This is a genomic window from Stenotrophomonas sp. GD03654 (assembly GCF_029845105.1).
In the GTDB taxonomy this organism is placed as follows: domain Bacteria; phylum Pseudomonadota; class Gammaproteobacteria; order Xanthomonadales; family Xanthomonadaceae; genus Stenotrophomonas; species Stenotrophomonas africana.
Map to the genome: position 1 here is coordinate 1 of NZ_JAOCLC010000023.1, position 54,746 is coordinate 54,746.

General features: G+C 65.5%; 54 protein-coding genes and 1 pseudogene (1 of these 55 running past the window's edge). 33 read left to right on the plus strand and 22 right to left on the minus strand.

Annotation, left to right across the window (positions count from 1 at the left end; all coding sequences use genetic code 11):
- The first annotated feature begins 26 nt into the window (after positions 1–26).
- Complete coding sequence (locus N5J73_RS10480) at positions 27–1,460, plus strand: porin (RefSeq protein ID WP_049447914.1); 1,434 nt, start codon at positions 27–29, stop codon at positions 1,458–1,460.
- A 25-nt stretch (positions 1,461–1,485) separates the two neighbouring features.
- On the opposite strand, the gene N5J73_RS10485 is transcribed toward N5J73_RS10480, so the two are convergent.
- Both N5J73_RS10485 and N5J73_RS10490 read right to left on the minus strand, forming a co-directional pair.
- Positions 1,486–2,733 carry an arsenic transporter gene (locus tag N5J73_RS10485; protein WP_049447916.1) on the minus strand — a complete coding sequence of 416 codons (1,248 nt, stop codon included), beginning with the start codon at positions 2,731–2,733 and terminating at the stop codon, positions 1,486–1,488.
- Positions 2,734–2,924: 191 nt separating this feature from the next.
- A complete protein-coding gene (locus N5J73_RS10490; RefSeq protein ID WP_049447917.1) occupies positions 2,925–5,501 on the minus strand; it encodes a glycoside hydrolase family 3 protein in 2,577 nt (858 codons plus the stop codon).
- Positions 5,502–5,718: 217 nt separating this feature from the next.
- Between N5J73_RS10490 and N5J73_RS10495 the strand changes: the two genes are divergently transcribed.
- Complete coding sequence (locus N5J73_RS10495) at positions 5,719–6,765, plus strand: LacI family DNA-binding transcriptional regulator (RefSeq protein WP_049447918.1); 1,047 nt, start codon at positions 5,719–5,721, stop codon at positions 6,763–6,765.
- Between the two features lie 61 nt (positions 6,766–6,826).
- Here N5J73_RS10495 and N5J73_RS10500 read toward each other — a convergent pair whose 3' ends face one another.
- The 3 genes from N5J73_RS10500 to N5J73_RS10510 form a co-directional block, all read right to left on the minus strand.
- Positions 6,827–8,335 carry an MFS transporter gene (locus N5J73_RS10500; RefSeq protein WP_080354905.1) on the minus strand — a complete coding sequence of 503 codons (1,509 nt, stop codon included), beginning with the start codon at positions 8,333–8,335 and terminating at the stop codon, positions 6,827–6,829.
- 66 nt (positions 8,336–8,401) lie between these two features.
- The gene (locus tag N5J73_RS10505) at positions 8,402–11,068 is read right to left on the minus strand and encodes a TonB-dependent receptor (protein ID WP_049447921.1); all 2,667 of its coding nucleotides are present in this window, start codon (positions 11,066–11,068) and stop codon (positions 8,402–8,404) included.
- A gap of 89 nt (positions 11,069–11,157) precedes the next feature.
- Positions 11,158–11,340 (minus strand): hypothetical protein, encoded by a 183-nt coding sequence (locus tag N5J73_RS10510; RefSeq protein WP_129550521.1) that lies wholly within the window; start codon positions 11,338–11,340, stop codon positions 11,158–11,160.
- A gap of 145 nt (positions 11,341–11,485) precedes the next feature.
- Between N5J73_RS10510 and N5J73_RS10515 the strand changes: the two genes are divergently transcribed.
- Entirely contained in the window at positions 11,486–12,685 is a 1,200-nt protein-coding gene (locus N5J73_RS10515; protein WP_192840570.1) for a serine hydrolase domain-containing protein, read from the plus strand.
- 83 nt (positions 12,686–12,768) lie between these two features.
- Here N5J73_RS10515 and N5J73_RS10520 read toward each other — a convergent pair whose 3' ends face one another.
- The 5 genes from N5J73_RS10520 to ptsP form a co-directional block, all read right to left on the minus strand.
- Positions 12,769–13,368 (minus strand): fasciclin domain-containing protein, encoded by a 600-nt coding sequence (locus tag N5J73_RS10520; protein WP_197596295.1) that lies wholly within the window; start codon positions 13,366–13,368, stop codon positions 12,769–12,771.
- A gap of 190 nt (positions 13,369–13,558) precedes the next feature.
- Positions 13,559–14,812: a carbohydrate porin gene (locus N5J73_RS10525; RefSeq protein ID WP_049447922.1), complete on the minus strand. Its 1,254-nt coding sequence runs from the start codon at positions 14,810–14,812 to the stop codon at positions 13,559–13,561.
- Positions 14,813–14,826: 14 nt separating this feature from the next.
- Positions 14,827–16,521: a fructose-specific PTS transporter subunit EIIC gene (locus N5J73_RS10530; RefSeq protein ID WP_049447924.1), complete on the minus strand. Its 1,695-nt coding sequence runs from the start codon at positions 16,519–16,521 to the stop codon at positions 14,827–14,829.
- 86 nt (positions 16,522–16,607) lie between these two features.
- Positions 16,608–17,564, minus strand: a complete 957-nt coding sequence (locus N5J73_RS10535; protein ID WP_049447925.1) for a 1-phosphofructokinase family hexose kinase — start codon at positions 17,562–17,564, stop codon at positions 16,608–16,610.
- Entirely contained in the window at positions 17,561–20,071 is a 2,511-nt protein-coding gene (gene ptsP / locus N5J73_RS10540; RefSeq protein WP_049447926.1) for a phosphoenolpyruvate--protein phosphotransferase, read from the minus strand. Before ptsP ends, N5J73_RS10535 begins: the two co-directional genes overlap by 4 nt.
- Before the next feature lie 155 nt (positions 20,072–20,226).
- Here ptsP and N5J73_RS10545 point away from each other — a divergent pair, with 155 nt between their 5' ends.
- From N5J73_RS10545 to N5J73_RS10560, 4 genes are all read left to right on the plus strand, one after another.
- A complete protein-coding gene (locus N5J73_RS10545) occupies positions 20,227–21,210 on the plus strand; it encodes a LacI family DNA-binding transcriptional regulator (protein WP_049447927.1) in 984 nt (327 codons plus the stop codon).
- A 98-nt stretch (positions 21,211–21,308) separates the two neighbouring features.
- Positions 21,309–21,938 (plus strand): hypothetical protein, encoded by a 630-nt coding sequence (locus N5J73_RS10550; RefSeq protein ID WP_049447993.1) that lies wholly within the window; start codon positions 21,309–21,311, stop codon positions 21,936–21,938.
- A 19-nt stretch (positions 21,939–21,957) separates the two neighbouring features.
- On the plus strand, positions 21,958–22,404 hold the full coding sequence (locus N5J73_RS10555; RefSeq protein ID WP_229302202.1) for a Rap1a/Tai family immunity protein: 447 nt from the start codon (positions 21,958–21,960) through the stop codon (positions 22,402–22,404).
- Between the two features lie 122 nt (positions 22,405–22,526).
- A complete protein-coding gene (locus tag N5J73_RS10560; RefSeq protein ID WP_080354906.1) occupies positions 22,527–22,760 on the plus strand; it encodes a hypothetical protein in 234 nt (77 codons plus the stop codon).
- Between the two features lie 7 nt (positions 22,761–22,767).
- Here N5J73_RS10560 and N5J73_RS10565 read toward each other — a convergent pair whose 3' ends face one another.
- The 3 genes from N5J73_RS10565 to N5J73_RS10575 form a co-directional block, all read right to left on the minus strand.
- Positions 22,768–23,337, minus strand: a complete 570-nt coding sequence (locus tag N5J73_RS10565; RefSeq protein WP_164078462.1) for a cysteine hydrolase — start codon at positions 23,335–23,337, stop codon at positions 22,768–22,770.
- Positions 23,338–23,340: 3 nt separating this feature from the next.
- Positions 23,341–23,979 carry a DUF6766 family protein gene (locus tag N5J73_RS10570; protein WP_049447930.1) on the minus strand — a complete coding sequence of 213 codons (639 nt, stop codon included), beginning with the start codon at positions 23,977–23,979 and terminating at the stop codon, positions 23,341–23,343.
- A gap of 100 nt (positions 23,980–24,079) precedes the next feature.
- Positions 24,080–24,268 (minus strand): hypothetical protein, encoded by a 189-nt coding sequence (locus N5J73_RS10575; RefSeq protein WP_049447931.1) that lies wholly within the window; start codon positions 24,266–24,268, stop codon positions 24,080–24,082.
- Between the two features lie 148 nt (positions 24,269–24,416).
- Between N5J73_RS10575 and N5J73_RS10580 the strand changes: the two genes are divergently transcribed.
- From N5J73_RS10580 to N5J73_RS10610, 7 genes are all read left to right on the plus strand, one after another.
- Positions 24,417–25,580: a zinc-dependent alcohol dehydrogenase gene (locus N5J73_RS10580; RefSeq protein WP_049447932.1), complete on the plus strand. Its 1,164-nt coding sequence runs from the start codon at positions 24,417–24,419 to the stop codon at positions 25,578–25,580.
- A 10-nt stretch (positions 25,581–25,590) separates the two neighbouring features.
- Positions 25,591–26,097: a hypothetical protein gene (locus N5J73_RS10585; RefSeq protein WP_049447933.1), complete on the plus strand. Its 507-nt coding sequence runs from the start codon at positions 25,591–25,593 to the stop codon at positions 26,095–26,097.
- A gap of 102 nt (positions 26,098–26,199) precedes the next feature.
- On the plus strand, positions 26,200–27,141 hold the full coding sequence (locus N5J73_RS10590; protein ID WP_049447934.1) for a hypothetical protein: 942 nt from the start codon (positions 26,200–26,202) through the stop codon (positions 27,139–27,141).
- Positions 27,129–27,887 (plus strand): PIG-L family deacetylase, encoded by a 759-nt coding sequence (locus tag N5J73_RS10595; protein WP_049447935.1) that lies wholly within the window; start codon positions 27,129–27,131, stop codon positions 27,885–27,887. Before N5J73_RS10590 ends, N5J73_RS10595 begins: the two co-directional genes overlap by 13 nt.
- A complete protein-coding gene (locus N5J73_RS10600) occupies positions 27,884–28,471 on the plus strand; it encodes an SAM-dependent methyltransferase (protein ID WP_049447937.1) in 588 nt (195 codons plus the stop codon). The genes N5J73_RS10595 and N5J73_RS10600 overlap by 4 nt, the downstream gene beginning before the upstream one ends.
- On the plus strand, positions 28,468–29,193 hold the full coding sequence (locus N5J73_RS10605; RefSeq protein WP_049447938.1) for a glycosyltransferase: 726 nt from the start codon (positions 28,468–28,470) through the stop codon (positions 29,191–29,193). The genes N5J73_RS10600 and N5J73_RS10605 overlap by 4 nt, the downstream gene beginning before the upstream one ends.
- An 83-nt stretch (positions 29,194–29,276) precedes the next feature.
- Positions 29,277–29,705: a BLUF domain-containing protein gene (locus N5J73_RS10610; RefSeq protein WP_049447939.1), complete on the plus strand. Its 429-nt coding sequence runs from the start codon at positions 29,277–29,279 to the stop codon at positions 29,703–29,705.
- 374 nt (positions 29,706–30,079) lie between these two features.
- Here the strand turns inward: N5J73_RS10610 and N5J73_RS10615 are convergent, their stop codons facing one another.
- Entirely contained in the window at positions 30,080–30,472 is a 393-nt protein-coding gene (locus N5J73_RS10615; RefSeq protein ID WP_049447940.1) for a response regulator, read from the minus strand.
- Positions 30,473–30,679: 207 nt separating this feature from the next.
- On the opposite strand from N5J73_RS10615, the gene N5J73_RS10620 reads away from it, so the two are divergent.
- The 5 genes and pseudogenes from N5J73_RS10620 to N5J73_RS10635 all read left to right on the plus strand — a co-directional run bounded on the left by N5J73_RS10620 (position 30,680) and on the right by N5J73_RS10635 (position 33,402).
- Positions 30,680–31,030, plus strand: a complete 351-nt coding sequence (locus tag N5J73_RS10620) for a hypothetical protein (protein ID WP_226053470.1) — start codon at positions 30,680–30,682, stop codon at positions 31,028–31,030.
- 159 nt (positions 31,031–31,189) lie between these two features.
- Positions 31,190–31,336, plus strand: a pseudogene (locus N5J73_RS24210) (DUF892 family protein); the annotation flags it as partial.
- 107 nt (positions 31,337–31,443) lie between these two features.
- Positions 31,444–31,911 carry a BLUF domain-containing protein gene (locus N5J73_RS10625; protein WP_164078461.1) on the plus strand — a complete coding sequence of 156 codons (468 nt, stop codon included), beginning with the start codon at positions 31,444–31,446 and terminating at the stop codon, positions 31,909–31,911.
- Positions 31,908–32,675 carry a DUF72 domain-containing protein gene (locus N5J73_RS10630; protein ID WP_049447943.1) on the plus strand — a complete coding sequence of 256 codons (768 nt, stop codon included), beginning with the start codon at positions 31,908–31,910 and terminating at the stop codon, positions 32,673–32,675. Before N5J73_RS10625 ends, N5J73_RS10630 begins: the two co-directional genes overlap by 4 nt.
- On the plus strand, positions 32,668–33,402 hold the full coding sequence (locus N5J73_RS10635) for a DNA-formamidopyrimidine glycosylase family protein (RefSeq protein ID WP_049447944.1): 735 nt from the start codon (positions 32,668–32,670) through the stop codon (positions 33,400–33,402). The genes N5J73_RS10630 and N5J73_RS10635 overlap by 8 nt, the downstream gene beginning before the upstream one ends.
- A 39-nt stretch (positions 33,403–33,441) precedes the next feature.
- Here the strand turns inward: N5J73_RS10635 and N5J73_RS10640 are convergent, their stop codons facing one another.
- The 3 genes from N5J73_RS10640 to N5J73_RS10650 form a co-directional block, all read right to left on the minus strand.
- A complete protein-coding gene (locus tag N5J73_RS10640; RefSeq protein WP_049447945.1) occupies positions 33,442–33,939 on the minus strand; it encodes a ferritin-like domain-containing protein in 498 nt (165 codons plus the stop codon).
- A gap of 111 nt (positions 33,940–34,050) precedes the next feature.
- Positions 34,051–34,467 carry a low affinity iron permease family protein gene (locus N5J73_RS10645; protein WP_049447946.1) on the minus strand — a complete coding sequence of 139 codons (417 nt, stop codon included), beginning with the start codon at positions 34,465–34,467 and terminating at the stop codon, positions 34,051–34,053.
- Positions 34,464–34,718 (minus strand): hypothetical protein, encoded by a 255-nt coding sequence (locus N5J73_RS10650; protein ID WP_049447947.1) that lies wholly within the window; start codon positions 34,716–34,718, stop codon positions 34,464–34,466. Before N5J73_RS10650 ends, N5J73_RS10645 begins: the two co-directional genes overlap by 4 nt.
- Positions 34,719–34,992: 274 nt before the next feature.
- Here N5J73_RS10650 and N5J73_RS10655 point away from each other — a divergent pair, with 274 nt between their 5' ends.
- Positions 34,993–37,644, plus strand: coding sequence for an excinuclease ABC subunit UvrA (locus N5J73_RS10655; protein WP_049447948.1), 2,652 nt, complete (start codon positions 34,993–34,995; stop codon positions 37,642–37,644).
- A 13-nt stretch (positions 37,645–37,657) separates the two neighbouring features.
- On the opposite strand, the gene N5J73_RS10660 is transcribed toward N5J73_RS10655, so the two are convergent.
- Positions 37,658–39,163, minus strand: coding sequence for a S1 family peptidase (locus tag N5J73_RS10660; protein WP_049447949.1), 1,506 nt, complete (start codon positions 39,161–39,163; stop codon positions 37,658–37,660).
- A gap of 827 nt (positions 39,164–39,990) precedes the next feature.
- Positions 39,991–40,944 (minus strand): alpha/beta hydrolase, encoded by a 954-nt coding sequence (locus N5J73_RS10665; RefSeq protein ID WP_049447950.1) that lies wholly within the window; start codon positions 40,942–40,944, stop codon positions 39,991–39,993.
- Positions 40,945–41,113: 169 nt separating this feature from the next.
- Between N5J73_RS10665 and N5J73_RS10670 the strand changes: the two genes are divergently transcribed.
- The 3 genes from N5J73_RS10670 to N5J73_RS10680 all read left to right on the plus strand — a co-directional run bounded on the left by N5J73_RS10670 (position 41,114) and on the right by N5J73_RS10680 (position 43,465).
- Complete coding sequence (locus tag N5J73_RS10670) at positions 41,114–41,683, plus strand: TetR family transcriptional regulator (protein ID WP_049447951.1); 570 nt, start codon at positions 41,114–41,116, stop codon at positions 41,681–41,683.
- Positions 41,684–41,745: 62 nt separating this feature from the next.
- Positions 41,746–42,222 carry a nuclear transport factor 2 family protein gene (locus N5J73_RS10675; protein WP_088479217.1) on the plus strand — a complete coding sequence of 159 codons (477 nt, stop codon included), beginning with the start codon at positions 41,746–41,748 and terminating at the stop codon, positions 42,220–42,222.
- Between the two features lie 322 nt (positions 42,223–42,544).
- Positions 42,545–43,465, plus strand: coding sequence for an MBL fold metallo-hydrolase (locus N5J73_RS10680; protein ID WP_049447953.1), 921 nt, complete (start codon positions 42,545–42,547; stop codon positions 43,463–43,465).
- Between the two features lie 117 nt (positions 43,466–43,582).
- Here the strand turns inward: N5J73_RS10680 and N5J73_RS10685 are convergent, their stop codons facing one another.
- From N5J73_RS10685 to N5J73_RS10695, 3 genes are all read right to left on the minus strand, one after another.
- Positions 43,583–44,464 (minus strand): RNA polymerase sigma-70 factor, encoded by an 882-nt coding sequence (locus N5J73_RS10685; protein ID WP_049447954.1) that lies wholly within the window; start codon positions 44,462–44,464, stop codon positions 43,583–43,585.
- A gap of 75 nt (positions 44,465–44,539) precedes the next feature.
- Positions 44,540–44,944, minus strand: coding sequence for a cupin domain-containing protein (locus N5J73_RS10690; protein WP_049447955.1), 405 nt, complete (start codon positions 44,942–44,944; stop codon positions 44,540–44,542).
- Positions 44,945–45,000: 56 nt separating this feature from the next.
- Complete coding sequence (locus N5J73_RS10695; protein WP_049447956.1) at positions 45,001–45,480, minus strand: carboxymuconolactone decarboxylase family protein; 480 nt, start codon at positions 45,478–45,480, stop codon at positions 45,001–45,003.
- A gap of 89 nt (positions 45,481–45,569) precedes the next feature.
- Between N5J73_RS10695 and N5J73_RS10700 the strand changes: the two genes are divergently transcribed.
- The 10 genes from N5J73_RS10700 to N5J73_RS10745 all read left to right on the plus strand — a co-directional run.
- Positions 45,570–45,878 carry a sigma factor-like helix-turn-helix DNA-binding protein gene (locus N5J73_RS10700; protein WP_049447957.1) on the plus strand — a complete coding sequence of 103 codons (309 nt, stop codon included), beginning with the start codon at positions 45,570–45,572 and terminating at the stop codon, positions 45,876–45,878.
- The gene (locus N5J73_RS10705; RefSeq protein ID WP_049447958.1) at positions 45,875–46,906 is read left to right on the plus strand and encodes a LysR family transcriptional regulator; all 1,032 of its coding nucleotides are present in this window, start codon (positions 45,875–45,877) and stop codon (positions 46,904–46,906) included. The genes N5J73_RS10700 and N5J73_RS10705 overlap by 4 nt, the downstream gene beginning before the upstream one ends.
- Before the next feature lie 126 nt (positions 46,907–47,032).
- Entirely contained in the window at positions 47,033–47,800 is a 768-nt protein-coding gene (locus N5J73_RS10710; RefSeq protein ID WP_164078460.1) for an SDR family oxidoreductase, read from the plus strand.
- A 47-nt stretch (positions 47,801–47,847) separates the two neighbouring features.
- Positions 47,848–48,363 (plus strand): Ohr family peroxiredoxin, encoded by a 516-nt coding sequence (locus N5J73_RS10715; RefSeq protein ID WP_049447960.1) that lies wholly within the window; start codon positions 47,848–47,850, stop codon positions 48,361–48,363.
- A 128-nt stretch (positions 48,364–48,491) separates the two neighbouring features.
- Entirely contained in the window at positions 48,492–49,223 is a 732-nt protein-coding gene (locus N5J73_RS10720; RefSeq protein ID WP_049447961.1) for a hypothetical protein, read from the plus strand.
- Between the two features lie 268 nt (positions 49,224–49,491).
- Complete coding sequence (gene paoA, locus N5J73_RS10725) at positions 49,492–50,139, plus strand: aldehyde dehydrogenase iron-sulfur subunit PaoA (protein WP_049447962.1); 648 nt, start codon at positions 49,492–49,494, stop codon at positions 50,137–50,139.
- Positions 50,136–51,086: a xanthine dehydrogenase family protein subunit M gene (locus tag N5J73_RS10730; protein ID WP_049447963.1), complete on the plus strand. Its 951-nt coding sequence runs from the start codon at positions 50,136–50,138 to the stop codon at positions 51,084–51,086. The genes paoA and N5J73_RS10730 overlap by 4 nt, the downstream gene beginning before the upstream one ends.
- Entirely contained in the window at positions 51,086–53,290 is a 2,205-nt protein-coding gene (gene paoC / locus N5J73_RS10735) for an aldehyde oxidoreductase molybdenum-binding subunit PaoC (RefSeq protein ID WP_049447964.1), read from the plus strand. The genes N5J73_RS10730 and paoC overlap by 1 nt, the downstream gene beginning before the upstream one ends.
- An 8-nt stretch (positions 53,291–53,298) precedes the next feature.
- On the plus strand, positions 53,299–54,360 hold the full coding sequence (locus tag N5J73_RS10740) for an XdhC/CoxI family protein (RefSeq protein WP_049447965.1): 1,062 nt from the start codon (positions 53,299–53,301) through the stop codon (positions 54,358–54,360).
- Positions 54,336–54,746, plus strand: partial view of a nucleotidyltransferase family protein gene (locus N5J73_RS10745; RefSeq protein WP_049447966.1) — the 5' portion only. 216 nt of this gene lie beyond the right edge of the window; the window shows 411 of its 627 coding nt (coding positions 1–411); it begins with the start codon at positions 54,336–54,338; its stop codon lies off the right edge, out of view. Before N5J73_RS10740 ends, N5J73_RS10745 begins: the two co-directional genes overlap by 25 nt.

Genomic DNA, 54,746 nt, shown 5'->3' on the forward strand with positions numbered 1-54,746 from the left:
AGGGGCCGGCTGGCCGGAGAGAGCCCATGAACCCTCCCACCGTGCTGCCGATGGCAGCGCTGTCGGTCGCGCTCGGCCTGCTGTTGGCCAGTGGCCATGCCGACGCACAGTCCACGTCTTCGCTTCCTGCGCCGCTGAGCCAGGCCGAGCTGTCACGCCTGGTGCAGCAGCAGGCGCTGCAGATCCAGCAACTGGAGGCCCGCCTCCGCGCCGTAGAGGGCGGGCAGGGCACTGCGGCCGCACCGCCCGCGCACCCTGTACCTGCGCTGGAGACGCGGGTGGCCGCACTGGAATCCGGGCAGTCCAAGCTGCCCAAGGTCTCCTGGGCCAAGGGCGCACCGGAGTTCAGCAGCGCCGACGGCAATACCGTTTTCCGTCCCCGTGGCCGCCTGTTCGTCGACGCCTCCAGCACTGACGGTTCCGCAGTCAGCGAACGCAACGTTTCTGGTACCGAGATCCGTTCGGTGCGCCTGGGGGCCGAGGGACGCTACGGCACCCTGGGCTGGGTGGTGGAGGGCGACTTCGCCGACAACGCGGTGGCCTGGAAGTCGGTCTACGCCACGCTGGACCACACGCTGTTCGGCCTGCCGGCCGATCTCACGATGGGCAACCGCTTGAACGACCGCGGTATCGATGGCTCCAGCAGCACCTCCAACACGCCGTTCCAGGAGCGCAACGTGGTCGGCACGTTGATGCTGCCACAGCGCGGCCTGTTTGGTGTCGGGCTGACCGAGCGCGTGTATGGAAAGGGGTGGCATGCCAGCCTGTCGGTGGCCGGCAACGACCTCAACAACGGCGGCACCGACAACGACAGCCAGACCTGGGCCACCCGCGTCCATTGGAATCCGCTGGATACCGCTGCTGCCACGCTGCATCTGGGCGCATGGGCCTTCCACGAGAAGATTCCCGCTGGGGCCAGCGGCGTGGTGCGCAGTTCGGCCATCGCCGGGCATTTCAACGATCTGGTCAAGATCACGCCGGGCACGCTGCTGGGCGCCCAGCGCAGCACCGCCTATGGTGCGGAACTGGCAGGCTTCTTCGGCCCGGCGTGGGCAACCGGCGAGTGGGGTACGCGAAGCCTGCGCGGGGCCGATGCCAGCGGTCGCTACGATCGCGACCACCAGGCGTGGGCGATCTCGGCCGGCTGGTTCCTGGCGGGCGCGCTGCCGTCCTATTCGGGCAAGGCCGGCACCTGGGGCAAGGTGAAGGTCGCCGATCCGGTGACGCGCGGCGGCAGCGGCGCGTGGGAGCTGAAGGGCCGTTACGAGGACGTGGACTATGCCGAACTGCCCAGTGGCGGTACCGGCCACGCGTGGACCCTGGGCGCGAACTGGTACCTCAACGATTTCAGTCGGGTGATGTTCGAAGCCGTGCGTTGGCAGACCCGCCACCGCAGCGGCAGTGCGGCGGGCAGGGATGAAGGCACCACCTTCAATACCCGCCTGCAGCTGGTCTTCTAGGGCCGTGGCGCCGCCTGCATTCTGGTCACAGCAGCAACAATGCAGCGATGAGTGCAGGCGGCATCACCAGCGCGCCCACGCGCAGGAAATCGAGCGCGCTGACATGCTCGCCTTCGCGACGCAACGCCATCAGCCACAGCATCGTGGCCAACGAGCCGGTCACTGACAGGTTCGGGCCCAGATCCACGCCGACCAGCAATGCGGCACGGGTCTGCGCCGGCAGGTCCGCCATCTGCCCCAACGAACCAGCCGCCAGGCCAACCGGCAGATTGTTGGCCACGTTGCTCAGCAGTGCCGCCACACCACCGGCCAGCCAGCTGGCCTGGTGCGGTGACGTCTTCGCCAGCGCCTGCAGCGCGCTGGCCGCACTCTGGATGGCGCCGGTCTGGGCCACTGCTTCCACCAGTACGAACAGGCCGGCCACCAGCGGCAGTACGCCCCAGGACACGTGACGCAGCAGCGGAAGCGGGCTGCGTCGCTGGCGGATCGCTACCGCCGCCACGCTCAACGTACCCGCACAGAAGGTGGTCAGGCCCAGCGGCCCGTTCAGGGCGGACGTGACCAGCAGCACCGTGCCGGTGAACAGCACACCCAGCGCACTCAGGCGCCCGCCCACGGTCAGCGGGCGATGCTTTGGCGCGGTCACCAGCGGCTGTGCGATCTCGCGCCGGTGCACCCAGCGCAGCACAAGATAGGTCGCACCGATCGCCGCCAGCGAGGGCAGTGCGAACTGCGCCAGCCACTGCAGCAGCGGCGGCATGTGCTGGCCGTACACCACCAGGTTGGCCGGGTTGGAAATGGGCAGCACGAAGCTGGCCGCATTGGCGATGAAGGCACAGACGAACAGGTAGGGCAGGGGATTGGCGCGGGCCGCCTTGCAGGCGGCGTAGACCGCCGGCGTCAGCACCACGGCCGTGGCATCGTTGGACAGGAACACCGTCACCAGCGTGCCGACCAGGAACACCAGGTCGAACAGGCGTCGCCCCGATCCGCCGGCATGGCGGACTGCGTACAACGCCAGCCAGTCGAACAGTCCTTCGCGGCGGGCGAGCTCGGCCAGCACCATCATGCCGACCAGGAACAGGTAAACGTCACGCCCTTCGGCGACTGCGTGCCAGGCAGTGCCGAACGACACGGTGCCGCTGAGCGGAAGCAACGCCGCCGCACCGAGCGCCCACACATACTCCGGGATGCGGAACGGACGGAACAGCAGGCCGACAGTGGCAACGGCCACCGCCATCCAGATGATGAGCGAAGAATGGGAAGCGAGCATGGAGTAGAGGCGTGCGCGGTGCCGTCCATCGACCCTGCCGCCGGTTCTCCGGTGCATCTGATCGGCGTGCAGGCGCCCGCTGCGATCAGTGCAAGTGCCGGGGTTGCGGCATCATACCGTGCCAGCCGCCCAGCGAATGCCCTGGCGCGGCGCGTTCCGTGACGGCCGCGCCAAGGCATTCAACACCGCGCCTACTGCGTCGCACACTCCACCTTGCGATCAAACTCGGTGCCCAGTACGACCGAGGTGATCGCAAGCGTTGTGCCCTTTCCGGCGCGCAGCGCAAACGGCACGTTCAAGCGGCTCATGTCTGCCCCGGCCTTGGCCAGGCACTTGAGGGGAACGCCCAGCCTGATCCACTCATTGCGCGGCGCCGCCGACAGCGCAGGGCCCAGCGCAACCTCGGCAGCACACGCCGCCCCGCAGGTAGTACCGAGTGTCACTGCGGATTCCGCCGGGAGCTGTTCGACACGCACGGTCGCTACCACGGAGAGCTCGCCGTTGGTCTCGCGCGACCAGTCCAGCGGAGTATTGGCCTGCAACGCCACCGTGGCCGGCGCCCGGAAACTGAACTGGCGTGCGCCCTCCTGCACATCGGTATTGATCGCGACCATCGCCAGTGACTGGTCGGCAGTTGTCGCATTGGGATGCACGACATCGGTCGATTCGCCATTGGCGGCAGTCAGGCGAAGCATCAGGCCGGTGCCGGCCACACCACGATCGAACAGGGTGCCACTGCCTGCGGCGTCCGGATCAATGCCCGGGTCCTCGGAAAGAGCAGGCAGGTCTCCCTTGTCGCCATAGGTCAGGCCGTATCCGAAGGCGAACTGCGGGTCGTAGTCCTTCTGCCCCACGTTGTTCTGGTACTGGTTGGCGCGGCGTGGCCACGAGAAGCTCAGCTTTCCGCGGAAATCGTGCTGCACCCGGCCATCGGCCCCGCGCAGAAGGACATCGGCCACGCCGGCGCCTTCCGATCCGGGCAGCCAGGCGGCCACGAAGGCATCGGCTACATTGATTTCGCGGTTGAGCCACAGCGGGCGCCCACCCAGGAAGACCGCGACAACCGGAATGCCGTCGGCCTTCAAGCGCTGCATCAGTTCCAGGTCGCCGGACTTGCCGTTCTTGAACATCAGGTTCGGCAGGTCGCCCTGGAACTCGGCGTACGGTTCTTCGCCGAACACCACGATGGCCACATCGGGACGGCTGCGGTAACGACCATCGGCCACCAGCTCGGCCTGGCCGCCGCCCGATCTGACCTGTGCCTCCAGCCCTTCCCAGATCGTTTCAGCATTCGGGAAGTCCTCGCGGCGCGTGCCGTCGCCCTGCCAGCTCAACGTCCAGCCGCCGGCTTGGCGGCCCATGTCGTTGGCGCCATCGCCGGCCACCAGCACGCGTTGCTTCGGCGACAGTGGCAGCAACTGATTCTGGTTCTTCAGCAGCACCAGTGATTCGCGCACGGCCTCCCGCGCCACCTGGCGATGCGCCGGCGCTCCGAGCAGCTCGAACTTGCCACCCAGTGCCCGCTCCGAGGGCCTGGGCTTGTCGAACAGGCCCATGCGCATCTTTACCCGCAGGATGCGGCGCACCGCGTCGTCCAGCCGTGCCTCCGGCAGGCTGCCGTCCTTTACGTGGGCCAGCGTGCTTTCGTACATGCCTTTCCAGCTGTCCGGCGCCATCGCCATGTCCAGGCCGGCAACATAGGTCTTCGCGCAATCGGTGTTGGTGCAGCCCTTGATCTGGCCATGGCCGTTCCAGTCGCCGACCACGAAGCCGCCAAACGCCATCCGGCCCTTCAGCACGTCGGTCAGCAATGGCTTGTGCCCGTGCATTTTCTCGCCATGGAAGCTGTTGAACGACGCCATCACCGATTGCGCACCGGCGTTGATCGCCGGCAGGTATCCGGCGGCATGGATGTCGCGCAATGCGGCCTCGCTGACCGTGGTGTTGCCCTGGTCCTTGCCGTTTTCGGTTCCGCCGTCACCGAGGAAATGCTTCACCGTTGTCATCACGTGGTGGTCATCAAGGAAGTCGGCCGCGCCGACCTTGCCCTGCAGGCCTTCGACGAATGGCCCCGCATAGCTCGCCACCAGCGCAGGGTCCTCGGAGTAACCTTCATAGGTACGACCCCAACGGTCATCCTGCGGAACCGCCACGGTCGGCGCGAACGTCCATTCCATGCCGGTCACGCGGGTTTCGGCAGCGGTGATCCTTGCGATCTCCCGCAGCAGTTCCGGGTTGCGCGCCGCGCCCAGGCCGATGTTGTGCGGAAACAGGGTGGCGCCAACCACGTTGCTCTGGCCATGCATCGCGTCGATGCCCCATATGATCGGGATGGCCTTGCCACCAGTGCGCGTGTCCATCGAGGCTTCCCAGAACGCGTCAGCCAGCGCCAGCCACTCGGCGGGCTTGGCGTTGTAGCGACCGCCCGGGTCGGACGCGCCACCAGCAAGGATTGAGCCCAGTCGGTACTTGCGCACGTCATCAGGCGTGACGCTGGCGATATCGCCCTGCACGATCTGGCCGACCTTCTCCTCCAGCGTCATCGACGCGATCAGTGCGTCGATGCGTTTCTCCATTGCCGGATCATTGGCCAGCGGCCACTTCGCCTTCGGCCAGTTGGCGGCTGTGATCGTGCCTGCTTCGCGCTGCGGGGCAGGGGCCGCGCCGATAGCGGGTGCCAGCGCCAAGGCGAGCGCGGCGGTCAGCATCAGGTGGTGTAGACGGAAACCGGGGTTGCGCTTCGCACGATCGGAATGACGGAAGTTCATGGGAACGATCATCTCGGATGGTTGGCTTGAAGGGGGCGTGCAGACCAGAAAGCAACCTGACAGCGTTGTCAGTCGAATTCGAGCATACCCAGCCCTTGAGACGATTGCTTGCTGCACAGCGGCATCGGATTTGAGGATAAAGTTGCATCTGCATCCACATCCCGTGGTGCGGGGTTCCGGTACAGATGGTGAGGCTATGACGGGCAGAGGGCGGGGGATGCCGGGACCTGAACAGGTACCCGCAGGCAGGCCGGGACGCGTGCGCATCGAGGATGTCGCGGCAACGGCCGGGGTCTCCATGAAGACCGTATCGCGCGTGCTCAACAACGAGCCGAACGTCTCCAAGAGTACGCGTGCCCGTGTTGATGCTGCAGTGGAAAAGCTGCGCTATCGCCCCTTGCCCTCGGCGCGTGTCCTCGCCGGCCGGCGTTCCTACCTGATCGCGATGCTGTTCGACAATCCGTCCTCGAACTATCTGATGGAGATCGAGATGGGGGTGCTCGATGCCTGCATGGAACAGCACTACAACCTGATGCTGGCGCCGCTGATCTACGACGCGGCCGATATCGTGGAGAAGGTCGAGTCGTTGATCATGCAGTCGCAGCTCGACGGCGTGGTGCTGACGCCACCACTGACCGACGACAGCGCCCTGCTGGAGCGCCTGGTCGACCTGGGCATCCCGTACTCCAGCATTTCGGCGAAGGAACAGAACCGGAACGTGGGCGTGGTGGTGGACGAGATCGGCGCGGTGGTTGCGCTGATCGCACACCTGGCCTCGCTCGGCCATACCCGCATCGCCCATATCAAGGGGCACGCCGCGCACGGCGCAAGCATGTGGCGCCTGGCAGGCTACCGTGAAGGCCTGCGCAGGGCGGGGCTGCGCTACGACCCCAGCCTGGTGCTGGAGGGCGAGTTTTCATACGAATCAGGCTACAACGGTGCCAACGCGCTGCTTGATCGACCTGATCGGCCGACCGCCATCTTCGCCGCCAACGACGATATGGCGGCGGGGGTCATCTGCGCGGTGTTCGAGCACGGCCTTTCGGTGCCGGGCGACATCTCGGTCTGTGGTTTCGATGACACGCCGATTGCCCGCCAGATCTATCCGGCGTTGACCACCGTCTGCCAGCCCACCCGTGAGATGGGCCGGCGGGCGGCCATGGAGCTGATCAAGGAAGTGCGCGAGCTCGGCAGCGGTGGTGTGGTCGATATTGACTACGCCCTGCAGGTCCGGCGATCCACGGGACCGGTCCGTCACGATTGAATGCGGTCCAACGGCCGGCCGGCGCGATCGGCAGGCCGCGCTGGCAGGGCAGGGGCGCGGCTCAGTGGCCCGCTTCGGTCGCCAATCGCTCCAGATCAACACCCTGGCGACGAAGTGTACGGCCGGCAGCCCAGGCGTAGAACGCCAGATAACAGAAGCACAGCACGCCAATGATGAAGCTGTAATGCACACCGACCTTGTCGGCGAGTGCGCCCTGCGCCCAACTGACGATGCCGCCGCCCATGATCATCATGATCAGCAGGCTGCTTGCCTGATTGGTGTGGCGGCCCAGGCCGGAGATGGCCAGGGTAAAGATGCAGGGCCACATCGTGCTGCAGAACAGCCCGACACTGATGAAGGCGATGACACTGGTCATGCCGGTGGTGAACATGCCGACCAACTGCGCCGCAATGCCACACACGGCGAAGTACAGCAGCATGCGCGATGGACTGCCCTTGCTGGCCAGGGTGGCGATGATCATCAGGACGATCACCGGCGCGTAGTGGAGGAACTGCCCGGAGTCGTGGCCTGATACCGCGTTCACGGCGAGGTAGATGGCGAACGCGACGAACGGAAGCACCAGCATCAACAGCTTCTGGGTGCCTGCGCGCACATCGAACGCACCTGCGGCACCACCCCAGCGGCCGATCATCAGGCTGGCCCAGTACAGCGACACGAACGGGGCGATCACCGAGGTTTCCAGGCCCAGTCCGCCCTTGCTCAAGGGCTGTTCAAGGTAGGCCGGAAGATTGTCGATGGTCGATACCTCCACGCCGACGTAGAGGAAGATCGCGATCATGCCCATGACCAGCTGCGGGTAAGCAAGCGCAGATCTGCGGTCTGTCTGGTGATCTGCCCCGGTTACGCCTGCGGGGACCGTCGCGGACAGGTCGACATGATTGGGCACGCTCGAGACCCGCAGCAGCACGGCCACCAGTACGAAGGCGGCGCCCAGTACCAGGTACGGTATCTTTACGCTCTCGATGCTGGCCTCTGTATTGCCCGCTGACACACTGCCGAAGATGGCAATGCTCACCAGCAGTGGGCCCACTGTTGCCCCCAGGTTGTTGACGCCGCCGGCCATCGTCAGGCGCTGCGATCCGGTGGCCGGGTCACCCATGATCACCGCCAGCGTATTGGCCGCGATCTGCTGGAGGGAGAAGCCGAGGCCCACGATGAACAGGCCGGAAAGCATCAGTGCAAACGAGCCGGTGTTGGCTGCTGGATAGAAGAGCAGGGCGCCCAGTGCCGAGACCAGCAGGCCGATGCAGATGCCGTTGCGATAGCCCACCCGATGCAGCAGGTCGGTGCCGATGGCACGTGAAACGGCGATGTAGATCAGTGAACCAGCGGTGTAGGCAACGTAGAAGGCCATCGCCACGTACATGCTCTGCGCCTGGCTGAGATGGAACGCCTTCTTGAACACCGGAATGAGGATGCCGTTGCTTGCGGCAACGAAGCCCCAGAAGAAGAAGACCGTGATGAGTACACCGAACTGCGACCAGCGGGTTGTGTGTTTCATGATTCTCATGTCATGTCGTACAGGACGACGCCCTGCGCGTTGACGCACAGGGCGGGAACAGGTGGGTGCATGGGGAGGGCCGGCGAACCCGGCCCTCCTTCATGGCGGTGTTGCTCAGAACTGGTAACGCAGGCGCAGGCCGTAGCTGCGCGGATCGTTCAGGAAGCGAACGTTGATGCCCGATCCGACCAGCGCCTTCTGCGAGACGTCGTTGCCGAGCAGGTTGTTGCCCCATGCTTCGACCCGCCAATTGCCGCTCAGTGACGTAAACCCGATGCCGGCGTTCAAGGTGGTCTCGCCGCGCTGACGGTCCGGGAAGCCTGCGGCAGCAGCGCTCTGCGTGCGGTCATGAACCAGTTCGCCAGTGACCGCATCCTTGCGGATGAACTCCACGTCCCGGTTGTTGTACTGGGTCAGGAAGAAGGCCGATCGGTACGAGGCCAGCAACTGCCAGTCGAAGGTACCGAAGCGCAGCTCGGTCGTGTGCTGCAGGCGCACGTTGAAGGTGAGCTTCGAGGCCAGCGGCAGTTCATTGCCGGACAGGTCGATCAACGAAGTGGCACCACCGGCGTCGTAGTTCTGGCTGCGGACATCGGCGACGGTGCCGCGCTTGATCTCACTATCCATCCAGAGTGCATTGATGTTGACCATGAAGTTGTGCGGGAAGCGCAGGCTGCTTTCCGCCTCCAGGCCATACACCGCCGACTTGCCGACATTGCGGTTGACCAGCGCATAGCCAGTGGCTTCGCCAGTGGTCGGGTTGGTGGCGATCACCGCCAGGTCCTGGAACACCTGGTCGCTGTAGTCGTAATAGAAGCCGCTGACGTTGAAGGTCGAGGTTCGGCCCAGCATCTGGAACGAGTTCTTGCTGCCGATTTCGTAGGCAATGATCGATTCGGGCTTGAACGTCTCCGGAATCTCCTTCGGATCGAACGTGTCGTTGAAGCCGCCCGCCTTGTGGCCGGTCGACACCAAGCCGTACAGCAGGCTGTCGTCGCTCACGTCGTACTCGAAACCCGCGCGCCAGTCGGTAAAGCTGAACTTGCTCCTGCCGAACTGCTGGGCAGGAATCGCGCTGACCTGGGCCCAGCTCTGGTACGGGCAGTCGACGGTGTCGCCGCCGATGTCGGGACGATCCACACACCCGAAGGGGCCGCCGTCGGGCACCGCACCGATCTGCTGCAGCAACGTATCATTGCGACCGTGACGCAGCACGCCCTGCAGCAGGAAACGGGCCATCTCGGCTTGCGAGGTGATGTTGCTGACATCAAAATTCGGGCGGCTCATGAAGGCCGGCTCGAAGCCCGGAGTTCCCAATCGCGTGGCGAAGTCGCCGCCCTGGCCGGGCAGGCCCAGCGACCAGTTGCCGCCGATGCCGTAACGCGACTTCTTCTCTTCGGAGTATCGCAGGCCGCCCTTCAACCGCAGGCGATCTGTGACGTCGAAGGTACCGTCGGCAAATATCGCCGAAGATTTGCCGTTGACCTTGGGCATTGTGAACTCGGTGCCCGAGTACCAGCGTCCCTTGTCGACCAGCGAGAGATAGCCGACCCGCTGGTCCTCATTGAAATGGAACAGGCCGGTGGTCCAGCGCAGCCGCGCGTCCTGGTCCGAGGTGAAGCGGAGCTCGTGCACCTGCGACTCCGACTCGGTCAGCCAATACTGCGTGGAGTAGTTGTCGTAGTCGATGCCACCCGGGTTGCTGGGCGATACCGGATCGATGTTGCGGCCCGGCCAGAGGATGCCTTCGCTCTGCGCATTGGTCTGGCGGTAGTCCACGTTGCGGTAGCTGCCGTTGTACTCCACCGCCACCTTGCCGAAGTCGTAGGAAATGCTGGTCTGCGCCCCCCAGTTGGTGCTGTCGAGCTTGCCCTGCGCGCCACGGTAGATGATCTTGCGCAGGTCGACATCGTCCGGCAGATAACCGGCCTTCGCGGCAGTGTAGACGTTGGCACCGGGATAGCCCGTGCCGCCTTCCTTGCCGATGTCGGCCATGGCGAAGATCGAGAGCTTGTCATCCGGCTGGTAGAGGAACGACAGGCGTGCCCCCCGATCGTCCTGCACGCCTGCCGGTTCCAGGTCCTGCGCGCGCCCCGCATTCTTGAACGGAGAGTCCTTCTCCACCTTGTAGCCGGCCACGCGGAAGGCCGCGCCACCGCCGATCGGCAGGTTCAGTGCGAACTCGCCACCCCGGTGGTCACGATTACCGACTTCGGCCTGTACATATCCGCCGAAGGCTTCCAGATCAGGACGTTTGGTGATGATGTTGAGCGTGCCGGCCAGTGCATTTCGACCGCGCAGTGTGCCCTGCGGGCCCTTGTTGATTTCCACGCGCTCGACATCGTAGAACATGCCGCCCAGACCGCGCGGTCGCGCAATGTAGGCCCCGTTGATGTGAGGCGCGGCACCCGGATCACCCAGCTCGGTATTGTTCGAAGAGCCCACGCCGCGGATGAAGATCTCCAGGTTGCCTTCCTGGTTGGCCATGCTCATGCCCGGCACCAGGGCCTGGATGTTGCGCAGCTCATTGTTGATGCCCAGCGCACGCGTATCGTCCGCGGAAATTGCCTGGGCGGTACCTGCATATTTCTGCAGGTCCTGTTCCCGACGTTCGACAGTGACGATGACGGCGTCCAGCGTTGAGGCCTCCCGTGCCTCGCTGGTGGTGGTGGAGCTGCTTTCCTTGGCTGTTTGCGCTGCGACCGGCAGCGCTGCAGTGGCGGTGACGATGGTGGCAAGTATTGCCTGTGCGAGTCTGCTCTTCCTGAAATGGCCGGTCATAGGGTCCCTCTCTCCCCATAAGTGTTGTCTGGACGTTCCCGCGCCACGCGCCGGACGTGGGCTCTTGTAAGCGCCGCCTGACAACGCTGTCAATCAGAATGAACGATGGATGACCAGATGCTCGGGAAATCAGGCAGTTGAGCGATCAGCAGGGCTGCCTGGCACGCCGCATTTGCTGCAATGCGAAACGAAATCGAGCGGCGTTGCGCCCTGCCTGCGACTGCAACGGCCGGATCGGAACCATCAGAAAGGGGGCCGGCAGCAAGGGCCATCGGCTTCGCGTATCCGCTGGCGGGCTACGGGGCCATGCGGGTCGCGTGGTGCTGATGCTGCCACGTGGCCGGGCATGACTTCAGGCACTCGGCCTTGACTACAGTTGTAGTCAATGTGAGAAGGCATTCACCGGAAGAGCTGCCCATGAAAACTGCCCGATGGTTGTCCGGCTTCGCGGCCTTGATGCTGGCCCTCCCTGCTCTGGCCAGCACGACCACCACGGCCGACGCCGTCGCGATGATCGAACGCAACGCCCGTGCCGCGCATTCCGACGCGGTGCTTGTCTGGAAGGATGGAAAAACACTGCTGGAGCTACAGCCAGAGACCGGCGAAGAGCCGGCTCACCTCATGTCGGCCACCAAGTCGGTGGTGGCGCTGGCCATCATGCTCCTGCTGGACGACGGAAAACTGGCCTCGGTCGACGAGCCGGTAAGCAACATCTTCGCGGAGTGGAAACAGGGGCGGAAAAGGGACATCACGGTACGTATGCTGCTGGACCATACCTCTGGCCTGCAGAACGTGGCCAACGCGGGGGAAGAGCTGGAAGCTGCGCCGGACCTGGTCAAGCTCGCGCTGGCTGCAGAGCTGAGCAGCGATCCAGGCGCCACGTTCTCCTACAACAACAAGGCTACCAATCTGCTGCCCGGCATTGTCGAGCGTCTGGCAGGAGAACCGATGGATGCCTACCTTGAGAAGCGCCTGTTCAAACCGCTGGGCATTGCCCGATATACCTGGTTGAAGGACGGTGCGGGCACGCCATTGGGCATGGCCGGATTGTCGCTGAGTGCCCGCGATCTGGCGAAGATCGGGCAGCTGCTGCTTGATGGCGGCGTGACTCCGGCGGGTACGCGCGTGCTGAGCGAGCGGTCGGTGGCGCTGCTGACTGGAGCAAGTGCCCGCTCCCCGGATGTTGGTTTTCTGTGGTGGCGCATTCCGGCATGGGAGCGCTATGAATTGAAAGGCCAGATGGCCGGCTTCCTGGCGCAGCATGAGGTCAGCGTTCCGGTCCAGCAGGCATTGCTGGCCACCGGGGGCAGGGTATTCGACAGCAAGAGTGCTTTGATTGCGGACGTGGCCGAACGACTTGGGGCGGAGTGGCCGCAGCACTATGGCAGCGAGATCACCCGTCGTGGACTCAAGCTGTCCGACATGTTCGACATCCAACGCGGCCCGACCGTTGCCTACGCCGCCAACGGTTACCTGGGCCAGCACCTGGTCATCGTTCCGCAACAGCGAGTGGTTGCCGTGCGCCTCATCCACCGACGCGACAGCCATCGCGCTCCACTGGATGACTACGCGACATTCCCGGCGGATGTATTCAAGCTGGCCCAGGCGCTTCAGTGAACGGAGGAGCCGGGCATGCGCCCGGATCCTCGTCCACTACTTCGTGCTGCTGGCCGGAGTGTCAGGTCTGGCAGGGGGCACCACTACTTCGGCATCAGCACGGTATCGACAACGTGGATGACGCCGTTGGATTGGTTGACGTCGGCGATGCTGATGCCCGCTTTGCCACCCTTGGCGTCGATCACCCACAACGTGCCGTCGTGAAGCGCCACGGTAAGCGGCTCGCCTTGCACTGTCTTCAGCGTGGCTTTTCCACCGTGCTTCCTGGCATCGGCCAGGAGCTGGGCGGAACTGAAGCGTCCTGGGACCACGTGGTAGGTGAGGATCCGGGTGAGCTGCGCCTTGTTTTCAGGCTTCACCAGTGTATCGACCGTGCCTGCTGGAAGCTTGTTGAAGGCCGCATTGGTGGGCGCAAAGACGGTAAAGGGACCGGCGCCATTGAGGGTCTCGACCAGGCCTGCGGCCTTGACCGCTGCCACCAGAGTGGTGTGATCCCTGGAGTTCACGGCGTTTTCAACGATGGTCCTGGTCGGGTACATCTCGGCCCCGCCAACCATTACGGGATCTGCGGCGAAGCTGGCGGAAGCGGCTGAGACGAGTACGGCGAAGCTGACTGCGGCGGCGATGCGCTGAAGAGCGTTCACGGTGCGTTCCTCGATAGGATGCCCGCACAGCGCGGGCATCCTACATACGGCTGGCGGGAACGCCTGGATGCACCAGCGTGATGCTGAGGCCGGCGTCGATCGAATCCACGCTACCGGACAGACGTGCGGTCATTGACCAGAGCCGGTCGCTGCCGCCCGCAGGGCAAAATGGACTGCGTGGGCATCATGAGCCTTTGATCGGCAATCGCGCGGACGAAAACGGACTCTCCTACAGACTCCAATCGACCCGCAGGCCGGCAATCAGCGCATTCGGCAGATCATGCTGGCGTGCGGGTTCGTTGAACTGATCCGGATGCACGATGTAGTGCAGGTTCGGCGCGACCCGAAGCTGCGAGGTGACCTGGACCCCATAGCTCAGCTCCATCATCACCTGGCTCCCGTGCGGGGTACCGCTGCCACCCGCTGCGGCACGGGCAAGGCGCAGGTTTTCCAGCGCGATGCCGCTGTACTTCTGCTGGGTGACCACGAAAGCGATGCTGTCCTGCGGTCGGCTTGCGAACGTGCCTTTCTGCACCAGGCCGGCCTGCAGGAAGTGATTCTCGATCAACTGCCCGGAGGTACCCTTGAGCGCGGCGCCGAAAAGGGTCAGGCCTCGACCACTGCCATCGCCGGTAAGCTGCTGTTCGAAGCGGGCGAACGCACCGGAACGACCGTGGCGTGTCGCATACTCCTGGCCACTGAGCAGCGCCGGCATGCCATAGGCATCGCGCAGCGGGTCGCGATAGGTCGAGTTGTCCTGCCAGCCACCGAGCTCGTACTTGGCTTTCAGGCGCGCCGACGCAGGGCTGCGCCAGCCGATCGTGTACGGCACGATCCACCCGGCGGCCTGGTTCGTACTCCATTTCAGGCCGTGCTGGCCGTCCTCGGCCTGGCTCGGGTCGACCTGATAGGCGCCGACGCGCACGTAGACATCCGGCGTCACCCAGGCCGTGGCATCGGCCATCCAGCTCGATACCGGCCACCAGGTGAAACTGCTGGTGCGGAACACGTAGGTCGGGTTGCCGCAGGCCGAGTTGCCTTGGAAGTACTGGCACAGCTCCGAACCGAGATGATGGATGTTGGCGACGCTGCGCCCGGCTTCCAGCACCAGTCGGTCGTTCAGCAGTTTCTGCTCGAGCGTCAGATTGGCCAGGCGCGTGCCCTGGCCGCCGTAGATTTCCTGCACCGAGGTGCTGTTGCCCGTGCTGCTGTTGGCAAGATTGGTGCCATGGCGGTTGATGCCGTAGGCCTTGACCGTTGCACCTCGCCAGCCAAACGCAGCGTCCAGGTTCATGTCGGCGCCGAACATCAACTGGCCGGCATAGGCCGTGCCGCTGCGCTTGCCGCCATCGAGCGTGGCAGCCGCTTCGCCGGTGTACGCCAGCTTGGGGATGAAGACCTCGCTCGCGTCGGTGGCTGCGGCCACGGACGGCAGGGCCAGCAGGATGGTCACCGGCAACAGGCGGCGGGAAGGAGAGGTCATGGGCGAGGTTCCTTTTACAGGGTGGGAGCCGTGACCGGCTTCTTGAGGACGCGCAGCGCGACCGCGGTGACAGCCACGCCGGCCACCAGCGCCAGCAGGTAGATGCCAAGATGGGTGACCGCGTTCGGGATCGGCAGCACGAACACACCGCCGTGCGGTACCTTCAGCTCAACACCAGCTGCCATCGAAATCGCACCGGCCACCGCAGAACCAAGGATCAGCGCCGGAATGGTGCGCAGCGGATCGCGTGCGGCGTAAGGGATCGCACCTTCGGTGACAAAACTGAGGCCAAGCACGCCTGCGGCACCGGCGGTGCCGCGCTCCTCGGCGGTGAAGCGGTTGCTGAACAGCCACGTCGCCAGCGCGATACCCAGTGGCGGCGTCATGCCGCCGATCATCGTCGCCGCCATCGGCGTATAGACCTGGCTGGAGATCAATGCGGTGGAGAAGGCATAGGAAGCCTTGTTGACTGGCCCACCCATGTCCACTGCCATCATTCCACCCAACAACAGGCCGAGCAGGATCGCGCTGCTGCCCTGCATGCCGCGCAGCCAGTCGGTCAGCCACGCCAGCAGCCCGGCGACCGGCGTACCGATCACGTACATCATCAACAGGCCGACCAGCAGTGTGCCCAGCACTGGCAGGATCAGCACCGGCTTGAGGCCTTCCAGGCTGCGCGGCAGCCGCAGCGCACGGTTGATCCAATACACGCCGTAGCCGGCGATGAAGCCGGCGAGGATGCCGCCGATGAAGCCTGCATCCATGTTGACCGCAACCAGTCCACCGATCATGCCGGGCGCGATGCCGGGCCGGTCGGCGATGGAGTAGGCGATGTAACCGGCCAGCGCCGGCACCATCAACATGAAGCCGGACTTGGCGCCGATCTGGAACAGCGACCACGCCAGCGTTCCCTTGTGCGCGTCATCGAAGGCATAGATGCCGCCGAGTGCGAACGCCAGTGCGATCAGCAGGCCACCGGCAGTGACGAACGGCAGCATGAACGACACGCCGGTCATCAGGTGCTTGTAGGGACCGGTGGCCCTGGTTTTCTCGGCCGTGCGGCCCGGAGTCGCGGTGCCCGCCTGCACGCCGGCCTCGGCCAGTGCCTTGCGGATCAGGTTCTGGCCGTCGTTGATCGCCGGCTTGGTGCCACTCTTGAACAGGCGCTTGCCAGCGAAGCGCGACAGATCGACTTCGCGGTCGGCGGCAATCAGCACCAGATCGGCGGCCGCGATTTCCTCGTCGCTCAACGCGTCCTGCGCGCCCACCGAGCCTTGGGTTTCCACCCGGATCGCGTATCCCAACGCCTTGGCCGCCTGCTGCAGGCCTTCGGCCGCCATGAACGTGTGGGCGATGCCGGTCGGGCAGGAGGTGACGGCGACGATGTGCTTGCCGGTGCCTGCCGTGGTTGCGGCCGACAACGGTGCCAGCGCTGCAAGCGGATCGTCCAGTACTTCGCCGAGGCTCGCGCGCACGATCTGGGCGTTGCCGAAGCGGGAGCTATCCGCCTCGCCGTCACCCACAAGCAGCAGCTGTGTCGCGGCGGAAGCATCTGCGGCTGGCAGCGCGCCGGTCACGCCCTGATCGCTGCGGATTTCGATCATCAGCTCGAGCCCGCGCTGGCGGGCGGCGCGGCGTAGCGCTTCGGCGGCGAGAACCGCTTCGATGCTGCGATCGCCTGCGGCGATGACTACGGTGGAAACTTGCATGGGAACTCCTGGAATGCTTCGGGTTCGTCCTTGCAGGAGGCACTGTGCGCTGCTCGAAGCCAGCAACAGCGCCTCCTGCAGTCGTCTCAATCCAACCGCTCGATCAATACGTCGCCGGTCCACTGGCGCACCTGCGCCGGATCCAGCCGTCGCGCGTCACCGCTTTCCAGGCGGCTCATCGAGAACGCCGTGGCCAATCGTGCACAGCCGGCCAGATCGAAGGAGGGCTCCAGCAGTGCGGCGGCGATGCCGGCCACCATGGCGTCGCCCGCACCGACCGTACTGCCCTGCGCCAAATGCGCTGGTCGCGCGACCAGCGCGCCGCCGCGATCAATGAACAGCGCGCCGTCGATGCCCATCGAGATCGCTACGAGCGCGACCCCGCGTTCGACCAGGACCACGCCCGCCGCCTGCAGGGCGTTTCGATCCGGCAACGGCGTGCCGGTCCAGGCCTCCAGTTCGTGGCGATTGGGCTTGACCGCGTAGGGAAGTGCGCCTTGTGCGCCGCTCAATGCAGCCCCAAGTGCGTCGCCGCTGGTGTCCAGCAGCACGCGCGCACCGGCGGCGCCGGCCTGTGCCTGCAAGCGCGCCCATGCGTCGGCCGGTAGCCCGGACGGCAGGCTGCCGGACAGCACCACCGGCAGGTTCGGCTGCAGCAGGGCGGCGAGCCGGCGCGACACCGCGTCCAGGTCGGCGTTGCCGAGTGCCAGCCCGGGCAGGTTGATGTCGGTGGTCTCGCCGCCATCCTCTTCGACCAGCTTGATGTTGGTGCGGGTGCGGCCCGGAACACGCAGGCAACCGTCGGCGATGCCACGCGCCGAGAACAGCGCACGGAACACGCCGTCGTTGCCGTCGCCGAGCACGCCCAGAGCCGTTGTCGGCACCCCCCAGTCGGACAGGCAGGCGGCAACGTTGATGCCCTTGCCACCCGCATCGTCGTGGCTGCTGCGGGCGCGGTGCACCTGGCCCGGCTGCAGGCGCGCCAGGCGCACGGTCTGGTCGATCGCCGGGTTGAGGGTGATGGTGACGGCGCCGGCGTTCATGCGCGGGCTCCGTCGAGGGCGCGCACCTGCTCGGCGGTTTCGCAGTCCAGCGCCGTCGCAGCCAGCGCTTGCAGATCGGCCAGCGCGCTGCCACGCAGCCGCGCCTTCACGGCTGGGATGTCGTTCGGGGTCATCGACAGCTCGTCCACGCCCAGGCCGGCCAGCAGCAGTGCGCCGAACGGATCGCCGGCCAGTCCGCCACAGACACCCACCCAGCGCCCATGCAGGCGCGCGCCATCGACCGTGGCGCGGATCGCGCGCAGCACCGCCGGGTGCAGGCTGTCGGCCTCCGCCGCTAGTTCCGGGTTCTGGCGGTCGATCGCCAGCACGTACTGGGTCAGGTCGTTGGTACCAATCGAGAAGAAGTCAGCGTGGCGGGCCAGTACATCGCTCTGCGCGGCAGCGGCCGGCACTTCGATCATGATGCCGATTGGAACGTCGGGTGCCTCGAGTTCGGCGCGCAGGCGCTCGCAGATGGCGCGCAGAGCGACCAGCTCGCTCACCGAGGTGATCATCGGGAACATGATGGACAGGCGTTCGCCGTCTTTCGCCGCGCGGTACAGCGCACGCAGCTGCGGTTCCAGCAGGTCCGGCCGGCGCAGCAGCAGGCGCGCGCCGCGCACCCCCAGGAACGGGTTTTCCTCATGCGGCAGCTCCAGGTGCGCCACCTGCTTGTCGCCGCCGATGTCGAGCGCGCGGACGATCAACGGACGGCCGTCGAGCGCCTTGGCCATGGCCAGATAGGTGGCGTACTGCTCATCTTCGCTGGGCGTGCTGCCACGCTCGAGGAACAGGAACTCGGTGCGCATCAGGCCAACACCTTCCGCACCCTGCTCAAGCGCCAGCGGCACCTGGTCGGGCAGGTTCACGTTGGCGCCGATGTCGATGCGATGGCCATCGGTGGTCTGCGCCGGCTGCGCGCGTTGAGCCGCTTCGCGTGCGCGGATCTTCTGCTGCTCGGCGATCCAGGCGCGCGCCGAAGCAAGATCGGCCTCGGAAGGGGACAGATAGAGCCGCCCGCTGCTGCCGTCGATGATCGCCTCGCGGCCGGCCTGGATTGCCAGCAGTTCGGCGCCACCGGCAACCAGCGCCGGCAGGCCGAGCGTGCGCGAAAGGATGGCGGTGTGCGAGGTCGGCCCGCCCTGTGCGGTGGCCAGGCCAATCACGCGGTTGGTGTCCAGGTGGGCCGTGTCTGATGGCGACAGGTCGGCCGCGAGCAGGATGCACGGGTGCGCGGGCAGGTCGGACAGGCCATCACCGGCGGCAGCAGGATCCAGCAGCGACAGTACGCGGCGGCCAACGTCACGCAGGTCGGCAGCGCGGCCGGCCAGCACCGGGTTGCCCAGCGCCGCCAAGCCCGAGGCGATCTGTTCGATGGCCTGGTGCCAGGACCACGCGACGCCATGGCCTTCGACCATCAGCTGGCAGGTGCGGGTGATCAGGTCGGTGTCGTCCAGCAGGGCCGCGTGGGCCTTGAAGATCGCTGCATCCGAGGCGCCGAGCCGGCGCTGGGTGTCGTCCTGCAGCGCCGCCAGCTGCTGCCGGGTGCGGCTGAGTGCATCCTGCAGGCGTGCGCCGCCCTCGCCGAGCGGGGCGGGGCGATCGGCAACATCAGCCTGCGCGCTGGCCAGTACATGCACCGGACCGATGGCCAGCCCGGGGCTGGCGCCGATACCAACGATGGCAGCCTGTGCTACGGGTGGATTCCAGCCCGCGACCGGCGCAGCCTTTCGCTGTGCTGCACGCTCCGCATCGGCCTTTTCCTGCGCCACCAGCCCGTCCATGGTCTTGCGTAATGCAGCCAGCAGTGCGGGGGCATCGGCGCCTTCGGCCGAAACACGCACGGCATCGCCCTCGCGAAGCCCGAGCTGCAGCAGCGCCACCAGACTCTTGGCATCGGCCGCCTGATCGCCCGCGCGCACCTGGGCCCGGGCCGTGAAACCCCGCGCCGTCTCAGCCCAGCGCGTGGCCGGGCGCGCGTGCAGTCCGCTGGGGTAAGCGATGGACCAGTCGAAGTGCTCGGCCAGGTCCGCCACCGCCACGTGAGCTGCCGTGACCGCGACATCACTGGCCAGCGCATTGACGATGTCGCTCGCATCGGGGGTGGTGAACAACCGCTGCAGCGCGGCCTCGTCCTGGATCAGGCGGGTCAGCCTGCGCAGCAGGGTGATGTGGGTATCGGACTGGGCGGCAATGCCAACCACCAGGCGGGTGACCTGGCCCGGGTTCCATTCCACGCCTTCCGGCAACTGCAGCACCGCAATGCCGTCGCGGCGCACCAGGTGGCGGTCCTCGCCGAGCCCATGCGGGATCGCCACGCCATGGCCGAGGAAGGTGTTCGCCAGCGCTTCACGGCGTCCCATGCTGGCCTGGTAGTCCGGCGCCACGCAGCCGGCAGCGACCAGCATCTGGGCCACCTGGGCGATGGCATCGGTCTTGTCCTGTGCCCGCGCGTCCAGGCGGATCAGTTCCCGGCTGACGGGGGAAGGGGAGGTCAGGGGCGACAAAGCGGGCTCCGGGAGAGATGGCTGGGGGGTATTGGGAACGTTCCCACAGCACATTTCAATGTGCAGTGCACAAAAAGCCAATAGTGCTTTGGGGTTAGCATTGTCCTGTACAGCCATCCGGCCATGAACAGCGTACGTTTTCGGGAACGTTTCCAATGAGTATCAGCATCAATGACGTCGCACGCGTGGCGGGGGTATCCAAGTCCACGGTGTCGCGGGTGCTCGGAGGCGGCCCGGTCAGCGAAGAGGTTCGCGGCCGGGTCGAGGTGGCGATCCGCCAGACCGGCTATCGGCCGAACCTGCAGGCAAGACGGCTGCGCTCCCGCCACACCGGCATCATCGGGTTGATCGTGGCGGACATCCGCAACCCGTTCTTCACTGCGCTGATCCGTGCGGTAGAGGAGGTCGCCTATCGCGAAGGCCTGCGCGTCACGCTCTGCAACACCGATGAAGACCCTGAGCGCGAGGCGCTGTATCTGCAGTTGATGCACGAGGAGCGCATCAGTGGACTGATCTTTGCACCCACCCGGACCACGGTGGGGCGGCTGGAACGGCTCGCGCTGGATTTTCCGACGGTACTGGTGGACCGCGCCGCGCCCAGCGGGTCGATCGACAGCGTGGTGCTCGACAATCCCGCAGCGATGGGCGCCCTGGTCGAGCATCTGGTCGAGCGTGGTTATCGCCGCATCAGCGGCTTGTTCGGCAGCACCAGTACCACCGCGGCCGAGCGTCGTGACGGTTATCTCGCTGCGATGCGCACGCATGGGTTGGAGCCGGACTACCGTGAGGTTGAACCCACGGCCGAAGCCGCCATCGCGACGGTCGAGCAGTGGCTCGCTACGCCATCACGCCCCGAAGCACTGGTCACCAGCAACAGCCTGCTGTTGATGGGAGCATTGAAAGCCGCCCGCGGTGCAGGGCTGGCGATTCCAGACGCATTGGCACTGGCCGGCTTTGACAACGAACGGTGGACCGAGCTGGTCGTGCCGGGCATCACCGTGGTCGAGCAGCCGGTTGAGGAGATGGGGCGGGCCGCGATGTCGCTGCTGCTTGAGCGCCTGCGCACGCCGGAGCTGCCGGTACGCCGACTTGTGATGACGGGCCGGTGCGTGGTCAGGGGGTCGACGGCTGCGAGATAGCTCGACGCCCGATCGCGGTGAACCCTGAGAACGCTGTTCGGGTGTTGGCGGGCCAACCGCTGTCTGTTACAAGCGGGCTGTACACGCAGAAACAATGGATGATCGCCTTGTCAGAGCCTTATTCAGCGCTGCTTCGCCTGCAGTTGTGCCCCGAAGATCTCTCCAGATGGCTGGCCGCGCCCGTGCCCGCAGCATCCCGATGGTCCGACTGGCGACGCCTCGCCGGGCAGCGGTGCCTGGGTAACGGTCAATATCTGGCCTCATCAAGCGACGAGGCGTTGGATCAGCTGCTTGCGGACTGCCAGGCACTGCTGGCCCGCTACCCCGACAATCGCGCCGCATTGAAGGCCTTCCTTTCCTCCGCACAGGCGGAGAACATCCGGGTTGCCGCCTATGACCGCAGCGGCAGGCACTTTGTTGCAGGATCGCTGACATATTCGGAAAGTCTCTACGATCTCATCGCGTTTCTTGCTGTGGCACGGAGCGCCGCCGACTTCCTGAAGGCAGGCGACCAGGGTGTGGCGCTCATCCACGACTATCTCTGGGCCGAGGACGGTGAGCGGGAGACCGTTGCCGCGATTGCGCTGGTCGGCCAAGGGGAATCCAGCTTTCTGTCTGCCGCGGACCTGGGTACTGCCACCGCGCCGTTCGCAACATTGGTGGAGGCCATGCTGGAAGCCCATGACGACCCGGAGTTTCATCCGCGCAACCAGCTTGATCGACTTTGACCGACCCCAGGACCCCGACATGAACGGACATCACGCCCCCCATGCGCGCCGCCGCATGCGTCGGCTCCTCGCATTGGGCCTCTGCGCCCTGGCTGGATCCGCCCTCGCCGGAACAACGCAACCGGCACGCACCTGGCTTGTCAGTGGAGCCGAACTCATCACCCTGCTGCAGGGCAAAGGCGCTGATGGGTTCTGCGACGGCGAGCAGTGCCGGAACCTGTCCAGCGCTCGCGCCAGCGCCTATATCCAGGGCGTTGCCGATGCCAGCCACGGCCAGTGGTGTGGCCAAGGCAGGATTCTTCCGCATGAGCTGGTCGACCGTGTGTCCTCCCATCTCCGGCAGTTGCCCCGCGAGCGATTGCAGCAGGATGCGTCTTCACTGGTTGCCGAAGGGCTGCGGTCGGCATTTCCCTGTGGCGGCGGCGCATCACGTGGTAGCAGTGCCGAGCCCGGCAAAGACGAATGAAGCAGTCCGCGCCTACCTGGCGACGGTGCGAACGTCCTACACCCTCGTGACACGGTGCATTCACAGCCGCCGACATCCGCGCTTGCCACACTGCATGTTCCCTCCACAGCATGAGGTGCCCCATGGCTACCTGTGATGTCTGCGGCAACAACTACGACAAGAGCTTTACCCTGCAGCAGGGCGGGCGCAGCGGCACGTTCGATTCGTTCGAGTGTGCGATCCACGCATTCGCACCGCACTGCGCACACTGCGATTGCGCGGTTATCGGGCACGGCGTTGAAGGAAATGGCCAGATCTTCTGCTGTGCACATTGCGCCGGTCATGCGGGTGTACAGGGCATAGCCGACCGAGCCTGAGCCGACTTCAGCTCCCGCCTGCTTCCTTCCCAGAGACCAGCGAAGGAAGCCGAGCGATCCGGGCTGCGCCCGAACCGGCGAGCAGCGCCAGTGCGCGCCGCTTCTGGGTAGGCAGCCCCGCCACGACCTCCGGTGCCACCACGATGTCGAATTCCCTGGCGTTGGCGTCCAACGCGGTAGCCAGGACGCACGAATCGGCGGTCATGCCAGACAGGCAAAGGCGGCGCACTCCCAGTTTGGCCAGCAGAATCGGCAAAGGGCTGGCCAGGAAAGCAGAGTGCTTGGGCTTGAGCACGAAGTAGTGATCGGGCAAGGGCGAGAGGACTGTGGCAATACGCCCCGCCGGACCTCCGTCGCGCTGGCACTGCTCCACCTGCTGGCGGAAATCCCGTTTCCAATCCGAGAAATTGTCATTGGCGTAGATGACTGGCCACCCGCGTTCGTCAAAGTGATCCCTCAGGCGTCGGATCTGCCGGGCCGCGCGCTCTGCCGCAGGCGCCAGTTGCTGCGCGCCCGGAAAGTCAAAACGACTGAACATGTCGATGATCAGCAGGGCCGTCGATGGATCGTCTGCCATGGCTCAATCTCCTGTCTGGGCGTGTGGGGCCTCGACCGGTTTGGATTGCGGTGAATTCTTCTGGCGCAGGAAGATCGTCAGCACTACCAGGGAAAGCACGGCCAGGAATTCGCTCTGCCAGTTCTGCATCGATTCGAACCAGAATGTGCTGCTGCCCAGGTGCTCCAGGAAGCCGGGCGCCGGTAGGCCCTGCAACTGCTGCTCTGCCTGCTCGGCGCGCCAGCTTCCCAATGCGTGCAGCGCAAAGCTGAGCAGGAACAGCAGCCCGAACGCAATCGCCAGCGAATGACCGTAAAGCGTCTTCCACAGGCCACCGCGCCTGACCGGCCAGGGCGTGGGACCCGGCTCGATGCGATTCTGCTCCTGCGCAGGGTTCAGGGGGCGAGATTCGGCCGAACCACGCTGGCGCAGGCTGACCGTCAGCAGAACGTACATCCCCATCTGCAGGAATTCGCTCTCCCAGTTCTCGAACGTGGCGCTGACGAAGTGCCCGGTTGCAAGGTAGTGCCAGAGATCGATCGGCGCGCGCCCGTGCTGCATCAACTCTTCGTTGTGCACGTGATGCCCAGCAACTGCCTGCCCGACAATGAACACTAACGTGAGCGCAACCAGTACCAGGGAGAGACCGTTGCGTTTCCACATGCAACACCTCGTTCAGCCTGTTCCAAAGACCGCGCATGCAGCTTGCGCGGGCGGAGGACCATGACTCGTGATTGCTGCGCATCCAGAATGTGAGGCGGACTCAACGCTTCCCTGTGGGATCGGGATCTGGGCGCTCGTAGTCCTCCGGTACGGCCTTGGGGCCGTCGCCGTCGTCGGGCATGTCGTGCTCCTTCCACTTGGCTGCATCGTTGCGCCGTTTGTCCGGCGTGTGCGCCTTCGACTGATCATCCACGTCCGTGGTGGGATTGAAGGGAAGTTTGTCATTCATGGGCAGCTCCTGCGGCGGGAGATTGAAGCCTGCACCGGGCCGGGTTAACGCCACGACGCTGCACAATGAACGCCGCGCACACCGGGATGTCACTGAAGCGGGATGGCGGCCTTGCGATGCTGGCGTCCCGATCTCCTGGAGAAGCACGATGCAGGCGTTGACCTATCACGGCCGCAAGGATGTGCGTGTCGAGACCGTGCCGGACCCGGTGCTGGCGGCGGAGGATGATCTGATCCTTCGGGTGACCGCCACCGCCATCTGTGGATCGGACCTGCACCTGTATCGCGGCAAGATTCCTGATCTGCACGATGGCGATGTGCTCGGTCACGAATTCATGGGCGTGGTGGAAGAGGTCGGTAGCGGCGTGACCCAGGTGAAGCCGGGCGATCGTGTAGTGATTCCCTTCGTGATCGCCTGTGGTGAGTGCTTCCATTGCCGGCTGGCCGAGTATGCCGCCTGCGAAACCACCAATCCCGGCAAGGGCGCCGCACTGAACCAGAAGGGCATACTGCCTCCGGCCGCGTTGTTCGGTTACAGCCATCTGTATGGCGGCGTAGCCGGTGGCCAGGCCGAATTCGTGCGCGTGCCAAAGGCCAACGTGGGTCCATTGCGCATCCCGGAGGGCGTGGCCGATGAGCAGGTCCTGTTCCTTTCCGACATCCTGCCCACGGGCTACCAGGCCGCACTGAACGCAGGGGTGAAGGCAGGCTCGACAGTTGCGATCTTCGGCGCGGGCCCGGTAGGGCTGATGAGCGCCGCCTGCTGCCGGTTGCTCGGGGCCGAGACCATATTCATGGTTGACCACCTGCGCTACCGCCTGGACTATGCGCGCCGTGCCTATGCTGTAACCCCGATCGACTTCAGCGAGATCGAGGACCCTGCCGATTACATCCTTGCCCAGACCAGTGGCCGGGGCGTGGATGCGTGCATCGAGGCCGTGGGCTTCGAGGCCGAGGGCAGTGCGCTGGAGTCAGCGTTGACCGCCGTGAAGCTGGAGGGAAGCAGCGGCGTTGCGATCCGGCAATGCATCGCGGCAGCACGCCGCGGCGGCGTGGTCAGCATCCCGGGGGTCTACGCCGGCTTCATCCATGGGTTTCTTCTGGGTGATGCGTTCGACAAGGGGCTCACGTTCAAGATGGGGCAGACCCACGTGCAGGGACTGATGCCGGAGCTTCTCGACGCAATCATGGAAGGAAAGCTGGACCCGGGTGACATCATCTCGCACCGGATGCGCCTGGCTGATGCAGCGCAGGGGTATGCGATGTTTGACGCCAAGAATGACGATTGCCGCAAGATCGTGTTGACACCGTGAGCACGCTGCCATGAGCGCGATTGTCATGTCCGGGGTGTACGCACTGTGGTTGGTGGCCGGTTCGCTGGACTTCCATTTTCACCGACGGACCAACCTGCCGCACACCTCGGGGATGGATGAAAGCGCATTGCACGGGGTCCAGCTTGTCCTGATCGGTAGCGGCGTACTGGCCTGGCTCCTGCTGGAAAACACGTGGTCGCTCGCCACGTTGCTGGCCGCGCTGGTCATCGCGCACGCAATCGCCGGCTACTTCGATACCGTCAGCGCGGATGGGCGACGCCGGATCAGCCCGGCAGAGCAGCACGTGCACAGCGTGCTCGACGCTGCCCCGTGGGTTCTGCTGGCTTGGGTCGCCTGGCACGCCCAGCCGCGTTGGTCGCTCACCGTAGCGCCGGCAGTGCCGGAGGTCTGGTGGCTCATCCTGCTGCCGGCGCTGGGCGCGGTCGTACTGCCATGGTTGTGGGAGCTGCTGCAGTGCGTCCGCGCAGGACGGCAGCGCCGGCAGGCGAGCGCGTGAGGATCATCGCGCAAAGAATTCATGCGCCGGCTACGCCTCCGAGACAGCGATGTGACCGCTTGCCGCCTACGTTCGTCATGTCTCTCCATTGCAGGCCCCTTCATGCAGCATGTGACGTCGCCCTCCCCGCTGGAAAACCGCGCTCGCCAGGTGGTGGTCCAGCTTCCCGACCTGCCATTGCCGGGACGTGGCCGCACGCTGCAGCGCTGGCAGGCGCTGGCCGCCTGGGGGGCGGACGATCTCTGCCTGGCCAAGGTGCTTGAAGCGCACTACGACGCCCAAGCGATCATTGCCGAACTGAACGCGCCCGTCGTTGCTGAAGGCCAGCTGCTGGCGGTGTGGGCCGCGGAAGGTCCAGCCAACACACTCCGCTTCGATGCCCACGGTCAGCTCCATGGCGACAAACCCTGGTGCTCCGGCAGCGCATGGGTAGATGCAGGACTGGTAACGGTCCGCAACGCGCAGGGCGTGTGGCTGTGCCAAGTTGGGGCAGAGCATTGGCGCACGCTTGCAGATGAGCCCTGGCCCGCCGTCGGCATGGCCGGCGTTCCGTCCACCACGGTGCGATTCGACGGTGCACCGATGACGCTTCTAGGAACGCGCGATGAGTACCTGCAGCGCCCCGGTTTCTGGCACGGCGGGGCAGGCATCGCGGCAGTCTGGTTTGGCGCGGCGGCCGCCCTGGCCGAGCGCATGCGGCCAACCTGCACCGAGGGAAATCGCGCGCGACTGTTGGGTGAAGTGGACCTCGCCTTGGGCCCGGCGGCGGCGCTGCTTCGCGAATTGGCAACGCGCATCGATGCCGAGCCCGAATCAGCGCATCGCGAAGACGTAGTGCGCCTGCGCTGTGTGGTCGAGCGCGCGGCGACGCGTGTCCTGGATCTGGCGGGAAGGGCGCTGGGCCCGGCACCCATGTGCCTGGAAGATGCCCATGCCCGCCGCTGTGCGGACCTGACCGTGTTCCTTCGCCAGAACCACGCTGATCGCGATTGGGAATGGCTGGGTGGGCAGCGTGCAGCCCAGGAGTCGACATGGGCGCTGTAGCCAGGACACCCCTGCAGGGGGAAGGAACGCAGGAGCAGGCATGGCTGCGCTGCCATTGGCTCTGGCAGCAACCGGCCACATCGGCCACCGCCCTGTGCGCCGGCCATGACCGCATCGTGGTGGTCGCACCCCATCCGGACGACGAGATCCTCGGCTGTGGTGGACTGCTCCGTCACGCAGCGGGGCAGGGCATGGAGGTACGGGTCGTCGCAGTGACCGATGGCGAAGCGTGCTATCCGGACGAGCACTGGTGGACGCCGGAGCGCCTGCGATCGGCACGGCGCGCCGAGCTTGCCGCAGCACTGGGCGAACTCGGTATCCGGGCGGGATCAATTTTCCATCTCGGCATCGCCGACGGCGCGGTCAGCGCGCACGAACAGGGCCTGGAAGATTGGCTGCAGCAGCACCTGCAACCGCGCGATCTGGTGTTGGCACCCTGGCGCTTTGATGGGCATCCCGATCATGAGGCCGCAGGCCGTGCTGCCTGCCGTGCCTCGCGGGCAGTGGGCTGCCGACGTCTGGAGTACCCGGTGTGGGGCTGGCACTGGCTTGACCCCGCCTGCGCTCATATGGCGTGGGAGGTTCCCAGGCTGGTCGACATTTCCGCAGTGGCGGCCGCAAAACGAAGTGCCATCGCGCACTTCCGGACCCAGACCGGCGAGGTGCCCGAATTGAACAGCCCGCCGGTGCTGCCCGCGCACGTACTGATCCGATTCTTCCGGAACTACGAGGTATTCCTGGCATGAGCGCGCAACCGTACTTCGATGAATTGCATGAGCAGGAGGATCCCTTCGGTTATCGCAGCCGATGGTATGAAGAACGCAAGCGTGCGCTGCTGCTGGCCAGCCTGAGCCAGCGCCAGTTCAATCGCGGCTGGGAGCTGGGATGCTCCAACGGCGTGCTGACCGAAGCCTTGGCCGCCCGCTGCGAGCGCCTGCTGGCCACCGACATCAGCCCGCGCGCAGCGTTCCGGGCCCGCCGCAACCTCGCCCATCTGCCGCATGTGCAGGTCCACTGCGCCAGCCATCCCGAGCAATGGCCGGCGGGTCGCTTCGACCTGATCGTCTGCGGGGAGATGGGCTACTACCTGGGGGTAAGCGCACTGCATGAACTGCGCGCCGGTATCGATGAGGCCCTCCGCGATGACGGACTGCTGGTTGCCTGCCATTGGCTGCCTTCTTTCCAGGGGCGCGCAAGTCGCACCGAAGTCGTGCATCGATGCCTTGGACACGGCCTGCAGGAAGCCTTCCACTATCGTGACGCGGACTTCGTGCTGCAGGGCTGGACACGCCGCGCACTGTCGCTGGCCCGCGATGAGGGCCTGCGGTGATCGGCATCCTGGTGCCGGCCCACAACGAGGCAGCGAGCATCGAGCGCTGCCTCCAGTCGATCCGAAGGGCAGCCCTGCATCCCGCTCTACACAGCGAAGCGGTGCAGGTGGTGGTTGCGCTGGACAGCTGCTCTGATGCAACCGAGTCGATCTGCCGCCAGCAGTGGGTTGATACCGTGCGCCTGGAGGTACGCTGCGTCGGCGTTGCCAGGGCAGCGGCCGCTGCTGAGCTGATCGGACGCGGTGCGAGATGGCTGGCGAGCACCGATGCCGACAGTGAGGTACCTCCCGAGTGGTTGGTTGCCCAGCTTGAGGGCCGGTGCGACGCCTTCTGCGGACTGGTGGACATAGCGACCACCTCCAGGACGGAAAGGCGCCTGCGACGCGCGTTCCAGCAACGGCAGCAGTGGGGCGACGATCATGGACGCATCCACGGTGCCAATCTCGGCGTCTCCGCCCAAGCCTATCTGGCGGCCGGGGGATTTGCTCCCCTGCGCTGTGGAGAGGATGTTGCGCTGGTGCGGAGGCTGCAACGGCTCGGCGCCGACGTAAGGTGGGCCGGCGCTCCCGTCGTCATGACCAGTGCCCGCTTGGTAGGACGGGCCACCGGAGGATTCTCGGCCTACTTGGCCGGAATGGGTAGGGTGCGGCCCGCCGGCGAGGCAGATCGGCGGGCGGACGAAAGTGGAAGCGCCGTGAAAACTGCGGTGAATTGGGCATAGTGTGACGTGTACCCGGTTGATGTTTACAGTTCGGCCACGACGCCCGTCCTAGAGTGAAGGGGTGGGAGAGCAGGAGTGGCACCATGCCGAACAGAGCGATCGTCTACGTCAGCGAAGCCGTCAGTGGATTCTCGCCGGAGCGCCTGAAAGCGCTGATGGAGGATGCCGCCCGCTTCAATCGGGGCGCAGGAGTGACCGGGGTCCTGCTGTTCGACGGGGAACGCTTCCTGCAGTACATGGAAGGCCCCGCCGATGGACTGGATGTGGCCTTCTCCCGCGTGACCGGTGCCAGCAGTCACACCCACCTGATCGAGCTAGCGCGGGGCCGTGTCGGCCAGCGGCGGCTGCCGTTCTGGCCCATGCGTTGCCTGTCCGTCAGCACCGATGAGCTGCGCATGATCGCCTGTGCCGACTGGACCAGTGTCATCCAGCGGGCAGCAACCGAACAGGCCGATGCCACGGCGATGGACAAGCTGCTGCTGATCGTCGAGCCCTACGCGAAGGTTGCCTGAGCCCCGATGCCTGTTACCGCAGTGTGCTACCGGGCAGAGGATGGGGCGAGGCGGATCGTGAATCGCCTCATTCGTCCCTACAGCAAGGGCGGGATCATGGAAGGGCAGGAGACTTCCTGCGTCAGAAGGATTCAACGTTCCCCTCCGCGCAATCGCCTACGCAAGTGAGGCGATACCGGGGCTTTTCATGGACCATGTGGACGACCTCACCAGGGCCGCCGCCCGCTTCAACATCGAAGCAGGCGTGACGGGACCGAGCCTGCCGACATCCGCAACGTGGCCCGTGGCAACTGGAGTGGGCTCTCCCGCGGTGGCGCCCTGCGCCAGCTGCGCCGGGTAGTGGCCCCGCACCTGGGGTGACACGGCGGTGGTTCTCAATGCGCGGTCGGCGGTGCGCAGACGTCTCCCACCACCTGCTGGACCGCTTCCTGCAACCGGTCGATGTGGAACGGCTTGGCCACGAACGTCGCGCGGCGGTGGCGCAGCGGCACCAGCTGGTCGTAGACCGCAGAGACGAACAGGTAGGGAATGCCGAGTTCGGCCAGCCGGTCGGCGACGGGAAAGACCACGCCGTCGCGAAGCTCCACATCCAGCACGGCACCATCGAACCGTTGCGTATCCAGCAGTCCCAGCGCATCGAACACGCTGTAGGCGTGGGTCACCTGGCCGCCGCCGTCTTCAAGCGCCTGCTCCATCAGTGCAGCCAGGTCGAGCTGGTCTTCAACCAACAGCAGATTGCACCTGCGCTGGCCCATTTCCATCTGCATGCGCGCATGCCTGTGTTGCCTTGGGAACTGCAGTGTGTGCTGTGCCGCATCAACGGCGTGCGTGTGGCGTGTCAGCCCGGCGCGAAGCGGCCTGCCCTCAACCGCCAACGCCGTCGACGCAGCGTGGAAAGCGGTGCGGCGTTTGTTGACGGCGCCTTGGCGGCCGCTATGGATACTGCCGCCGTCCCCCGTACTGGAGCCACTGCCATGCCTCGATCCACAACCGATCCCGCCTCACCCAGCGCACTGCGCGTGGAGTGCATGTCCCTGGACTGCGGCGGCGCTGCAATCGTTGTGGAGCTGGACAGCACGCCCGAACGGGCATGGATGAAGTCGCTCAAGCGCGCCCTGCAGGACGATGACGTGCTGCAGGGCGCGCAGGCCAAGTTCGATGGCCGTTTCGTCTACGTCGTAGGCGTGGAAGGCGGCGCACACCGCGCGCAGCATCGGGTGATCCAGGCGCTGAAGGCTTCCGCAGGCACGCGTACGCGCGCGCCTGCGGCAAGCCCCCGGCGCGACGCCGGCACCGCAGTCGTGTCCGGCGCGATGCCTGCCTGAGTGCGCAGCAGGCGTTGCCACGCAACAGCGGATGTTATGACCGCATCAGCGCCAGGTGCAGCACACACGCCCAGCGGCTCACGCCGGCCGACGAGGCGGTGATTGCTGCCTCGCCACCATGGTCTCCGGAGGCATGTTGCCCCACTACCGGAGACCGTGATGGCAGACCCGAACACCGTCCGAAGCGAGCGCCTGCTGAAGTGGCTGCAGGACGCCTACGCCATGGAGTAGGAGGCGGAGACCATGATGAAGGCCATGGCTTCGCGCATCCAGAACTATCCCCATCTTGCCGCACGTATCGGCCAGCAGCGCGACGGGGCACGTCCAGGTTCAACGCCGTCTCCACGCCGGTGTCACCGCGCGTTTGATCCGCATCGCTAAGGTAGAGCCATCTGCAACAACCCGGTGCTGTCATGCCTCTTCGTGCCGTTGCCTATGTAAGTGAAGCCACCCGAAACCTGCCTGCGGAACGGCTGCAGCAGCTTGTTGCGGACGCGATGCTGTTCAACGCGTCCGTTGATGTGACCGGCGTCCTCCTGTTCGACGGCACTCGCTTCCTGCAATACATCGAAGGTCCGGAGGCCGGCGTCAGCGCGGCGTACACCCGCATCCTGGCGGCGGGCAGCCACAGCGGCCTGGTCGAACTCAACCGGGGCAGGGTGGGGCGGCGGCAGTTCCCGCACTGGCGCATGCACAGCGTGCGGGTGGATGAGCTCGCGCTGGGAAAGATCGCGATCTCCGACTGGACCGGCTTCGTGCGCAGCGCCTCCGCACTTGCCTCTGGCACCAGCGCGCTTGATCGACTGCAATCGGCGGCGCAGTCGCCTCCCGGCCCCGGCGAGGGCCGGCTGCTGGAACAGGACGAACCGGTGGCACGGTGAACGCGGCCGACTCCCCGGGCACGCCGGGCCAGGTGCGCGTCGGCTGCGCAGGCTGGTCGCTGTCACAGGCAGCGCAGACGGCGTTCGGCGCAGGCGAAAGCGTGCTGCAGCGCTATGCCACTCGGCTGCCCATGGTTGAGATCAATTCCTCGTTCTACCGCCCCCACCAGGCAGGTACCTACGCCCGGTGGGCGGCCAGCGTGCCCGAGGACTTCCGCTTCGCGGTGAAACTCCCGCGTGCGATCAGCCATGAGCGCCGGCTGCGCGATGCGATGCAACCGCTGGATCAGTTCCTCGGTGGCGTGATGGCCCTGGGTGACAGGATGGGCCCGCTACTGCTTCAGCTGCCGCCCAGTCTTGCGTACGATCCGGCGACCGTAGCGGAATTTCTGCACGGCCTGCGCGCGCGCACCCCGCTTGATGTCGCCTGCGAACCGCGCCATCCCTCCTGGTTCACTGCGGACGTGGATGCCCTGCTGAGCGACCACGGCATCGCACGGGTTGCCGCTGACCCGGCCCGGGTACCCGCTGCCGCGCTTCCGGGCGGTGACCGCACGTGGAGCTACTGGCGCTGGCACGGGCAGCCGCAGATCTATCGCAGCGCCTACAGCGAGCAGGCGCTGGCGGGGCTGGCCCAGCACCTGCAGCATGAAGCCGCCGCGCAACGCCGTGCCTGGTGCGTACTGGACAATACCGCGCTGGGTCACGCGACCGGCAACGCGCTGCACCTGCAGGCACTGCTGCAGGAGAACGTGCATGCCTGAGGGCCCGTCCATTGTCCTGCTGCGCGAAGCCGCGAGCCACTTCAGGGGTCACGTCGTACGCGGCGTCTCCGGCAACAGCCGCATGGACCTGTCGCCACTGCAGGGTCGCAGGGTCAAGGCGGTCCGCAGCTGGGGCAAGCACTTTCTGCTGGAGTTCAGTCACCACACGCTGCGCATCCATCTCATGATGTTCGGCAGCTGGCGCATCGACGAGCGGAAGCCGACCCCTGCACGGGTGTCGCTGGCATTCGACAACGGAGAGTTGAACTTCTATGCGTGTTCGGTGCGGTTGATCGACGAGCCGTTGGACGACGTCTACGACCGGCGGGTGGACGTGATGAACGATGCCTGGGATGCGAACCTGGCCCGCCGCAAGCTTAAGGCGCTGCCGGACACCCTGGTCTGTGACGCGCTTCTGGACCAGACCCTCTTCGCCGGCGTCGGCAATATCATCAAGAATGAGGTGCTGTTCCGGATCGGCGTGCATCCGGCCACGCGACTGGGCGACCTGCCGCCGCGCAAGCTCACCGCCCTGATCACCCAGGCCCGTGCCTACAGCTTCGACTTCCTGGAGTGGAAACGACGCTTCGAGTTGAAGAAGCACTGGCAGGTGCACACGCGCAAAGTGTGCCCGCTGTGTGGCGGGCCGATCAGCAAGCTGTACATGGGCACCCCCCGGCGGCGCACGTTCTTCTGCGCGAACGACCAGGTGTTGTACCAACCCTGATACCGCCTTCCGTGGCGGCCGGGGTGTGTGCAATTCGGCTCAGGCGGTCTGCGCGGCCTTCGCATTGCCGCCGCCCTTGGCCAACAGGGTCAGTTTCTCGTCGGTCGCCTTTTCTTCCTCCAGCGTCTCCAGCAGCAACGGCAGGGCATCCTTGTAGCCCAGCTGCTTGGCCAGCGCGGCGATGGTTCCATAGGAGGCAATTTCATAATGCTCGACCTTCTGCGCGCCACCTATCAGGGCAGCATCACGCACCGGCCCCTTGTCGATGCTGTCGATCACCTCCTTGCCTTCCTCGACCAAACCTTCCATCGCCGCGCACTTGATGCGCTTCAGCCGGATGCCAAGAACCTCCACCACCTGGTCGATGCGCTCGATCTGGCCCTGGGTTTCTTCCAGGTGCGTTTCAAACGCGGTGGCAAGGTCAGGGTTCTCGGCCGCACGGGCCAGGCGCGGGAGGGCCTTGGTCAGCTGCTTTTCGGCGCTGTAGATATCCGAGAGTTCATGGATGAACAGGTCTTCCGCTGTTTTGATAGCCATGCTGGACTCCGTAGTGGGTGAGCGGTCAGGGTACATAGCGCCCGGTCGCGATCACGCGGGGGGCGGGTGAAGGCAGCATGTGAGCGCCCGTGGAAATGCTGCGCATGGTCTTCACGAAAGTGCACCCGCCTCGCACGGCATGCATCGCTCCTTCTTGGACTTGATGTCTGCAGCGGTCTTCGCCAGTGCCTCGTAGCGCTGGCGAATCTCTTCAAGATGGGTAGGCTCCATCGACTCCAGGTTCAACAGCTCCTGGTTGGCATCCTTGCTGACCCGGATCAGTTCATCCAGTTTGATGTGCAGCGCGGCCGTATCGGCGTTCTGCGTATGCTGGATCAGGAACACCATCAGGAAGGTCACGATGGTCGTTCCCGTGTTCACCACCAGCTGCCAGGTGTCATTGAAGTGGAAGGCCGGCCCGCTGGCGGCCCAGGTGATGATCACACCCAGTGCGGCAACGAATGCGCCCAGGCTGCCGGACAGTCGCGCCGTTGCGGCCGCGACGCGGGCAAAGCCGCGCCGGATCATTGATCACCTCCTGCGGCCTCCTCATCCGTTCGGCGGTCTGGCAGTTTCACCCGCTCCGCCAGGCGCTTGGCCTGCTCTTCCGGCGTTGGCGCAGCGACGAAGGGCGAGATCGGGTCACTGGCAGGGAAGGTTTCCTGCAGCGCTTCGTCATGATTGCGATGGTTATGCAGCTTGGCCTGCAGAGGACTGACAGGATCGGTGTGCTGCGCTTCCGCATCCGGGTGGGGGAGGTCTTTCTGATCGCGTTGCATGGTGAATCTCCAGGTTGGGTACCGCTGCCGTGGTGGCGGGCCCAGCATAGGAGCCGCGGCGTGGGCGGCCACATCAAAGGTGTGGCAACGTGGCGTCAACCCTTCAGCCAACGCGGGTTAACAATCAGCCGCATGGCGCGGTTGGCGTGGGCAACTTGGCGTTCCGACGCTGCATGCAAGCACACATCCCCTCACACCATTCACCGCGCAGCAGCGAGAATGGCCTACCGGGCGTCCGCTGTGCGCCCCGCCCACCGAATCCAGGAATGCTGAGATGTCCAACACCCCCTCCGGTGAGTCGTCATGCGCAGCCGCAGCCGGCGGCTGCATCGAGGTCCGCGGCGCACGCGAGCACAACCTGAAGAATGTCGACGTCGCCATTCCACGCGATGCGCTGGTGGTGTTCTCCGGCGTATCGGGTTCGGGAAAGTCCTCGCTGGCCTTCGGCACGGTCTTTGCCGAGGCACAGCGGCGCTACTTCGAATCCGTCGCCCCCTATGCGCGCCGCCTGATCGACCAGGCCGGCGTGCCCGACGTGGATGCCATCGACGGGCTGCCGCCTGCAGTGGCCCTGCAGCAGCAGCGCGGTGCCAGCAACGCGCGCTCATCGATGGGTAGCGTGACCACGCTGTCCAGCCTGGTGCGCATGATGTACTCCCGCGCAGGCGCCTATCCGGCCAACCAGCCCATGCTGTATGCCGAGGATTTTTCGCCCAACACACCGCAGGGCGCCTGCAGCACCTGCCACGGCCTGGGCCACGTCTACGAGGTGACCGAGGCCCTGATGGTACCCGACCCGTCGCTGAGCATCCGCGAGCGCGCCATCGCCTCCTGGCCACCGGCCTGGCATGGCCAGAACCTGCGTGACATCCTGGTCACGCTGGGCTACGACATCGATGTGCCGTGGAAGAAGCTGCCGAAGAAGGATCGGGATTGGATCCTGTTCACCGAGGAAGCGCCCAGCGTGCCGGTCTATGCCGGTTTTACCCCCGCCGAAACCCGTGCCGCGCTCAAGCGAAAGCAGGAGCCCAGTTACATGGGCACGTACACCGGCGCGCGCCGCTACGTGCTGCACACCTTTGCCAACACCCAGAGCGCATTGATGCGCAAGCGCGTTTCGCGATACATGGAGGGGCGGTTGTGCCCGGCGTGCCACGGAAAGCGCCTGAAGCCGGAGGCACTCTCGGTCACCTTTGCCGGCGTGGATATCGGCGAGTTCATGCGGCTGCCGCTGGATCAACTGGCGGACCTGCTGGAGCCCATCTCCCAAGGCGATTTCAGTGCACACAGCCAAGGTGCGCGTCCCCGCAGGCGTGCAACGCCCCGCGATCGCGCCAAGCGTGCAGCAAGTGGCCGTGCGACCCACGAAGGCGCCCCCGACGTTCGGCTGACCTCGGCCCTGTCAGAAGAAAAGCGCCTCGCAGCGCAGCGACTGGCGGGTGGGGTCATGGCGCGGGTACGGCAGCTGCGCGAACTGGGCCTGGGGTATCTCTCGCTGGATCGCGCCACGCCCACGCTGTCGGCCGGCGAACTGCAGCGCCTGCGGCTGGCCACCCAGCTCAGCTCGTTGCTGTTTGGCGTGCTGTATGTGCTCGACGAGCCCTCGGCCGGCCTGCACCCGGCTGACAGCCAGGCGCTGTACGACGCCCTGGAACGACTGCGCGACGGTGGCAACTCGGTGTTCGTTGTTGAGCATGACCTGGAGCTGATGCGGCGCGCGCAGTGGCTGGTGGATGTGGGACCGCAGGCGGGCGAGCACGGCGGGCAGATTCTCTATAGTGGCGAGCCCGACGGGCTGCGCCAGATCCAGGATTCACGCACGGCCCGGTACCTGTTCGACCAGGTGCCTGCGCCTGCCAGCCGGCAGCGCAGTGCCAGCAGCTGGCTGGAACTGAAGGGCATCCATCGCCACAACCTGCAGGGCGTGGACGCGCAGGTGCCGCTTGGGTTGCTGACGGCCGTGACCGGCATTTCGGGGTCGGGCAAGTCCAGCCTGATGGCGCAGGCACTGCCCGAGCTGATGCTGCTGCACCTCGGGCACGAGACGGTAGACGACAGCACCGACAGCGCGCCCACCGACGGACCCACCGTGATCGAAGCCACGCGCGGCCAACTGGCCGGCGATGTGGACGCCATTCAACGCGTGGTGCAGGTGGACCAGAAACCCATCGGCCGCACGCCACGCTCCAACCTGGCGACCTATACCGGCTTGTTCGATCACGTGCGCAAGCTGTTCGCCGCAACGCCCGATGCACGCCGCCGCCGCTTCGATGCGGGCCGCTTCTCGTTCAACGTGGCCAAGGGTCGGTGCGAGACCTGCGAAGGCGAGGGTTTCGTCAGCGTCGAACTGCTGTTCATGCCCAGCGTCTATGCGCCATGCCCTACGTGCCACGGCGCCCGCTACAACGAGGCCACGCTGAAGGTGCTGTGGAACGGCCGCAACATCGCCGAAGTCCTGCAGATGACGGTCGACCAGGCGCAGGCGTTCTTCGCCGAAGAAGAGGCCATCGCCCGCCCGCTGCAGGTGTTGCAGGAGATCGGCCTGGGCTACCTGCGGTTGGGCCAGCCGGCCACGGAACTATCAGGCGGTGAGGCGCAACGCATCAAGCTGGCGACCGAGCTGCAGCGCAGCCAGCGCGGGCGCACGCTGTATGTGCTGGATGAGCCCACCACCGGCCTTCATGCATCGGACGCGGACAGGCTGCTGGTGCAGTTGCAGCGGCTGGTGGACGCGGGAAACACCGTGGTGATGATCGAGCACGATATGCGTTCTGTCGCACAGGCGGACTGGGTGATTGATGTCGGGCCCGGCGCGGGCGGGGCAGGTGGCACCATCGTGGCGAAGGGAACACCGCAGCAGGTAGCCCGCGCCAAGGGCAGCAGGACGGCGCCGTTCCTTGCGAAGGAGCTTGGGCAGGGCCGGTAAAGCCATTGCGAGTCTATGGGCAATCAGGACATCCACTGCAGTGCAGGTTGTACTCAACTGGATCGGCACTGATTCCTGATGCGTCCTTCAGCGTGACCCGCTCCCTCCAGGTCAGAGGCGGCGGTGGGATGACCGGGGGCGGGTAGAGCACGATGGGATAGAAGCAGGTCCATGTGTAGTTGAGCGGGGAGGGCATCTTGTCCGGCAACACTTCCGTCGCCGGTTCGCAGGGCCCGCTCGGGCACACGGGGCGCTCCAGTGTCAACTCTATTGGGAACTTAGGAACTCCCTTGTACGCAACCGGAACGGAAAATGGCCTGAAATAATTCTCTGTGCGATCTGCGATGCCGGTAATTTTGAAGGCCTCCGTCAATACGGAAACGCCAAGCACTGAAACCCGCTCGATGGGCATGTAGAACAGGTCATTCTCAAATCCCGTGTCTTCACCACCCCGGCCGTGAATGACGCCGACGGCCGCATTGTGCGAAAAGACCGGCCCGCCGCTGTCACCTTCGACGCTGAGAGGGCCTGGGGACAGGTTGCGCGCACGAATATACCTGCCTATGGCTCCATTATGATTGGACCTTGAGTTCATATCCTCAATGGTCCCGCATGCGTAGTGACCGTGAATGCCACTCTTGCAGATCACATCCCCCACATGCATCGAACTGGACGAGAGTGTGCTGGTTATTTCGAGCGTCTGCGACGGACCATTGATCAGGGTGATTTCATTCTTCTGCGCCTGGCGTGGGCCTCTGGACGGCTCCTTATGCCACTGGACATCGTAGTCGCCCTCGTTCTGCTCGCTCTGGAAAACGAGAGGCGCGGCAATGCCCTGATAGGTCAGCGCATTGTCACAGTGACCGGCCGTGAGGACACCAAGCTCGCGATCTGCGTCGAAGACGTTGAAGCCAGTGGTGCAGTTGAAGGCAGTGCCGGTCAGCTTATGGCCGCCGGAGATCGCGGTAGTGACCGTGAAGCCTTTCACCTGCTTGATCGCCACGAAATCAACAGCGCCCAGCAGTGGCCGGAGTGCGCGCCTGGCGGCCGCCTCATCCTTCACGTAGAAGGTCACAATGGACTGCTTGATATCGACACCGGACTCGAACCCAACATTCTTTACCAGAAGCTGGGCCTCCGCCTCCGCCTGGGTCGCCAAGAGCATTTCGAGCGATTGAGCGGAAGTGCGACCGGTAAAAACAGGATCCTGCGTGTACTTTGCCAAGGTCTCTCTCGGCTTCTTCGTGAACAGCACTACGATCTTGAATTCTGGCCTATGCTCGACGTACAAGCCGCCAAACGTGTCCGGCTCAGAGGTCTGAATCCTGGCTTCCAGCGCTGCCGCAGAGATCGATTTCATCGACCTGTATTTTGCTTCGGCCTCAGATACATTGAAGGTTCGCGAATAGGTGTATGCCGTGGGGTTGCCAGTTATCGGCTGGCCGTGCAGGGAGAATGCGAACGCACCGAGGGCGGACAATGCCAGGGCGCGCACGGATTTCGTGCGCAGATGGATCATGGCTGCTCCTTTGCCTGACGCATCAAGTGAATCGTCATGAGTGGGCCCGTGCAGCCCGCCGGGATGCTCACAGCCAGACTCGAACGGAGCAGTTCGCCGCCATGCCCCCCTCCGAATGATGCAGCAATCCCGAACTCCACCATTCCGCCAGATCGTACGTCCTGCACCCCTATGGGAGCGCCTCCTTTCATGGCCAGCGTGTAGCCATGTGGCCATGCTGCAAGATATGCCGTGCCACCTGGGTCCACGAAGTAGACACAACCGTTGATTGGTTTCAGCACCCCCTTGAGCAGTCCAGTTGCAAGGACCCCACTTTGGGCAGGCGAGAGCGTGACAAGTACCAGTGATCGGGCATCCTTGGCGCTTGCCGACGGGGTCGCGGATGCGCCGCAGGTGGTTATCAGAAAGAGTAGAGCCGCAAGCTTTGCTGAAGAGCTGCCAGAGACCATGCACATCCCCCACCTCCATGTCACAACCGATTGTTGGCCCGCCTGGAATTCAATCGCATTATCAGCAATTAGGTTGCAGTGGGCTTGAAGGTATTGACTTTCCCCGCCATTAACCGTGACCACTTTCACGAACGCGCACTTTCAGATTGCCCCTCAATCCCTGTAACGCATGTTTATCATGCGACGCAGGGGGCGGGGGATTGCCGCCAGCAGCCGAGGTTCTGCTATCGCCATTTCAAGTCCTTGCAGCCGGATCTTGATGAAATCCCGCACCCGCTGAATCCGCGCAAGGCCGAGTCTGGCCGGGAAGGGGCACGCACAAGGTAGAGACACTCTGGTGTGGGACTGGCTCCGGCGCGATGCCGGAGCCAGTGTTGCTCACTTTTCCTGCAGGAACGTCAGCAGGTCCTGGTTGACCCTGTCCTTGTGGGTATCGGTCAGGCCGTGCGGCGCACCCGGGTAGACAATCAGCCTGGCGCCCTTGATGAGCTTTGCCGATTGGCGGCCGGAGATATCGATCGGCACGATCTGATCGTCGTCACCGTGGATGACCAGGGTAGGTACATCGAACTTCTTCAGGTCGGCGCGGAAGTCGGTGGCCGAGAACGCGGCGATCGAGTCGTACGTGTTCTTGTGGCCGCCCTGCATGCCCTGCGCCCACCACGCATCGATCAGCGCCTGCGACACCTTCGCGCCCGGGCGGTTGAAGCCATAGAACGGGCCGGACGGGATGTCCTTGTACAGCTGGGCGCGGTTGTCCATCTGTGCCTTGCGGATGCCATCGAACACTTCGATCGGCAGCCCGTTCGGGTTGTCGGCGGTCTTCAGCATGAACGGCGGCACCGAGCTGATCAGCACGGCCTTCTTCACTCGCCCGGTGCCATGCCGGCCGATGTAGCGCGCCACCTCGCCGCCGCCGGTGGAGAAGCCCACCAGGGTGACATCGTGCAGATCCAGCGTATTGATCACCGTGGCCAGGTCATCGGCGTAGTGATCCATATCGTTGCCCTCCCACGGCTGGCTGGAACGGCCGTGGCCGCGACGGTCATGCGCGATCACGCGGTAGCCATGATTGGCCAGGAAGAGCATCTGCGATTCCCAGCTGTCCGAGTTCAACGGCCAGCCGTGGCTGAAGGTCACGACCGGGCCGTCCTTCGGGCCCCAGTCCTTGTAGTACAGCTGCACGCCATCGGCGGTGGTGATGTAGCTGGCGGTGCGCGCGATGGCGGTGACCGCAGCCGGCTTGGCCGGTTCGGCGGCCTGCGCGGACAGGCCGGCCTGGACCGAGAGGGCGAGGGCGGCAACGGCCAAGGTGCGGGCGAAGGTGTTCATGCGGAAACTCTCATGGGTGGGTGGTGAGACGTACTTTGCGCCTGGAGTCAGGCGTTCGGGCGATGAACTGTCCGGATTTCTTGATAGATCGTCTTGCACGGATGTGCGCGCACGAATCGCCCGCCACCGCCTGTTGACGGGAGGAGAATGATCGTTCTACCTTGTGGCCATGAACAAGGCCACCACCGATACCCAGCAGAAGATCCTGGCCACGGCCGAGGCGCTGATCTACCAGAACGGGATCCACGCCACCGGCATGGACCTGTTGGTGAAGACCTCCGGCGTGGCGCGGAAGAGCATCTACCGCCATTTCGAGAACAAGGACGACGTGGCCGCTGCTGCGCTGAGGGCCCGCGATGTGCGTTGGCTGGCCTGGTTCCGGCAGGAGTCCGAGAAGGCGGACAGTCCGGAAGCGCGCGTCCTCGGCATGTTCACCGTGCTCAAGAAATGGTTCCAGTCCGAGGGTTATCGCGGTTGCGCGTTCATCAACACCGCAGGCGAGGTCGGCGACCCTGCCGATCCAATCCGGGAAATCGCGCGGAACCACAAGCAAAAGCTGCTCGATTACACGCTGGAACTTGCCGGACAACTGGATGTGGAGCAGCCGGCGGACCTGGCACGTCAGTTGCTTCTCCTGATGGAAGGCGCCATCACCCTGTCGCGCGTGATGGGGGATTACGGCGCCGCAGACACTGCGAAGGATGTCGCGAAGCTGTTGTTGGAACAGGCCAAGCGTTAGCGCCTGAGTACGCCAGATCGCTTGAAGCACTTCATGTATCCATCTCGATTGGAGGTCTCCCCGTGTCCGCTGAACAACCCCGTCCGCCGCTTCCTCCGTTCACCCTCGAATCGGCCACGCAGAAGGTGCGCCTTGCCGAGGATGGATGGAATTCCCGCGATGCCGACAAGGTGTCGCTTGCCTATTCGCTCGATACCCAGTGGCGCAACCGTGCCGAATTCACCAGCGGTCGGGAAGAAGCCCGCCAGTTCCTGGAACGCAAATGGAACAAAGAGCTTGAGTACCGCCTGATCAAGGAGCTCTGGGCCTTTACCGAGAACCGCATTGCTGTCCGCTACGCATACGAATGGCACGACGACTCCGGCAACTGGTTCCGTTCCTATGGCAACGAAAACTGGGAATTCGGAGAGGATGGCCTGATGCAGCGCCGCTTCTCGTGCATCAACGACCTGCCGATCAAGGAAAGCGACCGCAAGTTCCATTGGCCGCTGGGGCGTCGCCCGGATGACCACCCGGGGTTGTCCGACTTGGGGATGTGAGTTGCGGGGTAACACCAGGGAAGCGGGGTAGCGGTGCCCGCGCAGGCGGGTCCGCATTGCTTCCCGGAACGCAACATGGCGTACCCCTCCACGGGCCTACCGCATCTGTGGCGCGCTGCCTAGGCTGATCCCGCACGGCACCTGCCGTGTTCCGGGCCCATTGCCCGCGCAGTGGCCAGTCTTCCCGTGAACCGCGCAGCGCTGGCCTGCCAGGCAACCGTGCCCTGGCAATGTCACTGCCTGCGCCATGGGAAAGCACCCGGATTCGTTCGCGCCAGCCTTGCACTGCTGCCCGCCAAATGGCTCTTCGTGGAGATCCCTCATGTTCAGTATGGAAAACACCGCCGCGCCCATTGCCCCCGCCCTTGATGAACTGGTGCCCTCGCGCTACGCCCTGAAAGTGGGCGATGTCGAAGTGCTGGTGATCAGCGATGGCGTCCTGCCATTGCCAACCCAGATGCTCGGTCACAACGTACCGGCCGCCGATCGTGCCGAATGGTTCGAAGAGATGTACCTGCCGCAGGATGCCTTCGACTGGGCGTTGAACGTGATGGTGGTGCACAGCGGTGATCGCACCATCCTCATCGATGCCGGCCTGGGCATGGACCCGGACCTGCAGCTGCCGCGCGCCGGCCAGCTGATCCGCCGCCTCGGTGCTGCCGGTATCAACCTGGGCGAAATCACCGATGTGGTCATCACCCACATGCACATGGACCACGTCGGCGGCCTGCTGGTTGAAGGCGTAAAGGAACAGCTGCGCCCGGACCTGAAGATCCACGTCGCAGCCGCGGAAGTGGAGTTCTGGAAGTCGCCGGACTTCAGCCGCACCAACATGCCGCAGGGCTTTCCCGATGCGTTGCGCACCACGGCCACGCACTTCTGGGCCGAGTACAGCAGCTATGTGCACACTTTCCAGGACGAACAGCAGATCGCACCGGGCGTGACGGCCCACCGTACCGGTGGGCATACGCCGGGCCACTGCGTGGTGCGCGTGGCGTCTGCGGGGCAGGCCCTGACCTTTGCCGGTGACGCGGTGTTCGCGGTCGGCTTCGACCAACCGAACTGGCACAACGGCTTCGAGCACGACCCGGAGGAATCCGCACGCGTACGCATCGCTCTGCTGAAGGAACTGGCCGGCACCGGCGAAATGCTGGTGGCCACGCATCTTCCGTTCCCGTCAGTGGGCCGGGTGTCGCTGGAAGGCGAGACGTTCCGCTGGGTGCCGGTGTTCTGGGACTTCTGATCGGATCCTGCGGATACAGCGCAAGCAGGAGTTTTCGACGGGGTGCACCGGCACCCCGCTCGAATCCCCCCCCAAGGGCGAGGCCGATAACGGACGCCCTCCCTACCTGGCGGGGAACTACTGGATGGCGGTAGGGTGAGCCAAACGCTGCAGCTTGTGCGGGTTGCGCTGCACCAAGACCTGCGTGATCCGTTCGCCATCGGTCTCGAAGGCCATCGCCGCCTCCAGCTCGCCATCGAAATAGCGCAGCAGTCCCAGCCGTCCGTTGAGCATGGCCGGTACCATCCGCAACTGCGCACTGCGCCGCAGGTGCGGGGCATACAGCAGCTGGGCGATGCGTGCGCCGCCGACCATCGGCCCGGGGAAGCTGGTGACGATACCGCCGCCGTCACCCACCAACTCGGCCGATTCGGCCATCAATGCTTTCATTGTGCGGAAATCTCCGCTGGACGCGGCCTCGGCGAAGCGACGCAGGAGTTTCTGGTGCACGTCCTGCGGGACGTTGTAGCGCGGGCGTTCCTGCCGGAGCTGCTGACGCGCACGATGCACGATCTGCCGGCAGGCGGCTTCCGTTTTGTCCAGGGTGCGCGCAACCACGGCGTAGTCCTGATCGAACACATCGTGCAGCAGGAAGGCCGCACGCGCATCCGGGGCCAACCGTTCCAGCACACTGAGGAATGCGACCGACAGATCGCTGGCGGTTTCCAGCACGTACTCGGGCGTGGCGGTGTCATCGGTCAGCAGCGGTTCGGGCAACCACATGCCCACATAGTGTTCGCGCGTATGCCGGGCCAGGCGCAGGCCATCAATGGCGCGACGGGTGGTGGTCGCCACTAGCCAGGCTTCCGGATTCTCGATCTGTGACTGGTCGGCGCCATGCCAGCGCAGCCAGACATCCTGCACCACGTCTTCGGCTTCGTGCGAAGACCCAAGCATGCGGTAGGCCACGCCGAACAGGCGTGGGCGGAGGCGTGAGAACAGCGCAGTGGAATCGTCCATGCCAGCGTAGACGGGACAGGCCCCCGGATTGTGACACCCGGGAACCTGTCGCTGGTGCCAGCGCCGGACGTGCGATCAGTGTGGCGGCAGAACTGCCGGCTTGCCGATGTCCTTGATCAGGAACACCACGAACTTCGCCGGCTCGGTAGCGCTGGCGTTGCGACCTACAGTGTGCAGATCGGCCGGGCCTTCATGGAAGGCCTCGCCCGGGCCAAGGGTGACTTCCTTGCCGCCGGCCACACCCATCACGATCCGTCCTTCCAGGACATAGACAAAGCCATGGGCATCGTGGCGGTGGACAGGATCGGCGCCACCCGGCGGGTACTCCACGGTAAGGATCAGCGCTTCCTTGCCGGGCTGCTCCGGAAGGGCGCGGGTCATCACCTCGCGCACCAGGGGTTCGGGCGCCGCAGAGGGTGGGGTGGCGGCAGCGCTGCACAGTGGCAGCAGCGCAGACAGGGCCAGAACAGAAAGACGCATGGCAGGTCTCCAAAGCGGTAGGGGAGAGCCGCTGCATGGGGGCAGCGGCGGAAGGGTCAGGCCAGGCCGGCCTTGTCCGGGCCGAAGGCCGCGTCCAGGGTGCCGGGCGTGGTACGGAAGGCGACATTGGCGCGGTTCCATGCGTTGATCGCCATCACCGCGTGGGTGAGGTCGACAACTTCCTGATCGGACAGCTGGCCGCGCACGCGCGCGTACAGCTCGTCGGGCACGCCCTGTGCCGGCAGCTGGGTCAGTACTTCGGTCCAGGCCAGGCAGGCGCGCTCGCGCGTGCTGAACAGCATCGATTCACGCCATGCCGCCAGGTGATGCAGGCGCAGCGGACGCTCGCCGCGCAGGGTGGCTTCCTTCACGTGCATGTCCAGGCAGAAGCCACAGCCGTTGAGCTGCGATGCACGGATGTTGACCAGATCAATGATGGCCGCTTCGATCGAGGCGGTGTGGGCGGCATGCGAGTACAGGCCGAGCTTCTTGAACAGTTCGGGGGATTGCGCGGCGTAATCCAGGCGTGCGGTCATGGTGTGTTCCTGTAGCGGGTGAAGGGCACAGCGAGGCTAGGCCTGCACCCGCAATGCCGGTAGGCGGGGGCCGGGCCGCACGCTGTTGCATGAAAAACACCAATGTCCTGTCACAGCGGCCGATGCTCGGCCGTCTGCCGGGCATGGACACCTCATCGCACCTGCGCACCGCATCGCGCCCTGCCAGCGAACAGGTCTGGCAGGCTTTCCTCGCCGCATTGCGCGAACTGCCGCCCGATGCACGTGCGATCCTGCTGTTGCACGACGTGCTGGGCGCCGGATTCGAGGACATCGAGCCCCTGCTGGGGCTCGACCCTTCCACGTGCAGGCAACGGTTGGCGCTGGCGCGGAGCCACCTGCACGCACAACGTGCCCGCCTGGAGCCAGGCAGCCCATGAACGCCGCAAAGCCCCGCCCGGCCGGCGACGGTCACGATGCGTTCAATGCGTCCTTCTCCACCAGCTACGCCGGCGTGCTGGCCTTCATCGCAGTGGCGTCCGAGGGCAGCTTCGCGCGCGCGGCCGACCGCCTCGGCATCGGCCGTTCGGCCGTCAGCCGCAGCGTGCAGAAGCTGGAAAGCCAGTTGGGCGTACGGTTGTTCCTGCGCACCACGCGCTCGACCACGCTCACCCGCGAAGGCGAGCTGTTCCTGGAGGGCTGCAACCCGGGCGTGACCTGCATCCTGCAGGCGCTGGAGGAAATGCGCGACCTGCGCGAGGGCCCGCCGCGCGGACACCTGCGCATCAGTGCCGGCCACGGCTTCGGCCGGCGGGTGGTTGCTCCCCTGCTGGCAGCCTTCCGTGCCGAGTACCCGCAGGTATCAGTGGAGCTGCTGCTGGACGAGCAGGCCCCCGACCTGGCCGGTGACCGCATCGACGTGGCGTTTCGCGACGGCCTGCTGGAAGACAGCCAGGTGATCGCCAAGCAGCTGGTGCCGATGCAGCTGGTCGTATGTGCATCACCGGCGTACGTGCAGACGCACGGCCTACCGGTGTCGGTGGATGCGCTGTGCACGCATGCCTGCATCGGACGGCGCCTGCCGGGCGGACGCATGCAGCCCTGGGATTTCCGTGTCGACGGTGCCGAAGTGCACCTGCAGCCGCCGGCCGCACTGGTGTTCAATGATGCCGACCTGGCCCTGCAGGCCGTCATCGACGGGCTGGGCATCGCCCAGCTGCCCAGCTATCAGGTGCGTGAAGCGCTTTGGGCGGGAAGGGTGGTGACCTGCCTGGATCGGCATGCGCCGCTCGATCGCGGTCACTACCTGTGCTATCTCAGCCGCCGCCAGCTGCCCAAGCGCGTGCGTGCCTTCATCGACTTCAGCACGCAGCGGGTGCGCGCGCTCGAACTGGATGTGATCTCGCACTGGGAAGCACGCCAGCAGGCCAACCCTCTGAAGCCAGGCAAACAGCCCACCTGGGCCTGAGCGTATTGATGCGTGCCGGGCAACAGTGCGCGGCCCGTCACGGACCTACTGCCTCGCGCCCGCGCTACCTACGATTCCTGCGCCGGACCACATCCGGTAGCCCCTCTACATTCCAGGAGACACGCAATGAAGTTCCTCGTCATCGGTGGTACCGGCCGCATCGGCAGCAAGGTGGTGGAGCGCCTGCGCGTAGCCGGGCATGAGATCGTGGTGGCAGCGCCCTCCACCGGGGTGGATGTGCTGACCGGTGAAGGTCTGGACGCCGCCATGGACGGCGTCGACGTGGTGGTGGACCTGGCCAACTGGCCCTCGTTCGAAGATGCGGCAGTGCTTTCGTTCTTCGTGACCGCCGGCCACAACATACTTTCGGCCGCCACCCGTGCCGGCGTGCGCCACCATGTCGCGCTTTCTGTTGTGGGTACCGACAAGCTTGCCGCCAGTGGCTATTTCCGCGGCAAGATCGCCCAGGAGCGGCTCATTCGCGATTCCGGCCTGCCGTACACCATCATCCATTCCACGCAGTTCTTCGAGTTCCTGCCGGGCATCATCCAGTCCGCCGGCGACGGGAAGACCCTGCGGCTGCCGGCCGCCGACGTGCAGCCGATTGCCGCCGAGGATGTTGCCGAAGCGGTGGCACGCATCGCGCAGCAGGCGCCAGCCAATGGCGTGCTGGAGATCGCCGGACCGCAGCGCAGCGCGATGGCGGATCTGGCCAGGCGCTATCTGCAACTGACAGGTGATTCCCGGCAGGTGGTGGCAGACGCCGATGCACTGTACTTCGGGGCGCCGCTGCAGATCGACACGCTGGTACCGGCCGGCCACGCGTGGCTGGGACAGGTCGGCTTCGAAGCCTGGCTGCAGCAGTCCGGCCTGTTGCAGCGGCAGCCTGCCTGAGCGGCGAATCGATCGCCTGCCGCAGCTGCGCTTGATGGAGCCGCGCAATGACCGAGCTGAAGCCGCCTTCGCCCGCCATGCTGGACCGCTACCAGGGTGACGACGTGAAGCCGCTGTACACCGGCCGCGTGCGGGTGAGCGGTGGCCAGGCCCAGCACGGGCGGGCGTCCGGCGTCGTGCGGTCGGACGACGGTGCACTGGCGGTGGACCTGCGTCTGCCGCCGGAACTCGGCGGGCCTGGCGGCGGCACCAATCCCGAGCAGCTACTGGCCGCGAGCTACGCCGGCTGCTTCCACGGTGCCATGGTGCTGGTGGCCGCGCGTGCCGGCCTGCTGCTGCACAACCCCAGCATCGAAGTGGCGGTCACCTTCGCCCGTGATCCGGCAGATGGGCTGTATCTGCTGTCGGCCGAGATCGTGGTACATCTTCCCGGCATGGATGAGAACCTGGCCTGCGAATTGGTTCGCAACACCGAACGCGTCTGCCCATACGCCAAGATGTTCCATCGTGGCGTCAGCCATGTGGTGCATGTTCGGGTCGGCCCGCAGGCTCCACCTCTGTAGAACCGAGCCATGCTCGACTCCGGGAAGGTCCTGGCCCTGACGTCTACACGGCTAGGCCGTATTCCGCTACAACCCAGCTCGGCTACGATGGTGGCGCCGGCAACCTGGCCGGTGGGGCAGGGGATGCAATGGACATGCAGGCAGGGGGCGGATTCGATCCGCCGGCAAAGATCGATTCGCAGGAACTGACATTCCACTGGCTCTACCAGCGGGTGCAGGGACTGGTTGAGCACAGCATCTACCCCAAGGCGGGCAGGGTGGAGACGTGGGCGTTTCGCATCGGCGTGGGTGCGGCGATCATCGGCATTCTCATTGGTCAGCTTCCGGATCGATGGCTGCCTGTTGGCGCGGTGCTCCAGGTGGTTGTTGCCTGTCTGGCGATCGAAGTCGGAGGGTTCATTGTCGGTGGCGTCCTGGCCGCCCGCAGGGGCATTCGCCAGTTCAGCCAGCCTCGGCTCTCGCACGCCCGGGAGATGGATGAAGACTTCGCTCACTGGCAATCGGTGGTGACCGAGCTTCGCGGATTCCCGCGCGTCCAGCGCGAGCGGCGACTCAAGTTCGTCAGCACCTTGCGTACAAACATGATTGAGCGCATGGGCATGATGTATGGCGGGCTGCAGCGGCTGGGACCATTCCCGCTGTTGATTGCCCTCTACCTGCAGTTCCGCGGATGGAAATGGGGCGACTGGACGGGCGCTTTCGATGTTGGCCTGCTGGGTGCACTACTGATCTTCGCCATGGTGCTGCTGTACCTGCTGGGCTGGATGCTGATCGGCCATCACACCAGGCTCGATACCTACGTTGCCTTGTTGGAGGGCTCCATCCACGAGCCCGAGCCCTCCCAGCCAACGCGTTTGTAGCGTCGGGCCGTCATGTTCTTCATGCTAAGCGACAAACAGGACTGTGAGTCATCCAGTGAGGCATACGCATGGCTCAAGAGTGCCGCGCTGTGGCTGGATGCAGCCGATTTCTTCGGGCTTGCTGCATCATGTTCGTACATTTCGCCGACTTCACAGATCTGTACCCAGCAGATGGGCATAGTGGCCCTTGGGTAGTGTGAGCGCGTCCATCCAGCCACGGGATTTTCCCGAACGCCAGGAGGTCACTGTGCCAAGTTGTGATGAAGGAATGAAGTTGACGCGCCGCCAGGTGATCGCCGGCGGCGTCACGACCGTGGCAATGTCCGCCGCACCGGGGGCGTCATCGCTCGCCGCCGAACTGGCGACGCCCCCACCGCCCAGGCCGCCGGTCATCAGCACGGTGGCCTTGACCGTCAACGGCAAGCGGCGGGAGCTTGAACTCGACACCCGGACCACGCTGCTCGATGCCCTGCGCGAACATCTGAAACTGACCGGGACCAAGAAGGGCTGCGACCACGGTCAATGCGGTGCCTGTACCGTGCTGGTCAACGGTGAGCGCATCAATGCCTGCCTCAGCCTGGCGGTGCAGCACCAGGGCGATGCCATCACCACCATCGAAGGCCTCGGAACCCCCGATGACCTGCATCCGATGCAGGCCGCCTTCATCAAGCATGACGGCTACCAGTGCGGGTACTGCACGCCGGGGCAGATATGTTCGGCGGTGGCGGTACTGGACGAGATCAAGCGGGGTGTCCCCAGCCATGCACAGGCGGACGTCAGCGCACGGCCCCGGGCCACCAACATGGAAATGCGCGAACGCATGAGCGGCAACCTCTGCCGCTGCGGCGCCTATTCCAACATCGCCGAGGCGATGGAAGAGGTCGCTGGCCTAACCTCTGCAGGGGGGCGCTCATGAGGGCCTTCAGTTACGAACGCGCGAAATCCCCGGCCGAGGCCGCCAAGGCCGTCGCCGGTACCGAGGGCGCGAAGTTCCTGGCCGGAGGGACCAACCTGCTCGACCTGATGAAGCTGGAGGTCGAGACGCCAGCGCACCTCGTCGATGTGCAGGACATCGGCCTGGACAGGATCGAACCCACCGACGAGGGCGGCCTGCGCATCGGCACGCTGGTCACCAATACCGCGCTGGCCTCGCATGAGCGCGTGCGCCGCGACTACGCGGTGCTGACCCGCGCGATCGTGGCAGGCGCCTCCGGGCAGTTGCGCAACAAAGCCACCACCGGCGGCAACCTGCTGCAGCGCACGCGCTGCCCGTATTTCTACGACCCCAATCTGCCCTGCAACAAGCGCCTGCCCGGATCCGGCTGCGGCGCGCTCGAGGGGTTCTCCCGGCAGATGGGCGTGATCGGCACCTCGGACAGCTGCATCGCGACCTATCCGGGCGACATGGCGGTGGCCCTGCGGGTGCTGGATGCCTCGATCCAGACCGTCAGCGGTGACGGCAGTACGCGCAGCATCCCAATTGCCGATTTCCATCGTTCCCCCGGCGACAGGCCGCAGCAGGACAACGTGCTGCAGCGCGGTGAGCTGATCACCCACGTCACGCTGCCGGAGCCCCTGGGCGGTCGGCACGTGTACCACAAGGTACGTGACCGCGCGTCCTATGCGTTCGCACTGGTGTCGGTCGCCGCGGTCGTGCAGCGAGACGGCTCGGCGCGGTTCGCCTTCGGTGGAGTTGCGCCGAAGCCGTGGCGCGTCGAGGCAGCCGAACCGCTGCTGCGCGACGGCGTAAAGGCCGCGGCCCGGCAGGTGTTCGCCGGTGCCCGTCCGACGCGGGAGAATGCGTTCAAGATCGCTCTCGCCGAGCGCACCCTCGCAGCCGTGCTGGTGGAAGGAGAGCGCTGATGCCCCTTGAATTCAACGCCCCCGCCGGCGACAACCTGTTCGACAAGGCCAAGGTCGTCGGCAAGTCGACCCCGCGCATCGACGGACCACGCAAGACCACCGGCACCGCCCCCTATGCCTACGAGCGCCATGACGTGGCGCCGAACCAGGCCTACGGCTACATCGTCGGTGCCGGGATCGGCAAGGGGCGCATCATTTCGATGGATGCCTCCCGCGCGCGTGCCGCGCCCGGCGTACTGGCGGTCATCACCGCACCGGAAACCAAGCCGGTCGGCAAATCGAACTGGAACAATGCGCCGCTGTTCGGCGGACCCGACGTGGCCCACTACCACCAGGCCATCGCCTGCGTGGTGGCAGAGACCTTCGAGCAGGCCCGCGCCGCCGCGGCGCTGATCCGCACCCGCTACGAGCGCGGCAAGGGCCGCTTCGATTTCCCGGCCCTGGCACCGTCCGCACCGCTGGCAAAGGGGCGCGACGGCAAGCCCGACCGGCAGGCGTTGGGCGATTTCGACACCGCCTACGCGAGCGCCGCGGTCAAGCTCGACGAGATCTATCACACCTCCGACGAAAGTCATTCGATGATGGAGCCGCACGCCACCATCGCCGCCTGGGAGGGTGACACGCTCACGCTGTGGACGGCGAACCAGATGATCGACTGGGCCAGGCAGGGCATGGCGGCGATCCTCGGCATCGATCCTGCCAAGGTGCGCGTGGACTCGCCCTATATCGGCGGCGGCTTCGGCGGCAAGCTGTTCATCCGTGCCGACGCGGTGCTCGCCGCGTTGGCGGCCAAGCAGGTCGGGCGACCGGTGAAGATCGCGCTGCAACGCCCGTTGATGCCCAACAACACCACGCACCGGCACGCCACCCTCCAGCGCGTGCGGATCGGCTGCGGAAAGGATGGCCGGATCTCCGCCATCGCCCATGAGAACTGGTCGGGCAACATCAACGGCGAGGATGGCGAAAACGGCACCCTGCAGACGCCCAAGCTCTATGCAGGCGCCAACCGCCTGGTTGCCAACTACATCGCCACGCTCGACATGCCTGAAGGCAATGCGATGCGCGCACCGGGCGAAGCACCAGGCCACATGGCGTTGGAAGTGGCGATGGACGAAATGGCCGAGAAGCTGGGCCTCGACCCGATCGCGTTCCGCATCCTCAACGAGCCCGAGGTCGTGCCCGGCGATCCGTCCAAGAAGTTCTCCGACCGCAACCTGGTGCGCTGCCTGCGCGAAGGCGCGGAGCGCTTCAACTGGAACAAGCGCAACGCCAGGCCGGCGCAAGTCAGGGAAGGGCACTGGCTGGTCGGCATGGGCGTGTCCGCGGGCTATCGCGGCGCACCGACGATGAAGTCGGCGGCGCGGGTCCGGCTTGATGGCGAGGGCGGGGTGATTGTCGAGACCGACATGACCGACATCGGTACCGGCTCCTACACGATCATCGCGCAGACGGCAGCCGAGACCATGGGCGTGCCGCTGGACCGGGTCCAGGTCACCCTCGGCGATTCCCGTCATCCCGCCTCCGCCGGTTCCGGCGGCCAGTGGGGCGCGGCAAGCTCCACCGCGGGCGTGTACGCGGCGTGCGTCAGCCTGCGCCGCAAGGTAGGCGAGAAAGTCGGCTTCGACGGCGACACCGCAGACTTCGCCAATGGCCGCATCCAGGCGGGTGGTCGGACCATCAAGCTGGCGGAAGCGGGCACACTGTCGGCGGAGGACGGCATTGCCTTCGGCGACTTCAAACAAGGCTACGACGTCGGCACCTATGCAGGGCATTTCTGCGAGGTCGCCGTGCATGCCTACACTGGAGAGACGCGCATTCGCCGCATGCTTGCGGTATGCGATGGCGGCCGGATCCTCAATCCGCTGTCTGCACGCAGCCAGGTCATCGGCGGGATGGTGATGGGGGCGGGCGCGACCCTGATGGAGGAGCTGGTGGTCGACAAACGGCTTGGCTTGTTCATCAACCATGACCTGGCCGGCTACGAGGTTCCCGTGCACGCCGACATTCCGTACCAGGAAGTGGTCTTCCTCGACACGCTGGATCCGGTGATCTCGCCGATGAAGGCCAAGGGCGTGGGTGAACTGGGCATCTGCGGGGTTGGCGCCGCGATCGCCAATGCGATCTACAACGCAACCGGCGTGCGCGTGCGCAACTATCCCATCACCCTGGACAAGCTGTTGCCCGGCTTGCCCGATGTAGGTTGACGGTGCGCATGGACCGACCCGTAGCCTCGCCCACTCTGGAGGTCTCCGCCGCAGGCGGAGGGGAGCCCGGCGATCTTGCCGAGGACCTGTCCGCAGCGCCGGGTTTCCTCGCCGAAGGCAGCCCGCGCGGCGTACTCGAGACGGCCTTGACGCGCGTGCGTGCGGGCGAGCGCGCCGTGCTCGCGCTGGTGCTGGAAACCGATGGCTCCACTTACGCTGGTGCCGGCGACATGGTGCTGTTCTGCAACGGCAGCCAGGTCGGCTGGCTGAGCGGCGGATGCCTGGAGCCCGAGCTCGCGCGACGCGCGGAGCAGGTGAGCGCGGCAGGCCGGGTCGACTGGATCGAGATCGACACCCGCAGTGACGACGACCTGTTGAGTGGGTCTGCGCTCGGCTGCCGCGGCCGGCTTCGGATTGCCCTTCTGCCGTTGCGTGCCATGTCCGGCATCGACGCCGTGATCGAGGCTTGGTTGCGCGAGGGCGTGTCACTCCAGCGCGACCTTCGCACGTCGGGGCAGGTCGTTTTCCGCGCCGGGCATCGCGAGCAGGCATGGCAGCTGCATCCGATGGACGGGGCGCAGTCTTTTGGCGAGGGCGCATGGCATTTGCCGTTGCTCCGGCTTCCGCGGGCCCTGGTGTTGGGGGGAGGTCCCGAAACGCCCTCCCTGGTTCCGTTGCTGCGGGGCCTGGGGTGGCGGGTCAGCGTGGCCGAACGGCGAGCGCGCTGGGCCTCAGCCGGGCAGTGCGCGGATGTGCATCTTCAGACCAACCCTGCAGAGGCCCTTCATGGCGACCCGTGCGACGCGGCACTGGTGATGCATCACGATTTCGAACTGGACCGGGAGGCGCTGGTGGCCCTGGCTGATACCAAAGTTGCGTTCATTGGACTGCTGGGTCCGCGGCGAAGGCGCGAGGACCTGTTCAAGCTGCTGACACCGGGTCAGCGCCACTGCCTGTCCCCGAGACTTCGATCACCGGTCGGCCTGAACATCGGCGGCCGAGGGCCCGAGGCGATTTCGCTCAGCATCGCCGCGCAGCTGCAGCAATGGCGAAGCGCGCACGGCAGGTGACTGACGCGCATGCGGTCGTCGTGCTGGCTGCCGGCGGGAGCACCCGACTTGGCCAGCCCAAGCAGCTTCTGACCCGGCAGGGCGAGACCCTGGTACATCGCGTGGTGCGGTTGGCACGCGAGCTCGCGCCAGCGCAGGTCCTGGTCGTGGTGGGCGCGAACGCACAGGCCGTGACATCCAGCATTGCCGGGCTGGATGCCACTCCGGTAACCAACCACCACTGGGAACGCGGCCTGGCGAGCAGCCTGCAGGTTGCCGGCGCGCACCTGCTGCCCACGGTGACCGCGGTGATGGTCGTGGCATGCGACCAGCCCGCAATCGAGCGCTCACATCTGCAGGCGCTGCTTACCGGTGCCCGCGCCTCGGCGTCAGGGTGCGCGGGCACC

What these genes read in the sequence shown, in the direction of transcription:
- N5J73_RS10480 (WP_049447914.1), top strand. Translation starts at nt 27, where the DNA reads ATGAACCCTCCCACCGTGCTGCCGATGGCAGCGCTGTCGGTCGCGCTC.
- N5J73_RS10485 (WP_049447916.1), bottom strand. Translation starts at nt 2,733, where the DNA reads ATGCTCGCTTCCCATTCTTCGCTCATCATCTGGATGGCGGTGGCCGTT.
- N5J73_RS10490 (WP_049447917.1), bottom strand. Translation starts at nt 5,501, where the DNA reads ATGAACTTCCGTCATTCCGATCGTGCGAAGCGCAACCCCGGTTTCCGT.
- N5J73_RS10495 (WP_049447918.1), top strand. Translation starts at nt 5,719, where the DNA reads ATGCCGGGACCTGAACAGGTACCCGCAGGCAGGCCGGGACGCGTGCGC.
- N5J73_RS10505 (WP_049447921.1), bottom strand. Translation starts at nt 11,068, where the DNA reads ATGACCGGCCATTTCAGGAAGAGCAGACTCGCACAGGCAATACTTGCC.
- N5J73_RS10510 (WP_129550521.1), bottom strand. Translation starts at nt 11,340, where the DNA reads ATGGCCCTTGCTGCCGGCCCCCTTTCTGATGGTTCCGATCCGGCCGTT.
- N5J73_RS10515 (WP_192840570.1), top strand. Translation starts at nt 11,486, where the DNA reads ATGAAAACTGCCCGATGGTTGTCCGGCTTCGCGGCCTTGATGCTGGCC.
- N5J73_RS10520 (WP_197596295.1), bottom strand. Translation starts at nt 13,368, where the DNA reads ATGCCCGCGCTGTGCGGGCATCCTATCGAGGAACGCACCGTGAACGCT.
- N5J73_RS10525 (WP_049447922.1), bottom strand. Translation starts at nt 14,812, where the DNA reads ATGACCTCTCCTTCCCGCCGCCTGTTGCCGGTGACCATCCTGCTGGCC.
- N5J73_RS10530 (WP_049447924.1), bottom strand. Translation starts at nt 16,521, where the DNA reads ATGCAAGTTTCCACCGTAGTCATCGCCGCAGGCGATCGCAGCATCGAA.
- N5J73_RS10535 (WP_049447925.1), bottom strand. Translation starts at nt 17,564, where the DNA reads ATGAACGCCGGCGCCGTCACCATCACCCTCAACCCGGCGATCGACCAG.
- N5J73_RS10545 (WP_049447927.1), top strand. Translation starts at nt 20,227, where the DNA reads ATGAGTATCAGCATCAATGACGTCGCACGCGTGGCGGGGGTATCCAAG.
- N5J73_RS10550 (WP_049447993.1), top strand. Translation starts at nt 21,309, where the DNA reads ATGATCGCCTTGTCAGAGCCTTATTCAGCGCTGCTTCGCCTGCAGTTG.
- N5J73_RS10555 (WP_229302202.1), top strand. Translation starts at nt 21,958, where the DNA reads ATGAACGGACATCACGCCCCCCATGCGCGCCGCCGCATGCGTCGGCTC.
- N5J73_RS10560 (WP_080354906.1), top strand. Translation starts at nt 22,527, where the DNA reads ATGGCTACCTGTGATGTCTGCGGCAACAACTACGACAAGAGCTTTACC.
- N5J73_RS10565 (WP_164078462.1), bottom strand. Translation starts at nt 23,337, where the DNA reads ATGGCAGACGATCCATCGACGGCCCTGCTGATCATCGACATGTTCAGT.
- N5J73_RS10570 (WP_049447930.1), bottom strand. Translation starts at nt 23,979, where the DNA reads ATGTGGAAACGCAACGGTCTCTCCCTGGTACTGGTTGCGCTCACGTTA.
- N5J73_RS10575 (WP_049447931.1), bottom strand. Translation starts at nt 24,268, where the DNA reads ATGAATGACAAACTTCCCTTCAATCCCACCACGGACGTGGATGATCAG.
- N5J73_RS10580 (WP_049447932.1), top strand. Translation starts at nt 24,417, where the DNA reads ATGCAGGCGTTGACCTATCACGGCCGCAAGGATGTGCGTGTCGAGACC.
- N5J73_RS10585 (WP_049447933.1), top strand. Translation starts at nt 25,591, where the DNA reads ATGAGCGCGATTGTCATGTCCGGGGTGTACGCACTGTGGTTGGTGGCC.
- N5J73_RS10590 (WP_049447934.1), top strand. Translation starts at nt 26,200, where the DNA reads ATGCAGCATGTGACGTCGCCCTCCCCGCTGGAAAACCGCGCTCGCCAG.
- N5J73_RS10595 (WP_049447935.1), top strand. Translation starts at nt 27,129, where the DNA reads ATGGGCGCTGTAGCCAGGACACCCCTGCAGGGGGAAGGAACGCAGGAG.
- N5J73_RS10600 (WP_049447937.1), top strand. Translation starts at nt 27,884, where the DNA reads ATGAGCGCGCAACCGTACTTCGATGAATTGCATGAGCAGGAGGATCCC.
- N5J73_RS10610 (WP_049447939.1), top strand. Translation starts at nt 29,277, where the DNA reads ATGCCGAACAGAGCGATCGTCTACGTCAGCGAAGCCGTCAGTGGATTC.
- N5J73_RS10615 (WP_049447940.1), bottom strand. Translation starts at nt 30,472, where the DNA reads ATGCAGATGGAAATGGGCCAGCGCAGGTGCAATCTGCTGTTGGTTGAA.
- N5J73_RS10620 (WP_226053470.1), top strand. Translation starts at nt 30,680, where the DNA reads ATGCCTCGATCCACAACCGATCCCGCCTCACCCAGCGCACTGCGCGTG.
- N5J73_RS10625 (WP_164078461.1), top strand. Translation starts at nt 31,444, where the DNA reads ATGCCTCTTCGTGCCGTTGCCTATGTAAGTGAAGCCACCCGAAACCTG.
- N5J73_RS10635 (WP_049447944.1), top strand. Translation starts at nt 32,668, where the DNA reads ATGCCTGAGGGCCCGTCCATTGTCCTGCTGCGCGAAGCCGCGAGCCAC.
- N5J73_RS10640 (WP_049447945.1), bottom strand. Translation starts at nt 33,939, where the DNA reads ATGGCTATCAAAACAGCGGAAGACCTGTTCATCCATGAACTCTCGGAT.
- N5J73_RS10645 (WP_049447946.1), bottom strand. Translation starts at nt 34,467, where the DNA reads ATGATCCGGCGCGGCTTTGCCCGCGTCGCGGCCGCAACGGCGCGACTG.
- N5J73_RS10650 (WP_049447947.1), bottom strand. Translation starts at nt 34,718, where the DNA reads ATGCAACGCGATCAGAAAGACCTCCCCCACCCGGATGCGGAAGCGCAG.
- N5J73_RS10655 (WP_049447948.1), top strand. Translation starts at nt 34,993, where the DNA reads ATGTCCAACACCCCCTCCGGTGAGTCGTCATGCGCAGCCGCAGCCGGC.
- N5J73_RS10660 (WP_049447949.1), bottom strand. Translation starts at nt 39,163, where the DNA reads ATGATCCATCTGCGCACGAAATCCGTGCGCGCCCTGGCATTGTCCGCC.
- N5J73_RS10665 (WP_049447950.1), bottom strand. Translation starts at nt 40,944, where the DNA reads ATGAACACCTTCGCCCGCACCTTGGCCGTTGCCGCCCTCGCCCTCTCG.
- N5J73_RS10670 (WP_049447951.1), top strand. Translation starts at nt 41,114, where the DNA reads ATGAACAAGGCCACCACCGATACCCAGCAGAAGATCCTGGCCACGGCC.
- N5J73_RS10680 (WP_049447953.1), top strand. Translation starts at nt 42,545, where the DNA reads ATGTTCAGTATGGAAAACACCGCCGCGCCCATTGCCCCCGCCCTTGAT.
- N5J73_RS10685 (WP_049447954.1), bottom strand. Translation starts at nt 44,464, where the DNA reads ATGGACGATTCCACTGCGCTGTTCTCACGCCTCCGCCCACGCCTGTTC.
- N5J73_RS10690 (WP_049447955.1), bottom strand. Translation starts at nt 44,944, where the DNA reads ATGCGTCTTTCTGTTCTGGCCCTGTCTGCGCTGCTGCCACTGTGCAGC.
- N5J73_RS10695 (WP_049447956.1), bottom strand. Translation starts at nt 45,480, where the DNA reads ATGACCGCACGCCTGGATTACGCCGCGCAATCCCCCGAACTGTTCAAG.
- N5J73_RS10700 (WP_049447957.1), top strand. Translation starts at nt 45,570, where the DNA reads ATGAAAAACACCAATGTCCTGTCACAGCGGCCGATGCTCGGCCGTCTG.
- N5J73_RS10705 (WP_049447958.1), top strand. Translation starts at nt 45,875, where the DNA reads ATGAACGCCGCAAAGCCCCGCCCGGCCGGCGACGGTCACGATGCGTTC.
- N5J73_RS10710 (WP_164078460.1), top strand. Translation starts at nt 47,033, where the DNA reads ATGAAGTTCCTCGTCATCGGTGGTACCGGCCGCATCGGCAGCAAGGTG.
- N5J73_RS10715 (WP_049447960.1), top strand. Translation starts at nt 47,848, where the DNA reads ATGACCGAGCTGAAGCCGCCTTCGCCCGCCATGCTGGACCGCTACCAG.
- N5J73_RS10720 (WP_049447961.1), top strand. Translation starts at nt 48,492, where the DNA reads ATGGACATGCAGGCAGGGGGCGGATTCGATCCGCCGGCAAAGATCGAT.
- paoA (WP_049447962.1), top strand. Translation starts at nt 49,492, where the DNA reads ATGAAGTTGACGCGCCGCCAGGTGATCGCCGGCGGCGTCACGACCGTG.
- N5J73_RS10730 (WP_049447963.1), top strand. Translation starts at nt 50,136, where the DNA reads ATGAGGGCCTTCAGTTACGAACGCGCGAAATCCCCGGCCGAGGCCGCC.
- paoC (WP_049447964.1), top strand. Translation starts at nt 51,086, where the DNA reads ATGCCCCTTGAATTCAACGCCCCCGCCGGCGACAACCTGTTCGACAAG.
- N5J73_RS10740 (WP_049447965.1), top strand. Translation starts at nt 53,299, where the DNA reads ATGGACCGACCCGTAGCCTCGCCCACTCTGGAGGTCTCCGCCGCAGGC.